54 protein-coding genes (1 of these 54 cut by a window edge) are annotated in these 54,286 nt (G+C 57.7%); 32 read left to right on the forward strand and 22 right to left on the reverse strand.

Going from position 1 to position 54,286, the window contains the following annotated elements; all coding sequences use genetic code 11:
- From HY868_23100 to HY868_23165, 14 genes are all read left to right on the forward strand, one after another.
- Positions 1 to 42: the 3' end of a ferredoxin family protein gene (locus tag HY868_23100; protein ID MBI5305038.1), read on the forward strand. The gene continues 201 nt to the left of window position 1, outside the view; the window shows 42 of its 243 coding nt (coding positions 202-243); its start codon lies beyond the left edge, outside the window; it ends in the stop codon at positions 40 to 42.
- A gap of 11 nt (positions 43 to 53) precedes the next feature.
- Positions 54 to 998 carry a VCBS repeat-containing protein gene (locus HY868_23105; protein MBI5305039.1) on the forward strand — a complete coding sequence of 315 codons (945 nt, stop codon included), beginning with the start codon at positions 54 to 56 and terminating at the stop codon, positions 996 to 998.
- Positions 999 to 1,084: 86 nt separating this feature from the next.
- Entirely contained in the window at positions 1,085 to 1,582 is a 498-nt protein-coding gene (locus HY868_23110) for a DinB family protein (GenBank protein ID MBI5305040.1), read from the forward strand.
- Entirely contained in the window at positions 1,579 to 2,121 is a 543-nt protein-coding gene (locus HY868_23115) for a cell wall-active antibiotics response protein (GenBank protein MBI5305041.1), read from the forward strand. Before HY868_23110 ends, HY868_23115 begins: the two co-directional genes overlap by 4 nt.
- A gap of 15 nt (positions 2,122 to 2,136) precedes the next feature.
- Entirely contained in the window at positions 2,137 to 2,910 is a 774-nt protein-coding gene (locus HY868_23120; GenBank protein MBI5305042.1) for an enoyl-CoA hydratase/isomerase family protein, read from the forward strand.
- Positions 2,907 to 3,278 carry a hypothetical protein gene (locus HY868_23125; protein MBI5305043.1) on the forward strand — a complete coding sequence of 124 codons (372 nt, stop codon included), beginning with the start codon at positions 2,907 to 2,909 and terminating at the stop codon, positions 3,276 to 3,278. Before HY868_23120 ends, HY868_23125 begins: the two co-directional genes overlap by 4 nt.
- Positions 3,275 to 4,339, forward strand: coding sequence for a Gfo/Idh/MocA family oxidoreductase (locus tag HY868_23130; GenBank protein ID MBI5305044.1), 1,065 nt, complete (start codon positions 3,275 to 3,277; stop codon positions 4,337 to 4,339). The genes HY868_23125 and HY868_23130 overlap by 4 nt, the downstream gene beginning before the upstream one ends.
- 58 nt (positions 4,340 to 4,397) lie before the next feature.
- Positions 4,398 to 4,829, forward strand: a complete 432-nt coding sequence (locus tag HY868_23135; GenBank protein ID MBI5305045.1) for a hypothetical protein — start codon at positions 4,398 to 4,400, stop codon at positions 4,827 to 4,829.
- A gap of 170 nt (positions 4,830 to 4,999) precedes the next feature.
- Positions 5,000 to 6,049: a class I SAM-dependent methyltransferase gene (locus tag HY868_23140; GenBank protein MBI5305046.1), complete on the forward strand. Its 1,050-nt coding sequence runs from the start codon at positions 5,000 to 5,002 to the stop codon at positions 6,047 to 6,049.
- Entirely contained in the window at positions 6,046 to 7,272 is a 1,227-nt protein-coding gene (locus tag HY868_23145; GenBank protein MBI5305047.1) for an alcohol dehydrogenase catalytic domain-containing protein, read from the forward strand. Before HY868_23140 ends, HY868_23145 begins: the two co-directional genes overlap by 4 nt.
- Before the next feature lie 41 nt (positions 7,273 to 7,313).
- A complete protein-coding gene (locus HY868_23150; protein ID MBI5305048.1) occupies positions 7,314 to 7,523 on the forward strand; it encodes a type II toxin-antitoxin system HicB family antitoxin in 210 nt (69 codons plus the stop codon).
- Between the two features lie 58 nt (positions 7,524 to 7,581).
- Positions 7,582 to 8,226, forward strand: a complete 645-nt coding sequence (locus HY868_23155; protein ID MBI5305049.1) for a hypothetical protein — start codon at positions 7,582 to 7,584, stop codon at positions 8,224 to 8,226.
- Positions 8,227 to 8,313: 87 nt separating this feature from the next.
- Positions 8,314 to 10,788, forward strand: a complete 2,475-nt coding sequence (locus tag HY868_23160; GenBank protein MBI5305050.1) for an alpha/beta fold hydrolase — start codon at positions 8,314 to 8,316, stop codon at positions 10,786 to 10,788.
- A 75-nt stretch (positions 10,789 to 10,863) separates the two neighbouring features.
- The gene (locus HY868_23165) at positions 10,864 to 11,727 is read left to right on the forward strand and encodes an EamA family transporter (GenBank protein MBI5305051.1); all 864 of its coding nucleotides are present in this window, start codon (positions 10,864 to 10,866) and stop codon (positions 11,725 to 11,727) included.
- A 53-nt stretch (positions 11,728 to 11,780) separates the two neighbouring features.
- Here the strand turns inward: HY868_23165 and HY868_23170 are convergent, their stop codons facing one another.
- Positions 11,781 to 14,627, reverse strand: coding sequence for a toll/interleukin-1 receptor domain-containing protein (locus tag HY868_23170; protein ID MBI5305052.1), 2,847 nt, complete (start codon positions 14,625 to 14,627; stop codon positions 11,781 to 11,783).
- Between the two features lie 179 nt (positions 14,628 to 14,806).
- On the opposite strand from HY868_23170, the gene HY868_23175 reads away from it, so the two are divergent.
- Together HY868_23175 and HY868_23180 are read left to right on the forward strand one after the other, a co-directional pair.
- On the forward strand, positions 14,807 to 15,139 hold the full coding sequence (locus HY868_23175; GenBank protein MBI5305053.1) for a hypothetical protein: 333 nt from the start codon (positions 14,807 to 14,809) through the stop codon (positions 15,137 to 15,139).
- 23 nt (positions 15,140 to 15,162) lie between these two features.
- Positions 15,163 to 15,555 carry a YjbQ family protein gene (locus tag HY868_23180; GenBank protein ID MBI5305054.1) on the forward strand — a complete coding sequence of 131 codons (393 nt, stop codon included), beginning with the start codon at positions 15,163 to 15,165 and terminating at the stop codon, positions 15,553 to 15,555.
- 39 nt (positions 15,556 to 15,594) lie between these two features.
- Here the strand turns inward: HY868_23180 and HY868_23185 are convergent, their stop codons facing one another.
- The 14 genes from HY868_23185 to pgeF form a co-directional block, all read right to left on the reverse strand.
- Positions 15,595 to 15,993: a hypothetical protein gene (locus HY868_23185; protein ID MBI5305055.1), complete on the reverse strand. Its 399-nt coding sequence runs from the start codon at positions 15,991 to 15,993 to the stop codon at positions 15,595 to 15,597.
- A complete protein-coding gene (locus tag HY868_23190; protein MBI5305056.1) occupies positions 15,962 to 17,185 on the reverse strand; it encodes a cation:proton antiporter in 1,224 nt (407 codons plus the stop codon). The genes HY868_23185 and HY868_23190 overlap by 32 nt, the downstream gene beginning before the upstream one ends.
- A gap of 3 nt (positions 17,186 to 17,188) precedes the next feature.
- Positions 17,189 to 20,521 (reverse strand): maltose alpha-D-glucosyltransferase, encoded by a 3,333-nt coding sequence (treS, locus tag HY868_23195; GenBank protein MBI5305057.1) that lies wholly within the window; start codon positions 20,519 to 20,521, stop codon positions 17,189 to 17,191.
- A gap of 52 nt (positions 20,522 to 20,573) precedes the next feature.
- Entirely contained in the window at positions 20,574 to 23,381 is a 2,808-nt protein-coding gene (locus HY868_23200; GenBank protein ID MBI5305058.1) for a glycosyltransferase family 39 protein, read from the reverse strand.
- A gap of 42 nt (positions 23,382 to 23,423) precedes the next feature.
- Positions 23,424 to 24,098, reverse strand: a complete 675-nt coding sequence (locus HY868_23205) for a hypothetical protein (protein MBI5305059.1) — start codon at positions 24,096 to 24,098, stop codon at positions 23,424 to 23,426.
- A 372-nt stretch (positions 24,099 to 24,470) separates the two neighbouring features.
- Entirely contained in the window at positions 24,471 to 25,523 is a 1,053-nt protein-coding gene (locus HY868_23210) for an SPFH domain-containing protein (protein ID MBI5305060.1), read from the reverse strand.
- A 119-nt stretch (positions 25,524 to 25,642) separates the two neighbouring features.
- The gene (locus tag HY868_23215) at positions 25,643 to 26,302 is read right to left on the reverse strand and encodes a PspA/IM30 family protein (GenBank protein MBI5305061.1); all 660 of its coding nucleotides are present in this window, start codon (positions 26,300 to 26,302) and stop codon (positions 25,643 to 25,645) included.
- A gap of 74 nt (positions 26,303 to 26,376) precedes the next feature.
- On the reverse strand, positions 26,377 to 27,381 hold the full coding sequence (locus tag HY868_23220) for a DUF4178 domain-containing protein (GenBank protein ID MBI5305062.1): 1,005 nt from the start codon (positions 27,379 to 27,381) through the stop codon (positions 26,377 to 26,379).
- A gap of 157 nt (positions 27,382 to 27,538) precedes the next feature.
- Entirely contained in the window at positions 27,539 to 28,057 is a 519-nt protein-coding gene (locus tag HY868_23225) for a hypothetical protein (GenBank protein ID MBI5305063.1), read from the reverse strand.
- A 59-nt stretch (positions 28,058 to 28,116) separates the two neighbouring features.
- Positions 28,117 to 30,009: a DUF2207 domain-containing protein gene (locus HY868_23230; GenBank protein ID MBI5305064.1), complete on the reverse strand. Its 1,893-nt coding sequence runs from the start codon at positions 30,007 to 30,009 to the stop codon at positions 28,117 to 28,119.
- Between the two features lie 71 nt (positions 30,010 to 30,080).
- Positions 30,081 to 30,881, reverse strand: a complete 801-nt coding sequence (locus HY868_23235; GenBank protein MBI5305065.1) for an HAD-IIA family hydrolase — start codon at positions 30,879 to 30,881, stop codon at positions 30,081 to 30,083.
- A complete protein-coding gene (locus HY868_23240) occupies positions 30,878 to 31,147 on the reverse strand; it encodes a YggT family protein (protein MBI5305066.1) in 270 nt (89 codons plus the stop codon). The genes HY868_23235 and HY868_23240 overlap by 4 nt, the downstream gene beginning before the upstream one ends.
- The gene (locus tag HY868_23245) at positions 31,147 to 31,881 is read right to left on the reverse strand and encodes a YggS family pyridoxal phosphate-dependent enzyme (GenBank protein ID MBI5305067.1); all 735 of its coding nucleotides are present in this window, start codon (positions 31,879 to 31,881) and stop codon (positions 31,147 to 31,149) included. Before HY868_23245 ends, HY868_23240 begins: the two co-directional genes overlap by 1 nt.
- A 19-nt stretch (positions 31,882 to 31,900) precedes the next feature.
- Positions 31,901 to 32,716 (reverse strand): peptidoglycan editing factor PgeF, encoded by an 816-nt coding sequence (gene pgeF, locus HY868_23250; protein ID MBI5305068.1) that lies wholly within the window; start codon positions 32,714 to 32,716, stop codon positions 31,901 to 31,903.
- 98 nt (positions 32,717 to 32,814) lie between these two features.
- Between pgeF and HY868_23255 the strand changes: the two genes are divergently transcribed.
- From HY868_23255 to HY868_23265, 3 genes are all read left to right on the forward strand, one after another.
- On the forward strand, positions 32,815 to 33,516 hold the full coding sequence (locus tag HY868_23255; GenBank protein MBI5305069.1) for a response regulator transcription factor: 702 nt from the start codon (positions 32,815 to 32,817) through the stop codon (positions 33,514 to 33,516).
- The gene (locus tag HY868_23260) at positions 33,513 to 34,979 is read left to right on the forward strand and encodes a HAMP domain-containing protein (GenBank protein MBI5305070.1); all 1,467 of its coding nucleotides are present in this window, start codon (positions 33,513 to 33,515) and stop codon (positions 34,977 to 34,979) included. Before HY868_23255 ends, HY868_23260 begins: the two co-directional genes overlap by 4 nt.
- Before the next feature lie 146 nt (positions 34,980 to 35,125).
- A complete protein-coding gene (locus tag HY868_23265) occupies positions 35,126 to 35,674 on the forward strand; it encodes a hypothetical protein (GenBank protein ID MBI5305071.1) in 549 nt (182 codons plus the stop codon).
- 67 nt (positions 35,675 to 35,741) lie between these two features.
- Here the strand turns inward: HY868_23265 and HY868_23270 are convergent, their stop codons facing one another.
- From HY868_23270 to rpsT, 6 genes are all read right to left on the reverse strand, one after another.
- Positions 35,742 to 35,984, reverse strand: a complete 243-nt coding sequence (locus tag HY868_23270) for a hypothetical protein (protein ID MBI5305072.1) — start codon at positions 35,982 to 35,984, stop codon at positions 35,742 to 35,744.
- Positions 35,985 to 36,362 carry a hypothetical protein gene (locus HY868_23275; protein ID MBI5305073.1) on the reverse strand — a complete coding sequence of 126 codons (378 nt, stop codon included), beginning with the start codon at positions 36,360 to 36,362 and terminating at the stop codon, positions 35,985 to 35,987.
- A gap of 186 nt (positions 36,363 to 36,548) precedes the next feature.
- Positions 36,549 to 37,607 carry a DNA translocase FtsK gene (locus HY868_23280; GenBank protein MBI5305074.1) on the reverse strand — a complete coding sequence of 353 codons (1,059 nt, stop codon included), beginning with the start codon at positions 37,605 to 37,607 and terminating at the stop codon, positions 36,549 to 36,551.
- Positions 37,608 to 37,721: 114 nt separating this feature from the next.
- Positions 37,722 to 38,417 carry a hypothetical protein gene (locus HY868_23285; protein ID MBI5305075.1) on the reverse strand — a complete coding sequence of 232 codons (696 nt, stop codon included), beginning with the start codon at positions 38,415 to 38,417 and terminating at the stop codon, positions 37,722 to 37,724.
- A 2-nt stretch (positions 38,418 to 38,419) separates the two neighbouring features.
- A complete protein-coding gene (gene lexA, locus HY868_23290) occupies positions 38,420 to 39,103 on the reverse strand; it encodes a repressor LexA (GenBank protein MBI5305076.1) in 684 nt (227 codons plus the stop codon).
- Positions 39,104 to 39,269: 166 nt separating this feature from the next.
- A complete protein-coding gene (gene rpsT, locus HY868_23295; GenBank protein ID MBI5305077.1) occupies positions 39,270 to 39,542 on the reverse strand; it encodes a 30S ribosomal protein S20 in 273 nt (90 codons plus the stop codon).
- 141 nt (positions 39,543 to 39,683) lie between these two features.
- Between rpsT and HY868_23300 the strand changes: the two genes are divergently transcribed.
- The 4 genes from HY868_23300 (at position 39,684) to HY868_23315 (ending at position 43,207) form a co-directional block, all read left to right on the forward strand.
- Entirely contained in the window at positions 39,684 to 39,938 is a 255-nt protein-coding gene (locus tag HY868_23300; GenBank protein MBI5305078.1) for a hypothetical protein, read from the forward strand.
- 47 nt (positions 39,939 to 39,985) lie between these two features.
- Positions 39,986 to 41,236, forward strand: a complete 1,251-nt coding sequence (locus tag HY868_23305) for a S8 family peptidase (protein ID MBI5305079.1) — start codon at positions 39,986 to 39,988, stop codon at positions 41,234 to 41,236.
- Positions 41,237 to 41,503: 267 nt separating this feature from the next.
- Positions 41,504 to 42,604, forward strand: coding sequence for a sn-glycerol-3-phosphate ABC transporter ATP-binding protein UgpC (ugpC, locus tag HY868_23310; protein MBI5305080.1), 1,101 nt, complete (start codon positions 41,504 to 41,506; stop codon positions 42,602 to 42,604).
- Between the two features lie 75 nt (positions 42,605 to 42,679).
- A complete protein-coding gene (locus HY868_23315; GenBank protein ID MBI5305081.1) occupies positions 42,680 to 43,207 on the forward strand; it encodes a GNAT family N-acetyltransferase in 528 nt (175 codons plus the stop codon).
- Positions 43,208 to 43,303: 96 nt separating this feature from the next.
- Here the strand turns inward: HY868_23315 and HY868_23320 are convergent, their stop codons facing one another.
- Positions 43,304 to 44,041, reverse strand: a complete 738-nt coding sequence (locus HY868_23320; protein MBI5305082.1) for a glycerophosphodiester phosphodiesterase — start codon at positions 44,039 to 44,041, stop codon at positions 43,304 to 43,306.
- A gap of 137 nt (positions 44,042 to 44,178) precedes the next feature.
- Here HY868_23320 and murJ point away from each other — a divergent pair, with 137 nt between their 5' ends.
- The 9 genes from murJ to HY868_23365 all read left to right on the forward strand — a co-directional run bounded on the left by murJ (position 44,179) and on the right by HY868_23365 (position 54,078).
- A complete protein-coding gene (murJ, locus tag HY868_23325) occupies positions 44,179 to 45,762 on the forward strand; it encodes a murein biosynthesis integral membrane protein MurJ (protein ID MBI5305083.1) in 1,584 nt (527 codons plus the stop codon).
- A gap of 24 nt (positions 45,763 to 45,786) precedes the next feature.
- Positions 45,787 to 46,860: a peptide chain release factor 1 gene (gene prfA, locus HY868_23330; protein ID MBI5305084.1), complete on the forward strand. Its 1,074-nt coding sequence runs from the start codon at positions 45,787 to 45,789 to the stop codon at positions 46,858 to 46,860.
- Between the two features lie 48 nt (positions 46,861 to 46,908).
- A complete protein-coding gene (gene prmC / locus HY868_23335) occupies positions 46,909 to 47,751 on the forward strand; it encodes a peptide chain release factor N(5)-glutamine methyltransferase (GenBank protein ID MBI5305085.1) in 843 nt (280 codons plus the stop codon).
- A 59-nt stretch (positions 47,752 to 47,810) separates the two neighbouring features.
- On the forward strand, positions 47,811 to 48,599 hold the full coding sequence (locus HY868_23340; protein MBI5305086.1) for an HAD family phosphatase: 789 nt from the start codon (positions 47,811 to 47,813) through the stop codon (positions 48,597 to 48,599).
- Between the two features lie 20 nt (positions 48,600 to 48,619).
- Positions 48,620 to 49,261, forward strand: a complete 642-nt coding sequence (locus HY868_23345; GenBank protein ID MBI5305087.1) for a threonylcarbamoyl-AMP synthase — start codon at positions 48,620 to 48,622, stop codon at positions 49,259 to 49,261.
- Between the two features lie 66 nt (positions 49,262 to 49,327).
- Entirely contained in the window at positions 49,328 to 50,449 is a 1,122-nt protein-coding gene (locus HY868_23350) for a glycosyltransferase family 4 protein (protein MBI5305088.1), read from the forward strand.
- Positions 50,446 to 51,387: a hypothetical protein gene (locus HY868_23355; GenBank protein ID MBI5305089.1), complete on the forward strand. Its 942-nt coding sequence runs from the start codon at positions 50,446 to 50,448 to the stop codon at positions 51,385 to 51,387. The genes HY868_23350 and HY868_23355 overlap by 4 nt, the downstream gene beginning before the upstream one ends.
- Positions 51,388 to 51,503: 116 nt before the next feature.
- A complete protein-coding gene (locus tag HY868_23360) occupies positions 51,504 to 52,424 on the forward strand; it encodes a hypothetical protein (protein MBI5305090.1) in 921 nt (306 codons plus the stop codon).
- Positions 52,425 to 52,536: 112 nt separating this feature from the next.
- The gene (locus HY868_23365) at positions 52,537 to 54,078 is read left to right on the forward strand and encodes a S8 family serine peptidase (protein MBI5305091.1); all 1,542 of its coding nucleotides are present in this window, start codon (positions 52,537 to 52,539) and stop codon (positions 54,076 to 54,078) included.
- Positions 54,079 to 54,286: the final 208 nt, after the last annotated feature.

Genomic DNA, 54,286 nt, shown 5'->3' on the forward strand with positions numbered 1-54,286 from the left:
AAATCGTTTATTCAAAAGAACGCCGATTATTTCAAAAAATAAGGTGAATCGCAATGGCGCGCGCGCGACTTGTATCAAGTTTCCTGTTTACACTGTGGCTTGTCGCATGCGCCGCGCCTACGCCAATTCCATTGCCCACACCAACGCCAACGCGCGTGTTGATCCCCGCGTCCACCCCATCGCGCGTACCCGCAACGGCGACATTGATCGCGCCCACGCCAACACATCAACCGCTCAGTACTCCGCTTCCCATTATTGTTCCGTCGTCCACTCCGCGCCCGCGTCAATTCGATGATACGGACACGCGCGCGTTACTCGGCGCGCTGTTCCCGAATATGAAACTCGTCCCAATCGTGGACGCGTTCACCGTGAACGACGATCCGGATTGGCAACTGTGGATTACCTCGCGCGTCGAGGGACAGTTCGTTCAGGGTACTGCGCCGGAACTCGCGGCGATTGTCGCGCACCAAGCGCCGCGTCTCACGCCCGATCTCGCGCAACAGTACGCGCCGATGGGTTCGTTCCTCGCACTGTTTCAAAAGCGCGAGGGCAAACTGGTCCCAACTCAGCGCGCGTTTCTTTTTCCGACCGATCTCTCGCCGCTGACGTTCGAGGTGACGATTGAGCGCGCAACCGATTTTGATCGCGATGGACAGAATGAAATGCTCATCCTCACAAGCGCGACGCGGATGGGCATCACCACCATCGCGGCATTTTTGTACCAATGGGATGATCCACAGTTCGTGGAACTGTGGTCGGCAGAGATCGGAAGCGACAATACCGGCGCGGTCAATCAAGCCGAGTACGCGATTGTCGAGCCGACGATTCGTCTCGCCGATCTCGACGGCGATGGGTTTGATGAAATCATCGTTGAGGCGACGCGTATCGAGTACGCCAAAGACGACCAGGGCTTGGCGAACCTCGACCGCGAGGTCGCGCGGCGGACGACACAACGCGTGTATCGGTGGGATGGGACGACGTTTGCGTTGATGCCTTGATTCGTTTGACAGTGTTTTAGCACTGCGTTTATAATGCCACCAACCAGGTAGGGAACGCTCCCCGAGCGTTTCCCGTGGAGGATCAAATGAATCGTGCGCGCAAAGCTTTGATGGATCGTCTGGAAACGAGCGGCAACGAGTTTGTCGCGTACCTCGCGCAACTTTCCGAAGAAGACATTCGTGCGGTGCCCGCGCCGACCGAGTGGAGCATTCATCAAGTCGTCGCACACATGCGCGATACCGAGCAACACGTTTTTCTCGCGCGGACGATCCGTATCACGCAAGAAGCGCATCCCACCGTCGCGTCGTTCGATCAGAACGCGTGGCAGCGCGAGCATTATTCGCCGGACGAACCGATCAAAAACATCGTACGTGAATTTCGCGCCGCGCGGCGCAAGTTGGTCGCGTTGCTCCGCAAGACGACCGAGAAGGATTGGGCGAACTGGGCGGGGCATCCCGAGTACAAAAAAATCTCCCTCGACTGGATCACGATGCACAACTATCATCACACGCTCGAACATGTCGCGCAGATTGGCTACGCGCGCGAGAAAGCAGTGCTTGCCAAGGTGCAGGAGGCAAAGTGAGAACGGGACGCGTTTTTGGCGCATTGGTCTTGATCGGACTTGGTGTACTCTTGTTGTTGGGCAACCTCAACATTTTTATTTTTCGTTGGGACATGTTGGGTCCGCTGTTTCTGATTTTGATCGGCGTGTGGCTCGTTTCGCGCGCGTTCGTGCCGGGTTGGGGACACAGCAGCGGCGACGTTTTCGCCGGTATCGGCGAATATCGTCCTGATTTGAGCGGTAAGGAAATACGCCGCGAAAAATTTTCGTACGGCATCGGTGACTCGCGGGTGGATCTCACGCGCGCTACATTCCTTGATGGCGAGAACGTGGTCGAGGCGTCGCAAGGCATCGGCGAGTTGCGTGTGACTGTGCCGCGCGATCTCGCGCTGCGCGTGCGCGCGAGCGCCGGGATGGGCGAGGCGCGTTTGTTCGACGAACAGGACGCCGGGATTGACCCGCATGTCGAATTTCAATCCCAGGATTACGCGACGGCGACGCGCAAGTTGAATTTGACCGCGCACGTGGGACTGGGCGCGGTGCGCGTGACGCGCGCGTGACGAGGAGACGCGACAATGCCATTCGAAAATGTGATCGCCGCGACTGAAGATGCGGTGGGCTTGATTCAACTTAATCGCCCCAAAGTGTTGAACGCGTTGAACGGCGCATTGATGACGGAGCTCGTGAGCGCGTTGGAGCAATTCGACGCGGACGATGCGGTGCGGTGTTGCGTGATTTTCGGTAGTGCGCGCGCGTTCAGCGCCGGCGCGGATATTAGCGCGATGAAGGACGCGTCGCCGGTCGAAATGCTCAAGCACGATTGGATCGCGACCTGGGATCGCGTTCGCAAAATTACCAAGCCGATGATCGCGGCGGTAAGCGGGTATTGTCTGGGCGGTGGCTGTGAACTCGCGATGTCGTGCGACATCATTCTCGCGTCCGAGTCCGCGCAATTCGCACAACCGGAAATCAACATTGGCGTGATTCCTGGCGCGGGCGGCACGCAACGATTGCCGCGCGCCATTGGTAAATCGCGCGCGATGGAGTTGATCCTCACCGGCAAGACGATGGACGCGCGCGAGGCCGAGCGACGCGGACTCGTGTCGCGCGTCGTGTCGGTCGAAACGTATTTGGATGAAGCCAAGTCGCTCGCGCGCGACATTGCGTCCAAGCCGCCGCTCGCCGTGCGCCTCGCGAAAGAGTCGGTCAACAAAGTGTACGAAATGTCGTTGGGCGAAGGATTGGAATATGAGCGTCGTTCATTCTACTTGTTGTTCGCGACCGAAGACCAACGTGAAGGGATGGACGCGTTTCTCAATAAACGGAAACCGGAGTGGAGAGGCAAGTGACAAATTCAATAGACCCCGAATTGATTACGATCATCGAAGGACCGACGCCGGATTTTCGTGTGGTGATGGACCCGTGGTCGTTGTCCGTGCTGGAAGGAAGTTCCGCGTACATCGTTGCGGCATGCCAGGTGCGTTCGTTCAAGGGCGAGGAGTTGATGGAGCGTTGCCAGCGCGCGTGGCGCGAACATCGTCCGACGCGGCTCGATTATCGTCAGATGGATGGCTTGCGCCGACAAGTTGAGATCGTGGGCGCGCGGCTCGAAAAAGTTGACGAGGTGGACGTGCTGAATTTGTGGGTGCGTCAGCCGGTCAAGCGGCTCATCAATATCTCGGGCGAAGATTCGCTGAAATTTGGGAACGAGGAATGAAGCCCGTTCGCGTCGGCATCGTCGGCTTGGGCTGGGGGCAACTTCAGATCGAATCGTTTCGCCGCGTGCGCGGCGTCGAAATCGCGGCGGTGTGCGATCAAAATATCGCGCGCGCGAATGAACTCGCAAGCCGATACAAAATCGCGCGCGCGTGTGACGACGCGAAAGAGTTGATGCAACTGCCGGACGTTGATCTCGTCAGCATCGCAACGCCGCCCGAAACGCAGAACGATCTCGTGCGCGCGGCGATTCACGCGCGCAAGCACGTCCTTTGCGAAAAGCCGTTGGGCGTGAATGTGCGCGATGCCGAATCAGTACTCGCCTTGGCGCGCGAACATGCGTTGGTTCACGCGCTCGATTTTGAAATGCGTTTCTTGCCCGCGCTCGCGTACGCCAAAGAACTGATTGATGAAGAGTACCTGGGTGTATTGCATCGGGTTGACGTGACGATGACGCTCGAGCAACCCTGGGGACACGAACATGGCAATTGGGCGGCGGACGATGCGCGCGGCGGCGGTATTTTGGCGGAACTGGGTCTGCACTTTTTCGATATTTTGCGCTGGTGGTTCGGCGATGTGGTCGCGGTTCTCGCGGAACGGCAAACCCACTTTGCGACGATCAAGCGCGCGAAAGAAAAAGGCGATGGCATCCAACTACAAACCGTCACCGGCGACGACGCGTTCTGGTGTGTGCTTCGTTTCGCGCGCAGCGGGCAGGCGCGCGTGAATTTCGTTTCGGGCGCGCGTCACGATCCGGGGTGGACGATGAGCGCGTACGGTTCGAGCGGTACGCTCGTCGTGCAGGGCGGCGGCTTGCTCGGCAGGCGCGACGGGGATCGCGAAATGGCGATTCTGCCGATTCCGAAACGACTCGAACTCGGCGACAATCCGCGCGACCCGTTGATGTGGAGCATGGTCAAGTTGTTCGAGCGTGTCGTCGCAAAAATCAATCATGCGCCAGATGCGAAACCGTTTCCGGATTTTCACGATGGAGTTCAAGCCGCGCGAATCGTTCACGCGATTCGGTGCGCGGCGCAAGAAAAAAAGTGGGTGGATGTGTGAGTGGCGGATGGTGGGTGGCAAGTTTGAAATCGAAAACCGAAAATCCAAGAGAGGGTTTATGGCTGATCGCAAAACTCAAAAACTGCTCGAAGGTTTGCAAAGCGATTTGGAACGCGAACTGCGCGCGGTTTTGCAATATATGTACCAATCGTCTGTTTTACTTGGCATCCGCGCGGTGACGGTTGCGCCGTATCTACGCCGCGAAGCCGAAGACGAACTCAAGCACGTCGCGTTTCTATGCGACCAAATCGTAAACCTGGGTGGTGTCCCGAAACTCGCGTCGCCGAAACTCAGCGAGGCGAAAGAGTTACGGCAAATGCTCGACAACGATCTCGCGCTCGAGCGCGAAGCGGTGCTCGAATACCGCGAACGCGCCAAACAAGCCGAACTCGCCGGCGAAATCGGTTTGAAATTGCGACTTGAAGAATTGTTGGCGGAAGAAACCGACCATCTGCGCCAACTCGAACGCATCTTGCGCGGCTGGGAATAAGTACGTCGAAATTCTCATTGCATTTTGTGTGGGAGCAGGGGAGCAGAGGCGCGGGGGTGAAAAAATCTCCCCTGCACCCGGGCTCCCCTGCTTCCTTGTTCTATGTTGGTTGTGCTTTGTCGTGTCCTAAGGTATAATCGCGAAGAGAAAATTTTTGATCGGAGTGTGCTATGGCTCGTCGCGCGACGCGCGTTGAAGATTCTGCCAATCGCGAAGTGTTGGATGATTTGTTATTTGGGCTAGCCAAGACTGCGGTACTCAAAGCCGCGATTGAACTCGAAGTCTGTACGCGAATCGCGGAAGGACATCGCACGGTGCCAGCACTCGCGCGCATCGGCGGTGCGGGCGAACGCGGCACCCGCATCTTGCTCGACGCGATGTGCTTTATCGGTTTGTTGTCGCGCGACCGCACCGAATACAAACTATCGCCAACCGCGGACGCGTTTCTCGTGAAAGGCAAGCCTACGTACTTTGGCGACGCCTTCCTGGGTGGATTAGCGTGGGATGCGCGCGGACAGTTAAGCAAGACAGTCCGCACCGGCAAGCCGATGGTCGCGGCGGCGAGCGACGCGTTCGAACCGATCTGGGCGGGCTATGCCGCGTCGCATCTGGCGGATTGGCAACGACAACTCGGCGACTATAACGCGATGTGGGACAAGGTCGCGATTGCCTCCGATCTCAAAACGTTGCGCGTGCTCGATGTCGCGTGCGGTTCCGGCATCACGTCGTTCGCGCTCGCGAAACGATTTTCCGTTGCGCGCGTGGTTGCGCTCGACCGCGCGATGATTCTGCCGTACGCCAAGCAACTCGCCGAGGCGATGGGCATCGCGTCCCAGGTTTCCTTCGTCGCCGGCGATGCGCTCAACTTTGACGCGCGCCCCGATTCGTTCGACCTCGTGTTGTTTAGCAGTATCACGCAGTACCTCAGCCCGGAGCAAATCATCGGCGCGTTCCGCAAGGCGTACGAATCGCTCGTGCCGAACGGACGCATCGTCATCACCGCGCCGATCCTGGACGACGACCACAAAGGTCCAGGCGAAGTGCCGCTCGCCGCGATGGAACCCTTGCTCTTTAGCGCGGACGGCGACGTGTATCCGTTCGTCGAATATCGCGGCATGTTGGAAGCGACCGGCTTTTCCGAAGTGACGAGTCACAAAGACGATTGGGGTCTCGTCACTGCGCGCCGCATCGAAAAAACTCAACCCAAGGGACAAGGATGAAAGCGATTCAATTCAATGCCGCGATTCCGCGTTATGCCCTGGGACTCGCGCTTGGGAAAATCTATCAGCCGATTTTGTGGAGCGGACTTTCCTGCACGCAATACGTGGATGCGCCGGAGCCGCGCTTGCCAAACGACGAATGGGTGAAAATCAAAACGCGGTATGGCGGGATTTGCGGCAGTGACAATCATTTGCTTCATTTGCACAACAGTCCCGCGGCGTCGGCGGTGACTTCGTTTCCATTTGTCATCGGTCACGAAAATGTGGGGACGATTTTGGAACTGGGTTCGCGCGTGCGTGATGTTGCGATGGGCGAGCGCGTCGTGATTGAGCCGACGTTGTGGTGCAAGCCGCGCGGGTTTGCCGATTTGTGTGAGTGCTGTGCGCGTGGCGATATTCAATTGTGCGAACGGATTACCGAAGGTACGATTTCGGCTGGGCTGATTTTGGGTTCTTGTCGCGATACCGGCGGAAGTTGGAGTCCGTACTATCTCGCGCACGCGTCCCAGGTTTATCGCGTGCCCGATGCGGTGAGCGACGAGAACGCGTTGCTCGTCGAGCCGTTCGCGACCAGTTTGCACGCGGTGCTTGCGAACCTGCCGAGCGATAATGAGACGGTGCTTGTCTTTGGCGCGGGCGTGATTGGCTTGGGCATCATCGCGGCTCTGCGCGCGCTGGAGAGCAAGGCGCGCATCATCGTGCTCGCGCGGCATGGCATCCAGCAAGAACTGGCGAAAAAGTTTGGCGCGGACATGGTGATTTCCGCATCGCGCAATGCAAATCACTTTGCGGAATTCGCACGTGCGGTCAATGGCAAGTTGCTCAAACCGATTCTCGGCAAGCCGGTGCTCATCGGTGGAGCAGAGGTCGTGTACGAGTGTGTCGGCAACGCGGATTCGATTGACGACGCGTTGCGATTTACGCGTGCGAGTGGCGTCGTCGTGCTCGCCGGACTCGCGGCGGTGCCGAATGGCGTGGACTGGACGCCGATCTGGATGAAAGAGTTGCATCTCAAAGGCACGTACACGTACGGGCATGACGATTTTCGCGGCGAGCGTTGGAAGACGTTCGACCTCGCGCTCGATCTGATGGCGCGCGGCAAGGTGGACCTCTCGCCGATGATTACGCACAAGTTTCCGCTGAACGAGTACGCGCGCGCGTTCGATGTCGTCAACAAGCGCAGTCGTGAGCGGTCGGTCAAAGTGGTGTTTGAATTCGATTAGTTTGAGTGGTGTCATTCTCAGATACAAGTTGGGAGGCGAGGATGATTCGTTATAAAGTGATTATTTATTGGAGCGCCGAAGATAACGCGTTTGTTGCGGAGGTTCCCGAATTGCCCGGTTGCATAGCGGCTGGCGCGACATATCAGGAAGCGTTGGGGAATGTTGAAACGATTATCCGCGAATGGATTGAAACCGCGCAAGAATTGGGACGCCCCAGCCCAGAACCCAAAGGGCGTTTGGTTTTTGCCTAAATTCCCACAACCCGATATGAACGCTTCACAATTACCTCAAGTTACCCAAGACGAAAAAATGCTCGACCTTGCCGCGCGGTACGCGCCGATTATTCTCGCCGACGAACGCGAGCCATTCGCAGTTGTCGCGGCAGGGTACACGATTTTCGATCACGAAGACGCGTCACCCTCATTCAAGCGCCGCGTTGAGTGGGGCAGTGCGGGCTATCCAGCGACGCGCGCCATCGAGTATGCGTTATGGTGGGACTGGGACATTGGGCATCTCTACGAACTCGAACACGCGTGGACATTCGTCGGTGCGAACGGCGAGGTTGTCGCGGTCGAGGCGTCGTGGCATGGCATGTTCGGTCCCGCAGAAGATGTAAAGCTCGAAGGCATGCACCCGGTTTTGCTCGCGCAACCCGGCAAGCACGCCATGGCGGCGAGCATTGCGCCGTTCGACGAAATCCGCGAGTGGGCGGAGAAAGAAGCCGGACCGGACGCGGGCAAGGATGGCTTGCTCGAAAACGAGTTGTTTCGCGGTAAGTTACACAAGGCATCAGAAGCCGACGCGCGCGTACGCGCGTATCTCAAGCCGCGCGCGTTCGTGCCGTCGTGGAATTTCACCAAACGATTCCCGGTCACGCGCGAAATGTTGATGCCCTGGGACGCGCTGTGCGAGTGGATCCCCTCGCGCATCGCGTGGTGGCTGGAGCAGATTTAAGATTTGCGATTGATGATTTCAGATTTGAAATCTGCAAGCGAAATCGAAAATCCAAAATCATAAACCCAAAATTCTTCAGAGGTGATGATGCCTCTCCTCGACCTTGATCTTTATCGCAAGCAAGTGGTAGTGTCCGAATATCCGCTCGTCACATTGAGCGTGATTGACGCGGGGCGTTTTCCGGCGGAACGCACGATGCTGTTCATTCACGGTTTCGGCGGATACGCGCTGCAGTGGGAAAAACAGCTCACCGAGTTCGCCGAAAAAAATCGCGTCATCGCGTTGGATGTGCGCGGTCACGGTTCGTCGGATTGCCCGGCGAGCGCGTACACGATGGACGAGCTGGTCGGCGATGTCGAACGCGTGGTCGAAGCGTTGCGCCTGCCGCCGAAATTCGACTTGCTCGCACATTCCTTTGGCGGCGCGATTGCCGCGTCGTACGCGATCAAACACCCCGATCGCGTTGCGCGCCTCGTTCTCACCGGAACCTCGGTTGAATTTTCGCTCAACGGCTTGTTGCGTTTCGCGTTCAAACTCCCCACCGCGATTGCCGAAGTGGTTCGCGCGCGCTTCCCGCGCAACGTCTCCGCACCCGCGCACGTGTTGAAAGCGATGTATTACAACGCGATGGTCAAGTGGGACGGCAACACGACTTTGCCGCGCGTGCGCGTGCCGACGCTTGTCATCCTGGGTCATCGCGACATCACCTTCAAGCGTTCCGCGTACGACGCGGTCGCCGACCGGATTCCCGGCGCACAGGTCGCGAAAATCCCGGTCTCGGCGCACATGGTGCAACTCGAACGTCCCGACGCGGTTAACCGTGCGATCACGCGTTTTCTCGGCGGCGGCGCGGTGACGTGGCGCGAAGGACGCGAGCGCCAGGTAATTGACCTGGTCAAGCAACGTCCCTGGCTCAAGCATTACGAAGAACAAGTGCCGTACTCCGTCGCGTATCCGTCGCAACCGCTCTTTCGTTTTCTCGAATCCGCCGCGCGGCGGTTTCCGAATCAGCGCGCCGTCGTCTTTTATGATCGCGCGCTATCGTATCGCGAGTTGAACGACGCGACGAATCGTTTGGCGAATGCGTTGAGTAATCTTGGCGTCAAGAAAGGTGACCGCGTCGCGCTGCTCTTGCCCAACTCGCCGCAGATGGTGATCGCGTACTATGCCGCGCTGAAAATTGGCGCGATCGTCGTCAGTCTCAATCCGTTGTCCAATGTGGACGAGCTCGCGCATCAGTTGAACGATGCGGGCGCGGAGACGATCATCGCGTTGAGCAATTTTTATCCCGCGATCAAAGTTGTGCGCGTGGGAACGCCGCTCAAACACGTGATCCTGACGAACATCAAAGAGTACTTTGCCGCGCCGCGGCGCGTTCTGTTTTCGATTGTGCGCGAATCGCGCGAGGGACATCGCATTGATCTGCGCGGCGAAACGAACACGTACGCGTTTCAAGAGTTGCTCACGCGCGCGTCGAGCGCGTCGCCGACGGTCGAAGTGACGCCCGACGATCTCGCGCTGATTCAGTACTCGAGCGGCACAACCGATTTGCCCAAGGGTGTGATGTTGACGCACGCGAACGTCGTTGCCAACACGGTGCAGTTGCGGCATTGGCTTTCGGATGTGGAAGACGGCGAAGAAGTGGTCCTGAGCGTCTTGCCTTTTTCGCATTCGTACGGAATGACGACCTGCTTGAACCTGGGAATTTCGATTGCCGCGACGCTCGTTCTCCTGCCGACCTTTTCGACGCGCGAGGTGTTGCAAGTCATCGCGCGTTATCGCCCGACGCTCTTTCCGGGTGTGCCGACGATGTACGTCGCGATCAACAATTTTCCAAACGTTCGCAAGTACGGTCTCAAAACGATTCGCGCGTGCGTGAGCGGCGCGGCGCCATTGCCCTTGGAAGTGCAAGAGGCATTCGAGAAACTGACGCGCGCGAAATTGGTCGAAGGATATGGCTTGACGGAAGCCAGTCCGGTGACGCACGCGAATCCGATCTACGGTCATCGCAAAACCGGCACGATTGGCGTGCCGTTGCCGGACACCGAAGCGAAAATCGTGGATTTGCAAACGCGGCTCGACGTACCGGTCGGCGCGATTGGCGAACTCGCGGTGCGCGGTCCGCAAGTGATGTGTGGTTATTGGAATCGTCCGAGCGAGACCGTGCAGGTGTTAAGCCCGGATGGGTGGCTGTCCACCGGCGATCTCGCGCGCCAAGATAACGACGGGTATTTTCAAATCATTGATCGTAAAAAGGATATGATTCTCGCGGGCGTTTACAATGTCTATCCGCGCGATGTCGAAGAAGTGTTGTACGAACATCCCAAGGTTCTAGAAGTCGCGGTTGCGGGCGTTGCGCCGGATGGAGGTGATACGGCAGTCAAGGCATACGTCGTGTTGAAGAAAGGCGAAGTCGCGACGGCGGAAGAGTTCATGGAGTTCTGCCGAATGCGCCTTGAAGCGTACGCCGTGCCGCGTCTCGTCGAGTTCCGCGATCAGTTACCCAAGACGTTTGTGGGCAAAGTGTTCAAGCGTAAACTCATCGAAGAAGACCGCAGGTGAGAATTCGGAATTCAGGATTCAGTATACAGTGTTCAGTTCTGAACACTGTATACTGAATCCTGAACACTGCCCCCGATGCCCGCACTTGCCATTCTCCTTGTCCTTGCCGCCGCGGTGCTCCACGCGTTTTGGAATTTTCTCGCCAAGGACGCGCGCGATTCATCCGCGTTTATGTGGTGGGGCGTTGCGGTTGGCGCGGTGTGGAACGCGCTGTTCGTCGTAACGCAGACCTCGCTCGCTCTGCCGCTCGAAACGTGGCTCTATCTTCTCCCCAGTCTCGTCGCCGAAATTGCGTACGTCGCGCTGATTTCGCGCGGGTACGATAACGGCGATCTCTCGCAAGTGTATCCCATCGCGCGCGGGACGCCGCCGCTGTTCATCGCGCTGTGGAGCGCGATCTTTCTCGGCGAACGTTTGCCAATCCTGGGTTATGCCGGCATCGCGCTGTTGATGATCGGCATTTACCTCGCGTCGCTCCGTTCGTTCGACGATGTGTGGAAACCGCTCCGCTCGGTCAAACATCGTCCCACGCAATTCGCGTTGCTCGCTGCGCTGTGTGTGTCAGTCTATTCAACGCTCGACAAAATGGGCGTGGGGCATACGACGCCACTCGTATACAATGTGTGGGTGTATGCTGGCATCGCGATTGGGTACGCGCCGTTTGTGTGGGCGCGCGGCAATCGCGCGAGCACGGCGCGTGAATGGCGCGCGAATTGGCGGCGCATCGTGATGGGGAGCGTCGCGACAGTTGGCAGTTATTTGCTCGCGCTGACCGGGATGACGCTGACCGCGGCGAGTTATGTGGGCGCGGTGCGCGCGACGAGTGTCGTGATGGGCGCGCTGTTGGGTTGGCTGTGGCTCAAGGAACAGTTCGGCGCGGTGCGCGTGTTTGCGTCCGCGTTGATGGTGGCAGGGCTGGCGATGGTTGCGCTGGCGTGAATAAAGAGACCTTCCAGGTTTCTAAAAACCTGGAAGGTCTAGTTTCGTCGCGACTACTTCGGCTTGTTCACTCGTTCCAATAGTCGTGTGCGTTTCTTTCGAATTGCTTCTTGGGAGTACCTGTTGATACTTTGTGCGAATTTTCCTGTTAAGGTGTGTTCGACAATCCGTAAGACAGTTCTCAAAGGTCGCGGCAATTTCTGAAACACTATGATTCCGCGCAGATTTATACGTGCCGCAATTGTTGATGTGTGATCTTCACCGAATGTATTGCAACAAATTCTGTACGCGCGTTCGAAGCACTGGCGCGCGACGGGAAGGTCACCGAGGTATTGCGACACCAAGCCGAGATTGTTGACAGCGATGGCAACTTGGGGGTGGTTTGTACCGAACGAAGTCTCCCAGATCGCGAGTGCGCGTTCGCAATGCTGCCGCGCGGCGGGGAGGTCGCCGAGGTCTTTCAGCACCATACCGAGATTGTGTACGACGGTGGCGACGTTGGGATGGTTGGGACCGAAGGTGGCTTCATCAATCGCGAGTGCGCGTTCGAAATGCTGCCGCGCGGCGGGGAGGTCGCCGAGGTCTTTCAGCACCATACCGAGATTGTCGACACGTTTAGCGATGTTGGGATGGTTCGGACCGAAGATAGCTTCATCAATCGCGAGTGCGCGTTCTACGTACTGGCGCGCGGCGGGAAGGTCGCCGAGGTCTTTCAGCACCATACCGAGATTGTTGACAGTGGCGGCGACGTTGGGATGGTTGGGACCGAAGGTGGCTTCATCAATCATGAGGGCGCGTTCCAAGCACTGGCGCGCAGCGGGAAGGTCGCCGAGGTCATAATTCACACCGCCTAGATTGTTGACGACGGTAGCGATGTCGGGATGGTTGGGACCAAAGATGGCTTCATCAATCGCGAGTGCGCGCTCAAAGCGCTGGCGCGCAGCGGGAAGGTCACCGAGGTCTTTCAACACCATGCCGAGATTGTTGACGTCGCGCGCGACATTGGGATGGTTGGGACCGAAGACGGCTACGTCAATCGCGAGTGCGCGTTCAAAGCACTGACGCGCGGCGGGGAGATCGCCGAGGTCTATCAGCGCCGAGCCGAGATTGTTGACAGCGGTGGCGACGTTGGGATGGTTGGGACCGAGGGTGGCTTTGTCAATCGCGAGTGCGCGTTCAAATAATTGTTTGGCTTCCGCTAATTGGGCGCGGGTTCTCAAATAGAGTGCCGCTTGGTTGAACAAACGCCCGGTCGCCTCGGGGGTAGTGTTCAGCCTTGCGGCAAAATCGCTAGCCGCAAGCGCGTGTGTGAGCAAGCGGGCGCAATCTTGCCATGAATCTAGGTCTGTTGAAATGTCGCCGCCCGGAAACGCATCGTCCACGATTCGCACGGCGGTATCGGCAAACATTTTGCGTTCGTCGTCCGTCATCCGTTCGCGTACAATTGCTTGCACCAAACGGTGTACGGCAATTGTCATGTCCGTTTTCTCAACCAACGAATATTTTCGCAGTGCAATCAACGCGTTCGCCAACGCGTATTCGTCGTTCGGTAGGGGCGACGCATGCGTCGCCCCTACAAGAATATCCAATGGAATCTCGTCCGGCGCAAAGAACGCGCACAGGTTCATCAGCGTAAGGGCGGCGGGGGATTCCGCTGCAACCGCGTTGAACGAAATCGTCCACGTTGTCGCTACCGTGTCGGGGTAATCGTGCGGCTTGAATTTCGGATCGCGCAACAGTTCCGCGCGGTGCGTCTCGAAAATTCGCAAATAATCCGCAAACGTCGTCCCGCTCGCCTCGATGTACGCGGCGGCTTGGGTTAATGCCAGCGGCAAACAACCCAGCGCGTCCGCCAGTTTGCCCGCGTCACCCCCACCCCGACCCTCCCCCGTCTGCTTTGCAGACAGGGGAGAGAGACCAGAGCGCTTGATCAAAAACGCAATGGCGTCGTCACGTGGCAATGGTTTGACCGTGAGCGGCGCGGCAAGCGCGCGCCACGCCGAATGCCGCGACGTGATGAGCACGTGTCCGCCACCCGGCGGCAGAAAATCGCGCACGTCCTCCGGCGCGTTCGCGTTATCGAAAATCAACAACCAACGCTGCGTTTGCCGCAAATGTGCGCGCACCGCGTCCATCACGATTCGCTGGTCGCGCTCATCCTTTTCCGGCAAGTTCAAGGGCTGGGCGAGCGCGGCAAAATCCGCGGCGAGCGTCATCGTGGTTTCCGCGCGCAGCCACCACACCAGGTCGTACTCGGGCGCGTGGCGGTACGCGTACTCGATTGCCATTTGCGTTTTGCCGACGCCGCCCAAGCCGTGAATTGCTTGCGTCAGCGCGGCGGTCAGTGTGGCGGCGAGCGCGTTGTGCAGTTGCGCCAGTTCGGTCTCGCGCCCGGTGAAATTTGGATTGCGCGGTTTCACATTCCAAACGGCGGGAAGAACACCGGGGAATTTTGAGGGAACTGAGGGAATCGAAGGAAACTTGGGAGCACTGGCTGGTTTGGCACGTGTGTGTTTGATGCGCGCGAGCAAGGTTGCGCGCGCCGAGTTCTCGTCGAGGTTGACGAGATCAATGTAGACGATGGCGCGGAACAGACCATCGGGTTGAAAATCGCGGACGCGCACCGGGAGCAATTTGCCTTGTTCGCCGGTCGGGTCTTGCGCGAATGCCGCCGCCCATTCCGATTGCGTAAAGCGCGCGGCGAGATAGTTGGGCGAGAGGACGGCAATCGTGCGGGCGCACTCGGTCGCGGCGCGTTGCATTTCCAAAACGAAATTCGATCCCGCGACAAAATCCCACGCTTGAATCGTTGTTGTGTAGCCGACGTGTTCCAACTCCCACGCGATCCACTCTGCCCACGCGCGGTCAGCACTCGTGTAACTGATAAAGAAATCGGTCATCGCGTCTCCGGTCGCGCCAAGGTGACGAGCCAGTACGTTCGAGCAAGTGTATTATAGCGCGATTGCGCACGGAATTCAAAAGGTGTGTTTGGCGTGCGCGGACAACTGGGGTATAATTCGCCCGTCAAAAATGTTATCGCGGTCGGCGTCAGTCGCCGGCAGTCGCTCAAGAGGAACCGATGCCAAAAATTGAAATCTCTGACAAAGTGTATGAACAGATCGCCGCGTTCAAACCGGTGGTGGAATCTATTCTCGAAGTGCAACTCGACTTTGACCAATACATTGAAATGTTGCTAAAGCTCGCGCCGGATTTTGTGTTGAGCGATGTGCTCGGGCACGCGGATCCACCCGCGCTCATTCAAACGATTGAAGAACTGGCGCGCCGCAATCCCAAACCGGTGTACGCGTACCTCGCGGAGGAATTGCACCAGGATCGCCAAATTGTCGAATCGCAAAAGCGCGCCGAGGTTCGACGACGTTTGGGATTCAAAGAACCGGGAGAAGCGGCGTGAAGGCACTGACCGATTATCTGTGGATGCACACGCCGACATCACACGCGTTCGTCAACATCACACCGCAAGTTGAAGAACTCGTGCGCAAGAGTGGTGTGCAAGAGGGCATCGTTTTGGTCAACGCGATGCACATTACCGCGAGCGTGTTCATCAACGACGACGAACGCGGCTTGCAGCGCGATTTCGACCGCTGGCTCGAAACGCTTGCGCCGCACGAACCGATCGCACAGTACGATCACAACAATACCGGCGAGGACAACGCGGACGCGCACTTGAAACGACAGATCATGGGACGCGAAGTCGTCGTTGCGATCACAAGTGGCAAACTCGATTTCGGACCCTGGGAGCAAATTTTCTACGGCGAGTTTGACGGACGGCGGCGTAAGCGTGTGTTGGTGAAAATTATCGGCGAGTGAAAAAACCTTGCGAAGGTTCGCAACCTTCGCAAGGTTTTTTCAATCCTCTGCCGCTTTGCCCTCTTTCGTGCGCGGCTTGCGTCCACGTTTGGCTTTGGGCACTCCCCAGGTCTGCGACACGGGTACGATGAAGAGAATGCCCGTGTGCGATTGCATGAAATCTCCCACGATTTTTTGAGTTGCCTCGACTGCGCGATTCAGCACGGTATTGTCTTCGATCACCGCGAACAAGGTGCGATTGTGGTCCTCGTCGCTCGTAAAAATCGAACGAAGCGATGGCATCAACGGCATATCGTCGCGTTGGACGCGTTCGCGCAGGCGCGCGGTCCCGACACTATCGAACACCGTGATGCCCGGCACCCCGGCTTCTTCCCATGCCTCGACAACCATCGGAAACTTTTCTAGATCATCCAATACCAGAACGAGCAGGTTTGCCATTGCTTGCCTCCGTTTTTGCAAAGACCCCGCGTAGAAATACAGGTGTGACAAGTGTCGTCGCCAACACCATCACCACCATCGTCGAATACACTTGCTGACTAATCAAGTTCTCGTTCAAGCCGATTGCCGCGACGATCAAGCCGACTTCACCGCGCGAGATCATCCCGACTCCCACGCGCAAGGATTCGCGCGTGTTAAATCCAGCGATCCGCGCGCCGAATCCACTCCCGATCACTTTGCCAAGTATCGCGACGATGATGATCACCGCTGCGAAAAACAATCCCTCGATACCGAGCGTGCGCGCATTCGCCTTCAACCCGATGCTGATCAAAAAGATCGGCACGAAGAACGCGTACGTGAGTGTGTGCATGCCGCGTTCGATGGTGTGGCGCACCGATGTCCGCGCAAAGAACACTCCCGCGAGAAACGCGCCGGTGATCGCCGCAATTTCGCCCACGACTTCAGCCGACCACGCGAAGAGCAACGTTACAATCACAACCAACGCCATCACACCTTCACTGATCGGCAGTTCCTCAACCCAATGAGCGAGACGCGGGATCAACAGGATGCCCAAGAGAATCGCGATGCCCAAAAATGCGCCCATGCGTAGAACAACGAGAGCAATGTTACCAGCGCCTGCGTTTGTATCGCCAGTTAGCGCGAGAAAAATCGAAAGCACGAGAATCACCAACACGTCGTCAATCACCGCGGCGCCGAGCAGCGCCAAGCCCTCCTTGGTCTTGAGCATTCCCAGTTCCAGGAGCGTTTGCGCGGAGATGCTCACACTCGTCGCCGTCAGGACGAGACCGATAAACACACTCGTCATGGGCGCGTACCCAAATGGATACGCCACGATCGCGCCAAACACGAGTGGTGTCAGCACACCCATCACACCGGCGATCACCGCGACGCGTCCCGACTGGATCATGCCGTCGAGGTCCACTTCGAGTCCGGCGATGAACATCAAGAAAATGACGCCCAGTTCTCCCAGTTCGAGAATCATCTCTCCGATGTGACCGTTGACAAAGACGGGCGCGTGCAGTAGATCGAGAACGGTGGGTCCCAAGACGAGTCCCATCAGCAGTTCTCCCAACACTGCCGGTTGTCCCAGCCGCGCGCTGAAATACCCCGCCATTTTCGCGGCGGCGATGATGATACTGAGCAACAGTAAAAGTTGAAGTGTTGGGCTCATGATTTATTCTTTCATTTCGCTTTCCAGAACCTGCAGTAATCCCTGAATCGGAATGCCAACCCAATCGGGACGATTGTTCAATTCGTAGGATAATTCGAACAACGCTCTGCTCGCGAGAAATACATCGAGCAGTAATGCCAAGTCGCTTTTGGTTTTGGGCAAGAATCCACCTTGTGCGGCATGCTCCAGATAGGAATTTAGGAACGCGGCGCTCACTGAGCGATACCATACTTGCGCCCACGATTCCAGCGCGCTCACATCGGTTGAACGGAACCGTTCGCCGCGCAGCGCGAACACACTCGCATAATGGAACGAACGCAACATCCCTGCCACATCGCGCAGAGGCGAGCGCTTAATCCGTCGCTCGCTGATTGGGCGCGATGGCTCGCCTTCGAAATCAATCACGACAAAATCCTTGCCGGTGTACATCAGTTGTTCCAGGTTGTAATCGCCGTGACAGCGAATGCGCGCTGCTTTGATCTTGCGCTCGAACACGGTACGGAAACGCTTCTGCAGTTCGGATTCGAGCGCGAGCAATCGTTGCGCGCGCGTTTTCTCCGGTTCCGGCAGATTCTTAAGACGCTGCCGGACTAGTCCGAAAACCAGGTGTGCGTCGCTCCGCATCGTTTGATAGATCGAACGTTGATAGTGCGCCGTGAATGGCTCCGGCGCAAACGCTTCATTATCCGAATCCGAAGCAAGCGCGACGTGCAATTCCGCGGTCCGTTTGCCCAACAGCCGCGCCGATTCGAGATAGTGTCCGATCAGTTCGCTCGCGATGGCGGAGAGTGGTTCTTCGCTCATCAGCCGAGCCGATTGGCGCGCTTCGGCGAGCACGTGGGCGGGCTTGGGTTGGATCAACGCGCGCTCGAAATAATCGTTCAGCGCGTCGAGCGTGTATTGCCACGCGTCGCCCTGGTTGGGGATAAACTCTTGCAACACTGCCAGTGACATGTGCGTGGCATCGCGATATTGATACTCGAGCGCGCCGACGACACTCGGAATGTTGGCGAATGACTTTTCAGTTAGGAATCGGCTAATTTCCAAATCGGGATTGATGCCTTCATCGAGACGCCGATACATTTTGAAAATAAACTGGTTGCCAAACGCGATGGACGTGCTGCTGTGGTCCGACCTGAGGAGGTTCGGTTCGCCAAGTGTCTGCGCACGCTGGCGCAACCGAAACGCGCGCGTGGTGGTCGCAGTGATTTCACCCGCCCAGCCCTTCAAGCGCCGCCGCTGGGCGATGGAGTTGAAGAGCGCCATCGCAAAATCCGGATCTCCGATCGCATCATACAGCACGCCCGCGTTGCCATCCACCTGAACTCGTGCGACGATGGCTTGGGGATGTTCCTGCTGCAAACGCGCCGCGGTTTCATTTTGGGCGATTGTCAACGGGAGAACATATCGTTCCGCGTCGCCTTCGGTGTAGCCGATTTGTACGACGACGATGTGTGTGTGCGCCGCGGTGTGCGGGACCGGAATTGCTTCGACGATTTCGGTCGTCTTGATCGCGCGCGACTTGAACCATCGCTGCGCGCGCAAATAGTTTGCCAATCCAGATTCCAAGTCGGCTTTGGCGCGTTCGCGAAAAACATTTTCCCAGGTTCCCGATACGACCAGCGGCGCGGCGCGCAGCACTACGTCGGCGCGTTGGGTGGAGACCTCTACTTGTTGTGGCGCAAGCGCAAACCAGTAGAACGAGTGCGGTCCCAGTGTGATAAAGTACGGCGCTTCTCCTAGCGGAGGAAATTGAGTTTGTCCAAAAAGTTCGATCGGGATCATACCCCTGAACGCCGCTAGGTCAAGTTCGACACCCTGGACAAATCGCGAAAGATTCGCGACGACTAGGATGCGTTCATCTTCATAACGGCGGATGAACGCCAAGACTTTGTGATTGTCGGGATGCAGAAATTCGATCGTACCGCGCCCGAACGCCTGGTAGCGTTTCCGCATCGCGATGAGCCGCTTCATCCACCACAAAAGCGAGTGCGGATTGTTCTGCTGGGCTTCGACGTTGATTGCCTCGTAATGGTATTCGGGATCAATGATGATGGGTAGGAAGAGTTGCTGTGGATTCGCGCGTGAAAAACCAGCGTTGCGATCCGCGCTCCACTGCATCGGCGTCCGCACGCCATTGCGGTCGCCGAGATAAATGTTGTCGCCCATGCCGATTTCATCGCCATAGTAAATGACCGGCGAACCTGGCATCGAAAAGAGCAAGCCATTCATCAGCTCGATGCGGCGGCGATGATTGCCCAACAGCGGCGCGAGGCGGCGACGAATGCCGAGATTGATGCGCGCCTGCCGGTCGTGCGCGTAGACGCGATACATATAATCGCGTTCTTCGTCCGTCACCATTTCCAGGGTCAGCTCGTCGTGATTGCGGAGAAAGACCGCCCATTGGCACGTTTCTGGAATCGCCGGGGTTTGGTCGAGAATCTCGACAATGGGGAAACGATCTTCCATGCGAATGCTCATGAACAGACGCGGCATTAGCGGAAAGTGAAACGCCATGTGCGATTCGTCACCGACGCCAAAATACGCAATGGCATCCTCGGGCCATTGATTCGCTTCGGCTAACAACATCCGATTCTTGAACTGGGCTTGAATGTGCTGTCGCAATTCTTTGAGAAACGCGTGCGTCTCTGGCAGGTTTTCGCAATTCGTACCTTCGCGCTCGAACAGGTACGGCACGGCATCGAGGCGCAAGCCGTCCACGCCCATGCGAAACCATGCGTCTACAATCTCGAGCATCGCGCGCCGGACGGCAGAATTTTCATAGTTGAGATCGGGTTGGTGCGCGTAAAAGCGATGCCAATAGTATGCCTTGCCAAGCGAATCCCAGGTCCAGTTGGAGGTTTCAAAATCCTTAAAGATGATCCGCGCGTCGCGGTACTTTTCCGGTGTGTCGCTCCAGACGTAGAAATCGCGCCAGGGATCGTCGTTTGCCACACGGCGCGATTTTTGAAACCAGGCGTGTTGGTCCGATGTGTGATTCAACACGAGTTCGGTGATGACGCGCAAACCGCGCGCGTGCGCTTGGCGTAAAAATACGTTAAGATCGTTCAGCGTTCCGTACGCGGGATGCACGTTGTTATAGTCGGCGATATCGTAGCCATCATCGCGCAAGGGCGAAGGATAAAATGGCAAGAGCCAAATCGCGGTCACGCCCAGGTCTTTTAAATAGTCGAGTTTTGCCGTCAACCCCGGAAAGTCGCCGACGCCATCGCCGGTGCTATCGTGAAACGCGCGGACGTGAACTTCGTAGATGATCGCGTCTTTATACCACAGCGGATTATCGTCAAACGGGTCGCCGCGATTAGTTCGTCGCATTCTGATTTGCCTCACAAGTTAAAATCGGAATCATGTGCCGTCGCCCAGCTTACTACCGAATGATTATTCGCGTAGACAGTTCGCTATGATCGCCAACCGGTTTTTGAGTCGCATCAAATACCGGCAAGCGTGTGTTGTTCGTCGTGTCGTACATCCCGATGATAATCGTGTACTCGCCGGGCGGCGCGTCGCTTTGCAATGTGATATCGTACACATCCACGAGGTACTCGCCCTTGACCCAGCTTGTTGTCGGATACGCGCCCGCGCCGGGGATCTGATCACGTTGCGCGCGTAGAGCGCCGCTTGAGTCGAGCAATTGAGCGAACGCGGTGTACGACGTGGATGGCGAGCTGAGCGCCTGCCAGTATAACACGACGCGCACCGCGCGTTCATTCTGCGAAATATCGTACCCGACCAGTTGCGCGACCTCGCCGATGCGCGCCGAGAATTTTTGCGATGGTGATGGCGCGCCAAAATAGTGTGGACGATTCTTAACCGCGATTTTTCCAACTTCAACCCAGCGTCGCGCGTCGCCTTCTGCGATAGTGACCGTCACGCGATACGCGCCATCGGGCGTGTCGCCGCGCAGCGTGAACGATTGCGGGTCGCGCACGAGTTCACCGATTTGCCAGCGCGTCGCCGGATAAATGCCGCGCGCCGGCGCGGCTTGCGTGCTCGCATACACATTCCCACGTTCGTCCTCAATTTGAATCGCGACATTGAAATCTTGCGCGATGGCGCGCGGCGCTTGCCAAAATAGCGCGAGTGATGTTGGATCGCCCGGACGAATCGGTTTTTCCGGCAACGTCGAGCCGACTAGCCGCGCGCCGTTTGCAAAATCGGCATTAACGCGCTGTGGAATCGCGGCGAGGTTGGATTGTGCGGGTGCAGTCACTTGAATCGCGCCGAGCGCCAAGTGATCGGGTCGAAGCACGCTCCCGTCGCGTGCGCGATACAAACGGAGTTGCAACGCGTACGTTCCCGGTGGTGTGCCTGTATCAACGGAAAATCCGATGCGGTGTGTGCCTTGGGTCACATCGCGATCATCTTGCATCCACGTATTGCCGTTCGGATCCACCAAGCGCAAACTCGCGCGTAAATCGGTTGACGTGATGTTGCCCCAAACCAAATCTACGCGCACCATGTCTTGTCCCGCGGCGACGGGATCGGTCGAGACACCGCGATCAATCAAATGCACATTGTCTTCAAATGCAATCGAATTACCAACCATCATGGGTGGTTCAGCGCGCGCGAAAAGTTCAAGCCGCGTCGTGCCGAACCATTCATCTACGACCAAGTATGTCCGTGGACGCAGGTTCGCGTCGAGCGCATCCTCGACGAGGCGACCCAGTGTTTGCAATGCCGGTACCCATACGCGCGGATTCTTCGTCAACAGCGCGTCGAGATCGCTTTGCATCTGCGCGGGATTCTCGATCCACGCGTCGTTCGGCGTCTCGACGATGTTGAGCGGTGCGCCGCGCGGAGCATAGTACGTTTCGAGATAACCGATTTGCCACGGATAAATCGCGAGGAACGTATCGCCCGGCTGTGCGTGGGTTTGCAGTTGCGCGATGAGCGGACGGTAATCATCCTGCGCGTAACGCGGCACAGTGTAAAAATCGTAGAGCGACGCGAGCGAGGCAATTACGGTCAGCGCCAGCGCAAGCGCGCCAACCCAGGCGCGGCGTTCCCACAACGCGCGCACGCCCAAGGCGATGAGTAAACAAAACGCGGGAACGACGATGAGCAGTAATCGTTCGGAACGAATCGGATGAAATGGAAAAATTAGGTTGACAAAAAAAACACACAGAACCGGGACGACCAGATACGCGAGCGCAATCCACGTGTACAAATCCCACGCCCACGCGATTTCGGCGGAGTAGACCCTCGGGGTTTCCAGAACCTCATCGGTCTGATCGTGGATTTCTTCGGTTGAAACCGTCGAGGTTTCTAATATCTCGGAGGTCTCGGCGTCTGTTTCGATCACGTGCGCGTGGCGAATCGCATCCACGATGCCCAAGATGCCGAACGCGATAAAAATTGCGCTCGCCGCGTCGAGCCATTTCAGTTGCGACAAATGTCCGACCGAAAACGCGGTCAGGTGATTCATTGCAAAGGCGAGTGGCGTGAGTGGGGCGTATGCCTCGTGGGTGACTTTGCCGCTGACGTAGGTGTATAGTTTTTCGCCGGCGAACCAGACCCAGGGAGCATAGAGCAGGGCAATGGCAATCCATGCACCGAACCAATGAGGAATCGAGCGGCGAGTGACGCGTGGCGAGCGGCGAACGAACAAGACAAGAATGACGAGAACCTGAAGCGCGAGAATGAACGCGGCGTAGTATTGTGTGTACAGTGCGGCGGCGGTCGCGAGCGCATATCCCATCGCGAACAGACCAGTCCTGGGTCTGCCTGTCGGCATATGGAGCAGTCGCACAAACAGATACATGGAAGCGAGACCGAACAGTGTAACCATGCCATACATTCGCACTTCTTGCGAATAGTAAACGTGCAGAGGCGACAACGCGAGAATCAACGCGGCACCGTTCGCGACGAGATCGTCGTCGAACAGTTCGCGCGCGAGCGCGTAGAGGAGCGGAATCGCGGCGACGCCAATCGCGACGGACATCAAGCGTACGGCGATATCGCTTTTGCCAGCCAACGCGATCCATCCTTGCAAGAACGCATAGTAGAGCGGAGGATGGATGTCAATCGCGGTGCGTTCGAGCATCGTAACGAAATCGCGTGTGGCGAAAAAAAGACTATAGCCCTCATCCCACCACAGCGGTTGGAAATCCAAACGCGCGATGCGAACGAGGAAGGCAAGGAGGAGGATGAAACCCAGGGTGAGTGATTGGCGCATATCATCAAAAAGAAAGCCGAGCGGTGTGCTCGGCTCTTGACGTTATTTGGTCCAGTCAAGGTACCAACGTCCACCGTTCCCGTCCACGTCAATGCGAATGTCCGTCGAGATGGGAGTCAGATCAGTCGCGCTGCGTGTCAGTCGCAAGATCAAGGGACCGCTTGAGCGCCCGGCAGAAATGTCGAGTTGATAGTTGAACAAATTTTTTTCTTCCCGGCAATTGACGCCCCATTCCAAATTCATTTGATCGCGGGGCCACGAATCTTTTTGCGCGACAACTTTGCCGTCCTTGTCGAGCACGACGACGTGAATGCCACCCACATAATCCGTTCCGTCATGGATGCGCCCCTTGACCTCGTACACGCTAGGACCCGCATCGCAGCGTCCTTGCGCGCTCATATCTTGACGTTGCTTCCACGCAAAGGTCGGCGCGGGCGGCGGCGCGGTGACCGGTTTCGCCGTTGGTGGCTTTACAACGGGCGCGGTCGTCCCGCGACGCGTTGGCGTCGCCGACGCGGCAGATGTCGCCGTCGGCTCGGGTGTTGGTGTATCTTCGGGTGTCGGAGTAAAAGAAGGACGCGGTGTAAAGGTCGGGCGCGGTGTTCGCGTGGGCGTCGGCGTGGATTGATCGAGCAACGCAACGAACGAACTTGTATCACATGCCAGTACGGTCAACGCGGCGAGTACCAGAACTAATAGAACGCGAACGCGATTCAACACAGACTCCTTTCTCGACAAGCGCGTGCATTATACTTGCGTCTTTTTATCTTGGCAAGTAAAGCGGGTGTAGCATTGTCACTGATAGGGCGATTGAAACACCTAGCACTGTACCAAACGCAGTGCGGTGCAAGTGTCGCTTTTGTGAGGCGTTCCGCCGAGCGTCCATCCCTCATTGCATTCGGGACAATTGCCTACGTGGTCGCATTTTCGCCCGCGCACTCTAGCCCTGTAGCGAAGCGGAGTGGGGGCGGGCGACCAGCCGTAGTCTCGCGCGGGGCAATTTCAATTGCCACGTCATCGGTTGTCATGCTACACTCTCCAAATGAAAGACCCGAAGGGTTTGTTAAACCCTTCGGGTCTTGACCGCGTTTAACTCAACTTGATTCCATCGTTGCTACAGAATTTTGCGCCCGCCGGATTTTCCGTGCCACAGGTTGGACACTTGATTGTCGCGGGACCGAATTTCGTTCCGCAGTTGTTGCAGAATTTCGAGCCGACCGGATTCGCGGTGCCGCAACTGGGACACGCGATCGTCGAAGCGACCGGATGCGCGTTTTGCGTTTGTTGCATCGCCTGCGACATCATCCCGGCGAGACCCGCGCCCAGCCCTGCGCCCGCGCCCAGACCGACGCCCAGTTGCATACCTGCCGCCCCGGCGCCATTCGGGTTATTCGCCGCATCGCCCATCGCGCGCGCGGCTTTGAATTTCAAGTACTTGTCCATATCGCCGAGCGCGCCCATCGCCGCGCGTTCGTCAATCGCTTTCGCGGTGTCTTCGGTTGGCGTGATCGCGTTGACGTACATCGCTTTGAGCGTCAAGCCGATTCGGCTAAAGTCGTCGGTGAGTGCGGCTTTGGTCATCGCGCCAATTTCGCTGTAGAGACTGGGTAGATCGAGCACCGATTTCTTTTGCTCGCCGAGCGTATCGGTGAGTTTCGCGATGATCATGCCGCGCAAAAAATCGTCGAGCGATGCGGTTGTGTAAATGCCTTGCTGACCGACGATGCCGTTGACGAACAGCGACACATCCTTCACCTGAAACGCGAACATGCCGAACGAGCGCAAGCGCACCATTCCCAGGTCGGAATCGCGGAATGCGATCGGTTCGGGCGTGCCCCATTTTTGATTGAGGAATTCTTTCATGTTCACGAACACGACTTCGGCAGGGAAGGGCGATTTGCCGCTCGTCGCGAGACCGATGAGACTCGCGAGAATCGGAATGTTCATCGTCGTGATCGTGTGCCGCCCCGGTCCGAACACGTCGAGCGACTTGCCGTCGCGAAAGAACACGGCATTCTGGCTTTCACGCACAATGACTTGCGAGCCAAGTCGAAAATCACCAGGACCGCCCTCGGGTTCGCGGTGAACGATTTCATTCCCTGCATTGTCGAGAAACTCGACAACATCAATGATGCGTGCCATTGGAATTCTCCTTAGTGGCGATTTCCCATTTCTCTCATTTCCCTCATATCCCTTATTTCCCTTTGGGATGGAACTGAAGGAAATGAAGGAACTGACGGAAAGCTGGAAACGGAGGAAACTTATTTGCCCATTTTTTGTTTCAGCGCGGCGAGGCGTTTTTCGATTTCGTCGTTCGCGCCGAGTTGATCGAATTCATCGTCCATCGAAGACTTGGCTAACTCCTCGGATGCCGCGGCGCGCGCTTCTTGCTCTTGGATGCGGCGTTCCATGCGCGCGAGGTCGGACGAATAGTCCACGGCGGAAAGTTTGGCGGATGCGCTCTTGATTTGCTGTTCGGCGCGGACGCGTTTCGCGCGCGCGATCAGCGTATCCTTTTTGCTACGCGCGTCCTGATACTTGGCGTCGAGCGCGTCGAGGTCCGCTTTTAATTTTTGCACGGCGGTCTTTTGCGCCTCCAGTTGTTTGCCGTACACTTGCTCTTGTTCTTCATAATCGGCTTGGCGGCGCAACGCCTCGCGGGCAAGGTCTTCGCGACCTTTCGACAAAGCGAGTTCGGCTTTTTGTTCCCACTCGTCGGCGTTCTTTTTCGCCGCGTTGAGATCGTTCTGAAGCATTTTCTCTTGCGCGATTTGCTCGGCGACTTGCGCCTTGCCTTTATCGAGTGCATCTTCCATGTCGCGCATAATTTGGTTCAACAATTTTTCCGGATCTTCGGCGCTATTGAGCAAGTCGTTGATGTTCGCGCGCAAAATCTGTGTGGTGCGTTCCAGAATTCCCATCGTACCCCCTTTGGAATTTTTGATTTTATCGAAATGATTCGGCAGAATCCAGGTTTCTTCGAGAGACCTGGATTCTATCTACGATACACTTGGATTTCGGTTGCATCAATCGCGCGTCCCAGCATCACGCGCGTCTCGGCGCCATAGTCTTCAGCCCACAAGACACTGCCGAGTTCGCCGGTGTAGCGCGCATAGTTGACGCTCCCGCGTTTGCTTCCGCTCGCGCCCACGACGTTCGCGTTCGCGGTACCGCTCTCGACGCGCGTGAAGGATTGCTTATCGTACTCGAGCGAATCGGGCGGCGGTGTTGGCACGCGCAACGCGATTTCGTCGCACCACCCAATCGCATCGTTCGGTCCAACGCGCAACCAGTTTTTGCGCGCGCCGTCCGCGAGCAGAAACGCGAAGAAGGTTGCGCCGCGCGCCGTAAACGTAATCTTGCCGGCAACGAGATAATCGGTACCTTCAAACGTCACCGCGTCGTTGAGTTTGAGATTCGCGAGCGCCGTGATTTCGCGCGAAGGTGTTTTCTTCGCGTCCAGCGCATCGAGCGGCGAAACACGTGCAAGCGCCGGCATGGCGATGGACGGTTTTTTGCCTTGCGCGACAAATTCATCGCGCTGATCGAACTCGGCGTTGAGCGCGTCGAGCGTGTCGGAGCACGCGTCAATCGCGTCTTGGAGGTCGGTTTTCTGCTTGAGCGCATTCGCGAGTTGATCGAGTTTCGTCGCGAGTGCGTTCACGCCGTCCGACAAGTCGGCGTCGAACTTGGTGAGCTGATCGAGGTCGCCGTCGCCGATCTGCGCGCTGTCGAACCACCCGGCATAGCCGCGCGGCGCGGTCTGAAATTGCGCGATCAAGCGCAACAGTTTCTGGTCGAGTTGTTCGATTTGAACAACATAGTCCATCCCCGCGCGTTGTTGTGCGCGCGCGAGGCGCGTGCGTTGCGCGTCGTACTTGGCGGCGAGTTGTCGGCGCAGGTGCCGATCCACATCGCGCCGGCGTTCCTTCGCCGCGTAGCCGACGTACTCGGGAATCTGCAATGCGATTTCGAGAATCCGTTGTTGAAGTACATCCATGTCAATCGTCCGATGGGTTAGTTTTTCAATGCGTGTTGAACGACCTTGCCGGTTCCGATGATACACCGTATCGAAAAAGTATGCAACCGGTCGGTGAACTCCCTCTCTAACCCTCCCCCGCTATCGCAGGGGAGGGCTGGGGTGGGGGTGTCACCTTTCAACTTTGCGGCAAGAACAATTCGACGCCGCAGTACGGACACTTGACGAGTCCCTTGCCAACCGCCTCGCGTTCGCCGCCGCAGTTCGGACACTTGGTCGTTTGTACTTTCGCGAGGTCTTGAGAATAAAACACGCCCTCTTGCCAATTGGCGTATCCGCTGAACAATCCTTGATTCACGAGTTCGTAAATCATGTTCTTGACTTGATCGCGCGTCATTTTCATTTCGATGGCGGCGTTCGCGATCGGAACCTTGCCGGCGGTTTGAATCATCCCCAGCAAGCGTTCCTTCTTTTTCACGTCTTCCATCTCTTTGGCTTCTTGCCCGCCCTTGAAAAACATGAACACGCCCGCGCCGCTCAGGATGATCAGGGGCATAATGCCGAACAATGCAAAACCCAGCACCGCGCCGGCGTTGCCCAGCCCTTCACCGCGCGTGCCGACGAACATGAATAGCGACACAACTCCGCAGATCAACACGCCTGCCACGATCAAGACGATGCCAACAATGCGCCCCATAGTTTCTCCATTTGTGATTTCAGATTTGCGATTTACGATTTGCCATTCGCCATTCGCTATTATCCAAATCCCGACGAGCCGCCGCCACCGCCGCCGCCGCCACCGCCACCGCCGCCGCTCCAACCGCCACCGCCACTGCCGGAACTTTTGGGTGCGCTGGTGAGAACGGATGACGTCGTGTTGAGCATCGTGAACAAACCGGCGCTCATCGCGTTCAAACCACGGAACGCGCCGCCCGCCGCGGAATCGAGCGAGGGTGTTGAGCCGCCGCTACTCTTCCCGCCGCCGGAACTGCCGCCGCCCGAAGCCACCTCGCGCGCGTACGGGCGATGATGCAGAGGCGGGTACGTGTCGTACCACACCGGCACGGGCGTTTCAATCGCCGCGAATTTGTTGACCCAGGATTGCTCCAAGCCAAACGCAATCGCGTACGGCAAGTATTTGTCGAACAACTCTTTCGATTCTTCGAGCTTGGTGAACTTTTCGATGTTTTCGAGATAGCGTTTGAACGCGACCCACTTGGCGGATTCCGCCGCGCCTTTCGGAGTGCGGCGCGGCATGAACGGACTGAGCACGATCAAGCCAAGTGCGCCGGCGGCGAGCGCCGCGCCGGGACACCACGCCAGGTCCGCATAATCGGAAAGCAGAGCGCCCAAACCAAAAGTGATGATGCCGAACAGGATCAACAATCCAACGCCGAGACCCGCGTACTTGGCGCGCACCGAATTTGGATTGCCGGCAAAGAATCCCAGTTTGGTGCTTTCTTCGTAAATCTGGGATTGCAAATCCGGAATCGCGGTATAAAATTTTTCTTTCAGGTCGGAAAGATCGCGCTGCCCACCGCCGCTAAACATGCGCTTGATCAACGTTGCTTCGTACTTGCGGACGTTGTTCCAATTGCCTTCCAACGCGAAAGTAAAATCGCGATTCGTGCCGATGCCGAGAAACCCAGGTTCTTGTTTCTCGGTCATTTTGATGACGCCGCGCCGCGCCAAGTCCACAATCGTCGCGACGATTTCTTTCATCTCGGCGCGTTCGTCCACGAGCGTCCCGGCGAGCGCGGGCGGTAAATCGCTTGGCAACGCGTTGCCCGCCGCCGCCGTAATCGCGGGCGCGTCACGACCTTTGGTGTACCACAGCACGTACAGCAGCACCGGACCGATGAACAAAAATATCACGCCGACGAAAAGGAAGAACAGGTTGAAAATGGATTTCATCTGCTCGCGCTGTTCGCGTGCCGCCGCTTCGCGGTCGGCTTGCGCTTGCCAGGGTTGCGCGGTTGCGGTCACGGTGCCGTGTGGAAACTGGACGCGCACTTCAAGTTCTTCACCATTACCCAGGTTTGAACTCGTAAAGACGACAGTCTGTCCATCGCGCACGGCGGCGTCGCCGCTCCCCGTCGTTATCGCGACTTTGAGTTGATCGGTGGGATACGACGCGGGCAGGTGCACGGTGGTCGTCGTCCTCTCGATCATGTACGCACGGTCACTTTCGATGACCTTCCACCAAAATTGATCGCCGCCATCGTAAATGCGTAGCGCGCCGTGAAGTACATAGCGAACCGTAAATGTGCGCGTTTGATTTGTGGTTGGTGGAAAAAACCACCGCACGAATTGTTGATTGTTCTCGCGATACACGCGGAACGTGTTCGCCGATTCGCTCCCGTTCGCTTGGTACTCGCGCCCGCCTTCGGCGACGCTAAATCCATCAATCGAATTGACGTTCTTGAGTTCGACGCCGCGAAATGCGAATGTAAAACCCGGCGTGCCGGAAAAACTGACTTGCCAGGTTTCGACAAATTGCGCGTCGCCGTTTTTAAGGATCGTAACATCCATATCGCGGCGCTGAACTGTCACACTGCGATTTTGCGCGTGGACGGGCGACGCGAACGATAATCCGACGAGCGCAAAAACTACGAGCATTAAGAATCGAAATGTGTGTGTGTGCTTCATTGTGCTTCTCCCAGCGGAATCACCCACCATTATAAGCGCGCGGTGAGTGAATGCAAGTAGGATATTTACATCTATTGCGCGTCTTGCCACATTCCGCGTAACGCGTCCAGGTTTTCGACGACGAGGTCAGGCGTGACACTCGCGCCGACAAGCGCGTCGCGCGTGACGACGCCGGTCAAAACCAGGATGCCTTTCAGCCCGGCGAGTTGCGCGCCTTGAATGTCTGTGTCGAGCCGGTCGCCGAGCATCGCCGCCGCGTCGCGCGGCGCGCCGATTTTCTCTAGCGCGATATCGAACATGGCGCGCTCGGGTTTGCCGATGATCGTCGGCGCAACGTCGGTCGCGGTTTGAATCGCGGCGATGAGCGAACCCGCACCCGGCACCAGTCCGTCTTCGGTTGGAAACGTCTTGTCCGCGTTCGTGCCGACGAATTTCGCGCCACGGCGAATTTCGAGTGAGGCGCGTTTTAGTTTTTCGTACGTCAATTGCCAATCAATCCCCACGACGACGACATCCGCCTCGCGTTCGACGAGTTGAAAGCCGGCGCGCGTCAATTCGTCCGCGATGCCTTGTCCGCCGACGAGGTACACGCGCGCGCCGCGCGGCGCGAGGCGCGGCAAATAACGCGCCGTCGCTTCCGCCGAGGTGAGAACCTGGTTGTCGTCAATCCTCACGTTCATCCGCGCGAGGCGTTCCACGATTTCGGACGCGGGTCGCGCCGAGTTGTTCGTCGCGATGATGAACGCGATGTCGCGCGCGCGAAGAAAATCGAAAAACGCTGGCACGCCCGGCAAATTTTGTTTGCCGTGCCACAAAACTCCATCCGCGTCAATCACGAGCGCGCGGACTGTCGCGAGTGACCAAGCGTTCATCGGTAGTAGATCCCCACGATTAGATTCTGGATGAGCGCCTGCACGACCTGCAACAGAATCAGCGCGACGATAGGCGTAATGTCCATCATACCGATAGATGGAATCACGCGGCGCAACGGCGCGAGGATCGGTTCGGTGATCGAATCGAGCAATTGCACGATCGGGTGGTAGCGGTCAATCGGAAGCCACGAGACGAGCGCGCGACCGATGATCGCAAAGGTGAGCAAGGTGAAAAGCAAATCAATCGCTCTCAGTAAAATTTCCATCAGTTTCTTTCTCCAAAGATGGCGCGCCCGATGCGGAGAATCGTCGCGCCTTCTAAAATTGCGGATTCAAAATCATCCGTCATTCCCATCGAAAGATGTTGCCACGGCTGGGTCGGAAATCGCGCGCGCAGTTCGTCGCGCAGTTCGCGCAACGCGCGAAAGTATGGTCGCGCCGCGTCCGGGCTGGCGACGATAGGTGCGACGGTCATCAAGCCCTGCGTGTCGAGGTGGTCGAGCGCGATGATCTCGCGCACCGCATCGTTAAACGATTCGCGCGGCGATGGCGCAAAACCGTACTTGGTTGATTCGCCGGAGATATTCACTTCGAGCAGAATCGGAATTCGTTTGCCGATCTCTGCCGCGCGCGCGTTCAATTTTTGCGCGAGCGAAACGCTGTCAATCGAGTGAACGAAATCGAACAAGGCGACGGCGTCTTTGACTTTGCGGCTTTGCAAATGTCCGATCAAATGCCAGGTGATGTTAGATAGTTGCGCGATAGCGGTTGGATGGTTGGATAATTGGCGGGTCACCGATGGAATTTTTTCGGATGCTTCTTCGACGCGATTTTCGCCAAAGTGGGCAATGCCAAGCGCGTGCGCGGCGAGAATGGCGTCGGCGGGAAACGTCTTGCTGACCGCGACGAGCGTAATCTCGCGCGGATCGCGGTTCGCGTGTGACGCCGCGTTCGCGATGCGTGTGTGAATTGCTTGCAAGTTTTTTTCGAGGTCAGCCATAGGAAAAATCGCGGTTGAATTACGAACACCTGCCCTGGCGGGCGGTGCCAGGGTTACGAATTGCGATGACCGCGCTAAAGCGTCCGGTTTTTCCGCGCTCCGCGCGCCACGAAAAAAAATCGTCGGTGCGATGCGCGGTGCAAAGGTTGGCGATTTCGATTTGTTCGACGCCGAGCGCGCGCAACTGTTGGGCGTTCGCTTGCCACAGATCGAGATGCACGCCATTGCCGTTTTGTTGAACGAACAGCTCGTCCGCGTCGTCGAACGCGTCGCGCACGCGTACGATCACTTCGTCGCCGACGCGATAGCAACACGGACCAATGGACGGTGCGATGCCGGCGATGAGATCGCGCGGGCGCGTGCCGAACGCATCGCCCATCGCTTGCACGGCGCGCGTCGCGATTTTGAGAACGGTGCCGCGCCAACCTGCGTGCGCGACGCCAATCGCGCGATGCGTAGGATCGTACAACAAAATCGGTACGCAATCGGCAAAGCGCAACATCAGCGGCAGGTTCGGTGTATCCGTCAGCAACGCGTCCACATTCTTGATGCGCGTCCCGCGATGGCGCGCATCCACGCGCGCGATTTGATCGGCTTGGGCTTGGCTTGCATCCACGGTCGCCGCCGCGTCGAGCGCGAGCGCGGCGTGCCAGCGCGCGAGATTCGTCGTGACGTTTGCCGCCCCGTCGCCTACCATGCGGCTGAGGTTGAGCGTGTCGAAAGGAGCGGGGCTAACGCCGCCGTGCCGCGTCGAAATCGCGTGAACGAGCGCGCCGGAATCGCGGAAGGAATCAAAGGTATAGTACACCACGTGGCTGTGCGTATGACGTTGCATCGGAGCGGATTATACCACAACGACCGCGCGACGCAATTAACCCGTTGTCACGGTTTCTAGATTGCGTTATAATCCTGGAAGGCATAGCAGGAGGGAATATGTCGCGCAAAATATTGATTGTGGACGATGAACCGTTGATTGTGGATTCTGTCAAGTATGGTTTAGAAAAAGAAGGATTTACGATGGTCGCCGCGTACGATGGCGAGCAGGCGCTCGAAAAATTTCGCGATGAGAAACCAGACCTGGTATTGCTCGATGTGTTGTTGCCTAAGCGGGATGGCTGGGAGGTGTGCCGCACGATTCGCGCGGAGAGCCGCGTGCCGATCGTGATGCTGACTGCGCGCACGGAAGAAACTGATCGCGTCCTGGGTCTCGAAATGGGCGCGGACGATTATCTCGCCAAGCCATTTGGAATGCGCGAGTTGATCGCGCGCGTGCGCGCCGCGCTTCGCCGCGCGACCGAGTACGCCGAGCCGATCACACAAGCGATTTGTATCGGCGATGTCACGCTCGATACGACAAGTCATCGCGTCATCGTGCGAGGCAAGCCGGTCGAGATGACGTTGAAAGAGTATGACTTGCTCACCGCGTTGATGGGTCGGGCTGGGCAGGTCATCAAGCGGAACGACCTGATTGATCAAGTGTGGCAGACTGATTGGGTTGGCGATACGCGCACGCTCGATGTACATATTCGCTGGTTGCGCGAAAAGATCGAGAAGCGTCCCAGTCTGCCGCGCTACATTCAAACGGTGCGCGGGGTCGGTTATCGGTTTGCGACGGCGGAGGAGATTGGAAAATGAAATGGCGTTTCCCGTTCAAGTCGCTTCGAACCGGATTGCTGTTGACGTACCTGGCGCTCATCGCGACGAGTGTGGGCTTGCTCGGTTGGCGTATCGGTGCGTCATTGGATGCGAGCCGCTTTGCCGAGACACGCCGCGATCAGGAAGGGCGTGCCATTCTTACCGCGAGTGCGATGGGTGATTGGCTGTTTAACTATCAGAATAATAAAATTGATCGCACGATGTTAATGGCTGAGATTGAAGGGCTCTCAGCGCAAATCCACCAACGCGTTGCTTTGTTGGATGTGGATGGCACGACGCTGGTGGATTCGGAACACCAACCCAATGGCGCGGATATTGATCCTTCGCCGCAGGAGATTGGTATCGCGCTTAGTGGTCATCCGACGGGCGCGATTCACTTCGATCCGGACGATAACGATGATGCGTTGTTCACCATCGCGCCGGTGATCTATCAGAAACAAATCCTGGGCATCGTGCGGCTCGAATTGCACATGCGCCTCGTGCGCGAAGCGAGCCAACAGTTGTGGCTGAGAATTATCGGCGTGTCCCTTTTAGCCGGCTTGGTGACGGTAGTCGTGAGTCTGTGGTTTGCGAATGTATTGACCAAACCGATCTCGCGTCTGCGGCAAGCCTCGGTCGCGTTAGCCCAGGGCGATTTGAAACAGCGGGTTCCCGTTTCGGGTCCCGAAGAATTGCGAAATCTCGCGACGAGTTTCAACCTGATGGCGGACCGCCTCGCGCGTGTGATGCAAGACCAGCGCGCGTTCGTCGCGAATGCGGCGCACGAATTTCGGACGCCGCTTACGAACATTCGTTTACGCGCCGAAGCATTGCGCGAAGGCGCGAAAGACGATCCGGCGGTTGCCGATCGGTTTCTCATGGATATTGAAGACGAAATCGCACGGCTGACACGTCTCGTGGACGAACTGCTTGACTTGTCGCGCCTCGAGAGTGGTTTGGTCGAATCGCGCCGCGCGCCAGTGGCGCTCCAAGATATCGCGCGCGCTGTGATTGGCGAGTACGCTGCGCGCGCCGAAAAAGCCGGCGTCGCGCTCAAGTTCGACGCGCCCCACGCGTTACCCCAGGTCAATGCGGACACCGATCAAGTGTGGCGTGTGTTCATCAACCTGGTTGACAACGCGATCAAGTTCACGCCCCATGGTGGCAATGTGCGAGTGGAACTTACCGCCGCGCCGAATGCGTCGTTCCGACAATGGCTCGGTCCAGAGCATTGGGTCGTCGCGTCGGTGTGTGATACCGGGATCGGGATTCCGGTGGAAGACTTGCCGCGCATTTTTGATCGGTTCTATCGAAGCGACAAGGCGCGCGCGCGCGCGACCGGTGGCGCGGGGTTGGGTCTCGCGATTGTCAAAAGCATCGTTGACGCGCACGCCGGGAAAATCTGGGCGGAGAGCGAGCCGGGCAAGGGTACGCAAATCCATGTTGCCTTGCCGGCAGCGTGATTCTTTCGACTGTCACGGCTGTCCGACTGGATTGCGCTTAATCTAGATTTAAGACATGTTTAAATCAGACTTAACCACACGCTCGCGAATCTGTGGTATCGTGATGCCAGAATAATCTACCAATAGATGAAACAGGAGAATTTACGATGAACGGATTGATGGAAGCATTAATGGCATTACTTGCAGCGATGAACGCGGCAACCGGCGCGCCTGCCAACGCCGCGAACTCGCCGGATCGTCCGGCAATCGTTGCCCCGGTACCCGCTTCAGTTGCCAAGTCGGTCGAGGTCAAGGGAATAATTCAGATCGGTCAAAACGGCGCGGTGACGGTAGATGGAGTCAAACTGGTCTTGCCCAAGACCGCGGAAATGAATGGCGCGATCAAGTCGGGCACGCCGGTGGTTGTAGAGGGCATCCGGCAAGCCGATGGCTCGCTTTTGGTTACCGAAATCAAATCGGGCGTCAAGAGCGAAGACAAGGACAAGAGCGACAGCGACGACAAGACCAAGATCGGCAGTGACGACAAGGGTAAAGACGACAAGAGTAAAGATGGCGATAAAGACAAGAAGGACGACAAGGACAAGGACGACGACAAGAGTAAGGATCACGACAAAGACAAAGGCGACGATAAGGATAAAGGCGACGACAAGAGCAAAGATGGCGACAAGGGCAATGATGATGACGATGATGATTAGGACGAGGATAACGGAAGAGCAAGCAACAACAACTCAGCGCCCCGGAAATTTCCGGGGCGCTGATGCTTTACGCGTGGACATGCGCCAATTGCCAGGTGTTGTCTCGCACATTTTGATAGAGATCGAAGATGCCTTCACGGCAGCGCACGCGAAAGCACAACTGCGGCGCTGTGCGCGCGGTGGTCCAACAGCGCTCGACCGCTTGCACGTCATAATGCTTGCCATGCCAGCGGAACACTTTGGGAAAATACCCAAAGCGTTTCTCCCGAATTTCTACCGCTTCGCGATTGGATTTGTGGCGTGTTAACATTTATTCCTCCCCGATAATTTTAAACTCACGCGCGTTACTCGCGGCATCCGCGCCCGGCGCGGGCAAATAGTACGGCGATGGATAGAATCCGTACGATTGATTCGTCATTTGCGGCGGCGCAACGACAATGACTTGGGGTTGTGCGGATGGATACGATGGCGCGTGTGTGCGTGGGATGAGCGCATCGCGCTCGATGTCATTGCGTCCCCAGTTGCGGCTTACGGCGATGAACAACGCGAGACTAACTGGAATGGACGCGCTGATGCCGCACAGCGCGCCGACGACCACCGCCATTGCCTCATTCGACAAGCGATTGCCGACGAGAATCGCCAGCGTGATTGCGAATGCCAGCGAGCCAAGCAGAATCCCATTTCGCATCAGTGCCTCATTCTATTTTCGATTTTGGATTGGCGATTTTCGATTGCCAACGGGATAACTCTGTCATCCTTGCGCAGGTTGCGAAATCCCTTGCGTAACCGACGTTCTTAGCATAGGAAAGCGCATTTCAATTTACGACAGTGCGCGAACCTTCGCAAGGATGAGCAGTTACTCGCCAACTCAAAATCACTTGACGCGTTTTAACTGAGCCATCACGCGGTCGCGCAGACCTGGGTTGTTCGCCGCGCGCATTGGTTGCGCGAGGTCGCTGGCGCGAACCTGCGCGGCTTGAAAACGAATCACTTGCCCGCCCGCGATCAAGAGAAAGTCGCCGCGCCCGGCGAGTTTCTCCGCGCCGGTTCCACCAATGCCGGCGGCGACCCGCGCATCTTCCGCGCTTGCCACGCGTCCGACGATCCGTACCGGGAAATTCGCTTTCATCAGTGTGCCGACCGCGCTTGCGGTTGGTTTTTGCGTGCACGCGATTACCGAGATGCCGGCGCTGCGTCCGCGTTGTACGAGCCGCGTGAGATACGCTTCGAGTTCGCGTCCGCACGTTTGCAGCGCGTCCGCTAGTTCATCTATCACAACGACGATGCGCGGACGGATGATTTGCTCGCGGTCGCGGCGTTCCATTTCCGCGACGAGATAACTTAGACGCACAAGCATTTCGTCGGCGCTCGCGACTATCGGAAAGAGCAGGTGTGGCATGGACGCGAACGGTGCGAGACCGTGCATCTTGGGATCGAACAGCGCGAGTTGCAGATCGCGCGGCTTTTGGTGGATCGCGAGCGAAGCGATGAGCGTGCGCGCCAGCTCGGTCTTACCGCTGCCGGTCGTTCCCGCGATGAGCACGTGCGCGACATCCGGCGATGGCAAACGCAACAGCAGCGGCACTCCTTCTGAATCCAAACCGAGTGTCGCGGTACCGGCGCACATCAGCGCGCGCACAGTCGCCGCGTCGGTTTGCAATCGCGTGTCGAGTTCTGCGAAGGAAACGAAACGCGAATCGGCGCGCGGCACTTCGAGCGAGAGCGTTCCTTGTTGCCGCGTCAATCGCGCGGACTGGACGCCAAGCGCGAGCGCGATCTCTTCGGTGAGCGTTTCGAGGCGCGCGAGTTTCGTCGTCGGCGCGGGCGCGATGTGAAATTGCACCGTGCGCGGCGTCAAGCGTCCGCCCCACACGCGCGCCGGCGCTTTGTGCGCGGCAAGCACCATTTCGATTTTATCGGCTTGGAAATTCAAAAGACGCTTTTCCATATTAGTTGGATAGTGCGGTAGTGCGGTAGTGCGATAGTGCGATAGTCGCCACTCCAAAGAACTTCAACTAACGCACTATTGAACTAACGAACGATTGAACTAATCAGTCCATCCGACGCGGCGTTCTTCGGCGCGAGTGGTTGGCATCGGTCGTCCGCCGCCCACTGCGATGCGCGTGAGCATCACCGGTTCCTCGTCTTCGCGTTCGCGCGGCGCAGCGGGTGTACGGTTTTGCTTGAGCCACTCTTGCAATTGGATGATCTTTTGATGCACAACATTTGCGCGCGCATCCGGCGCGGGTTGCGATACGGCGGCTTGCGCGATGACGACCGGCTGTTGGGTCGCGTTGGCTTGCGGCGCGGGCGCGGATTGTGCGGTGATGACGGCGGGTTGCGGTACGGTCGCTCCTCGGCGTTGCGGTTTGGCGGCAGTGGGGATCGTATCAGTCGCGACAATCGCGTTTGCGATCACCAGCGGCTGGCGCAACGCGCACCCGGCGCAATCTCGCGGCGAGTGAATCGGCGTGACCTTAGCCGCGCACGCGGCGTGTTCCATCGCGATGGACGGCGCGTCCGCTTCCCAGATTTGAGTCTTGCCATTGCCCCAGCGCACCGTGATCGGTGGGCGCGCGTCGTGGCTCAACGTCGTGCGTAAGTGCGCGCAGTTGATCGCCGCGACAGGACACGCGCGACAAATGTTCGGCGACACGGCGCGGTCTCCCGCCTTGATGCGGTCGCACATAATTTGTCCATCGTCGCTCGCGCGGCGATAGGGGCAGGGCTTGAGCTCGTTCATGGTTAGTTGGGTCGGATCGGTCGCGTGACGAACGACGCGCCGGGGCGCGTATTGCTACGAATCACACACACGACCTTGCCTTGAATCTCGATTTCGCTGGGACGATATTTTTTCTCTTGCAGAGTCGGATTTTCCGGACGCAACACGATCCATCCATCGCGTCGGAAGAATCGTTTCAACGTGGTGGCTTGTTTCTTTTTGAGCCACGCGGCAACCAGGTCGCCGTCATCCGCCAATTGGGTTTGTTCCATCACAATCGTGTCGCCGTCGTTGACGAGCGCGTCGATCATCGAGTTGCCCGAAACCTGGAGCAAGTACATATTCTTGCCATTGCCGACCAGGTTGCGCGCGACCTGGACCCATTCCAGCGGCGTAATGTTTTGATCGAGTGTGGGGATCGCCTCGCCGGCGTGGATGACGCCGAGCAGAGGCAAGCGAATCATGTGCGACGATGCGGGTGGTTCGAGTGGGTCTTGCAACAATTCGATGCCGCGTGCGACCCCGCGCGGTAACCGGATATAGCCCGCCGCGTCGAGCTTCTCCAAATCGCGCTTGACATGATCTTTAGAGGAGATGCCAACGGCGTCGCCGATTTGTTCATAGGTGGGCGAGCAACCGTTGTGCTCGCGCTTGTAGCGTGCGATGTAATGCCAAATCTCAATCTCATGGGTGCCCAGTTCTGCCATACGCCTCCTTCACAAATCAATGGTGGATAAGAACTGGTGTTCTATTTGTCGAGATTATAACAGAACGCACGTTCTAAGTCAAGAGGCGCGCGTAAATTTAAGGTTAAACGGAAATTAAAAAAGGCGAGACACGAGTCTCGCCTCGAAAGGGCAAAGGGCAGAGGAATTACTTGGGGGCGCGCAACGCGTTGAGTTTTTTCAGCAAGCGCGATTTGCGGCGGGCGGCGTTATTCTTTTTGATAATGCCTTTTTGCGCGGCTTGATCGAGCGCGCGGATCGCCTGCTTGACTGCTTTTTCGGAGTCGGCGGCGTTGTTGGTCGCGATCGCTTTGGTCGCGTCTTTGACTTCGGTGCGCGCTTGCGCGCGGATGACGCGATTGCGCGTGCGGCGACGTTCGCTCTGGCGCATTGCCTTTTCGGCGGCGGATGTGTTAGCCAATTCGGAAAACCTCCCTGAGTGTGTGACGGCGCGCATATTACATCAGTTTGATGAAATAGTCAATTTGAATCGCGCCCCGGCGATTGATTTGAATGCGATTCTGTGCTAAGATTCGAGCGTTCCTGGAAAGGCAGGTGAACGATGGCAGGAATCTCGACTCAGTTGCGAACCAAGTTGCAGAGCGACCCAGAGGCGATTGTGCATTTGATCGTGCGGGTCAAAGATGATCCCCAGGCGCATGTTGCCGATGTGCAAGCGCGCGGCTTGACGGTCCAGCGCACCTTCTCGCTGATCCCGGCGATGGCGGTGGAGGGGAAAGCCGGCGCGTCGTTGGCGCTAGCAGATCAAACCTGGGTCTTGTCGGTCGAGGAAGACAAACCGGTCCACACGATGTGATTGCGAATGTTGCCTAGCACGCAACGTTCGCCAAACGGAGGAGCCTGATGCCGAACCCATCCAAGATTCACGCGAACCTCGCGGCGATGCTGCAAGCGAATGTACGCGCCGCCGCGCCGGTTCAAGCGTTGCGTGTGATTGTGCGGTACCGCGCGGGCGCGGTCGGAGTTGCGCAAACGATGCGCGGCGTCGCGGCGACGATTCACACCTATCGTCTCATTCCCGCCGCGGCGCACAGCGTCACACCCGAAGCGGTTGATGCGTTGAGCGACCGCGATGACGTGGAGATGATTTGGTACGACGAGCCGGTCCACACGATGCTCGATGTGTCGGTGCCGCTCATCGGCGCGCCACAAGTGTGGCAAGCCGGTTTTACTGGCAAGGGGATCAAGGTCGCGGTGGTAGACACCGGGATTGATCCAACGCATCTCGATTTTGCCGGGCGCATTGTTGCGATCAAGGACTTTACCGGCGAAGGCGACACGGACAAGCATGGTCACGGCACTCATGTGGCTGGAACGATTGGCGGGTCGGGTGCGGCGAGCACGGGCAAGTACAAAGGCGTCGCGCCGGAATGCAGTTTATACGCCGCCAAGGTTCTGCGCGGTAATGGGTCTGGCACGACAAGCGATGTAATGGCGGGCGTCGAATGGGCGGTGCAACAAGGCGCGCAAGTCGTCAACCTCTCGCTCGGTAGCGACGGCGCGTGCGATGGCACGGATGCCCTTTCAGTCCTCTGCGATACCGCGATGGATCGTGGCGCGGTGATGTGTATCGCGGCGGGCAACGCCGGACCGGGCAAGTCTACCGTCGGTTCGCCCGGTTGCGCGAAAAAAGTGCTCACGATTGGCGCGACGTCCAAGACCGACCAAGTCGCCAGTTTTTCGTCGCGCGGTCCGACGAGCGATGGGCGCGTCAAACCCGATGTGTGTTTCCCGGGCGTAAGCATCGTTGCCTGTCGCGCGAAAGGCACGACGATGGGCACGCCGGTCAACGACTCGTACACGAGCGCATCCGGTACTTCGATGGCGACGCCGCACGCGGCTGGAAGTTGCGCCTTGATTTTGCAGGCGAATCCCGGTTTGACGCCGCAGCAAGTCAAAGATATTTTCATGAACACGGCAAAAGACCTGGGTGCGGAGGCGAATACGCAAGGCAAGGGTCGCGCCCAAGTTTTTGAAGCGTATCAATCGGCAACCGGTTCTCCACCGCCGCCACCCCCACCCCCACCACCGCCACCGCCGCCGCCTCCAGGTGGTTGTCTCGATTCGATCAAGAATTGGTTGAGCGGTCGGTAACGATTAGACCCGAAGGGCATCCCCCTTCGGGTCTGGTTTTTCTTAGGTTGTGCGTCAAGTTTTTGGGTGGTGAAAAAACCTTGCGAAGGTTGAACGGCAAGCATATTGATTTGTCGTCAAAACCTTCGCAAGGTTGAGTGTTCCAAAATTTTGACAGCCCCCCCCTTTTTCTTACAAAGGTTTGACAAATCAACCAGAATACAATACAATCACCCCAAGTTCGCTCGTTCGACCATCCATACCTATTTTACCTCCACGGGGGCAACAATGGCGAGTGTCACCTACGATCACGTCACCAAACAATTCAACGACGTGAAGGCAGTCAACGACCTGACGTTAGAGATCAAGGACAAGGAATTCTTGGTCTTGGTGGGTCCCTCTGGGTGCGGCAAGACGACCGCACTGCGTTTGCTGGCAGGTCTCGAAGAGATCTCGTACGGCAACATTTTGATCGGCGACCGTGTGGTCAACGATGTCGCGCCGAAAGACCGCGACATCGCGATGGTGTTCCAGTCGTACGCGCTGTATCCGCACATGAGCGTCTACGACAACATGGCATTCGGTCTGCGCTTGCGCAAAACGCCCAAGACCGAAATTGACCGGCGCGTGAAAGAAGCGGCAGAGATTCTGGGTATCGGCGCATTGCTCGACCGCAAGCCCAAGCAACTCTCCGGCGGTCAGCGCCAACGCGTCGCGCTGGGACGCGCGATCGTGCGCGAACCCAAAGTCTTTTTGATGGATGAACCGCTTTCGAACCTCGACGCGAAACTGCGTGTGCAGACGCGCACCGAGATTTCGAAACTGCACCAACGCTTGCAGACGACGTTCATCTACGTGACGCACGATCAGACCGAAGCGATGACGATGGGCACGCGCATTGCGGTGATGAAGGACGGCATCCTTCAGCAACTCGACACGCCGCAAAACCTGTACGACAATCCGGTCAACACGTTTGTCGCCGGTTTCATCGGCAGTCCCGCGATGAACTTTTTCGATGCCAAAGTGGCAGGGTCGAAAGAAGACATTGTGATTGACGCCGGCAGTTTCAAACTTCCCGCGCCCGCCGATGTCAAACAAAAGCTCGGCGATTACCTGGGGCGTGCAGTGACACTCGGCATGCGTCCCGAAGACATTCACGATCGCGAGTACGTGCCCGGCGCGTTGAACGCCGCGCCGATTCCCTCGAAAGTGGACGTGATGGAGCCGATGGGGAGCGAGATTTATCTCTTCTTGCTCAGTGGCAATCATTCGTTCGTCGCTCGTGTAGACCCGCGCAGTCAAGGTCGCCCGGGCAAGACGATGGATGTAATGGTCAACCTCGACCGCATTCACCTCTTCGACAAAGAAACCCAAGCGGCAATTCGCTAAACGTAACACGCGACGAAAACCAAACAGGTACACAGGCAATCACCTGTGTGCCTGTTTTATTGTAGGAGTAGAGCGATGGAAATTCGTCCGGCGAATGTGATTGATCTAAACGCGTGTTTGGCGATTGACGATTCGTTCGAGACCGAGTACGTCTGGCAAATGGAAGAACGCACGAACGCCGGCGTCATTACGGTGACGTTTCGGCAAACGCGTTTGCCGCGTCCGATGCGCGTGGCGAACAATATCTCGCGCAGTGTGTTGCTCGAAAACTTTCAACGCGGCGAAGCATTCTTTGTCGCAGACGAAGCCGGCGTGTGCGGCTTTGTAGACGCGGGTGTCTCGGTGTGGAATCAGATGTTCAAGATCAACAACATCGCGATTGCGCCGGTGCAGCGGCGGAGAGGCGTCGGCGCGAAGCTGATGCGCGCCGCGCTCGAGTGGGCGCGCGAGCGCCAATTGCGAATCGCGATGCTCGATACGTCAACCAAGGATTATCCCGCAATCTGTTTCTATCAAAAGCTGGGATTCACATTGTGCGGTTTCAACGATCAACTATTTCCGAATCGTGATATTGCGCTGCAGTTCGCGCTCAACTTGCGATAAACGCAAAACCCGAAGAGCCTCAAGACCCTTCGGGTTTATAAAAAAACATTCGCGCGCATAGAAAAACCAGGTTTCTTCGAGAAACCTGGTTTTGGTTCATGCCTGGTCAACGACTTGCCGCAGTACGTCCGGCTTGTTCGTGATGATCGCGTTGACGCCCAGCGCGATCAAGCGTTGCATCTCCGCCGGTTCATCCACCGTCCACGTGTTGATTTGCAAACCCTTGTGCTGTGCCCACGTCGCGAATTGGCGCGTCACCTGCGACCAATGCGGATGCATCGCGGTCGGTCGCGCGAGCGGACGCAACCACGCGCGGCGCAAATAGATCGGCAGCTGTGGCGCGTAGAGCAAGCCGCGCGGCAAGCGCGGGTTGAGATCGTACATGCGCGCGAGCGCCATCGGATTGAACGACGAGATGATCACGTTTTCGGTCGTGCGCGTGTCTTCGATTACCGCGAGTACCGCAGCTTCGACGCCGTCGGTTTGTAGTGTGGCGCTCTTGAGTTCGATGTTGACCAGACCGCGATTGCCGACCGCGCGCAGTACTTCTGCGAGCGTCGGCACGCGAGGCGTCGCGCCGCGATATTTTTCAAACGTGTAACTCGCGTCGAGTTGTTTGATCTCAGCCAGCGTCAGCTCTTTCGCCGCGCCTTTGCCGTTTGTTGTGCGGTCAACCGTGTCGTCGTGAATCACAATCGGCACGCCGTCCTTTGTCAACGTCACATCCAGTTCGATACCGTCCGCGCCCATTTCAAACGCGAGGTTGAACGCGGCAAGCGTGTTTTCCGGCGCGTACGCGCTCGCGCCGCGATGTCCAAGTACGAGTGGTTTCATAGTTGCGATTGCCTCATTGAAAATGTGGAAGCGGGCAGCCTGCCCGCCGGTGCGGACGAGCCGTCCGCGCTAGATTATTTTACGCCGTTCCGAATGAAACGCAAGATTGAATTGACCCCGCGATGTTTCGTGCTATAATGCCCCGCGTGATTTCAACTGGGGCGACGCGCCCGCGTTCGATGGCGCGCGCGGCGCTTGTCGTGATGGCGCTCTTTGTCGCGAGCCGCGTGCTGGGTCTACTGCGCGATGTGGTAATCAGCCATCAATTCGGTACCGCGCGCGCGCTCGACGCGTACTTCGCCGCGTTCACGATTCCCGATTTCATTTTCAACGTGCTCGCCGGCGGAGCGCTTGGCTCGGCATTCATCCCGACGTTCGCCGCCGCGCTCGCGCAAAATGATGTGGCGCGCGCGTGGCGACTCGCGCGCGCGATCATCGCGCTGGCGTTCGTGGTGCTCACCGCACTCGCCGCGTTGCTCGCGCTCGTCGCGCCGCAAGTCGTTGCGCTCACCGTCGGTCGCGGCTTTGCGCCGAGCGATCAGCAATTGACCGCTGACCTGATGCGTTGGATGCTCATCACGCCGATTGTATTTGGTGTGAGCGGTATCGTGATGGGCATTCTGAACGCGTACCAGCATTTTGCGTTGCCCGCGCTCGCGCCGGTGTTGTACAATTTGGCGATCATCGCGGGCGCGCTGTTGCTCGCGCCGATGCTGGGAGTGTACGGTCTTGTGATTGGTGTCGTCATCGGCGCAATCGCGCATCTGATTGTGCAACTGCCCTGGCTCACGCGATTTCAGATTTCAGATTTCAGATTTCAGAATTTCAATCTGCAATCTGCAATCAAAAATCTGAAATCCGAAGACGTTCGCCAAGTCGGTCGCTTGATGCTCCCGCGAATGCTGGGTCTCACCGCGGTGCAGATCAACTTTGTCGTCAACACGATTCTCGCGTCCGGGTTGTCGGCGGGACGGATTGCAGCGCTGGGTTACGCGTGGCGCGTGATGCTCTTGCCGGTTGGTGTCATCGGTCAATCGCTCGCGACGGTCGTATTCCCGACCTTTTCGGCGCAGACGGCGCGGCACGCGCGCGAAGAATTTCGCGACACGTTTTCGACGGCGTTGCGCGCGACGCTATACTTGACGATTCCCGCGTCGGTGGGCTTGGCTCTGCTCGGTGCGCCGATGATCGCGGTGTTGTTTCAGCGCGGACAATTCACCGCCGATTCGACTGCCGAGACCGCGTTTGCGTTGCAGTTTTACGCGCTCGCGTTGTTCGCGCATTCGGGCTTGGAAATTATCACGCGCGCGTTTTACGCGCTCCACGATACGAAGACGCCCGTCCTCGTCGGCATCGGCGCGATGGCGTTGAACGTCGCGCTGAGTCTCGCGTTCATCGCGCCGCTCGCGCACGGTGGACTTGCGCTCGCGAATTCGCTCGCGACGATTCTCGAAACGTTGATACTGTTCGCGATCTTGTGGCGGCGTCTCGGCGATATTGACGCACGCCGCATCGCGGGGTCGGTCGCGCGAATGGTCGCGGCATCGGTCGCGATGGCATTCGGCGTGCTTTTGGTCGCGAACATGTTCGCCGAACGCGGCGCGATATTCATCGCGCTGGTCGGCGCGACATTCGGCGCGATTATTTATATCGTCGCAACCATGTTCTTGCGTTCGGAAGAAATCGCGTTGGTATTGCAACGACTCAATCGCAAATCATAAATCACTAATCGAAAATGGTGAGGGATGTTAGACAAACTGCAGGCAATGGAAAAACGCTACGAAGAATTGCACACGCTGATGGAAGACCCGGCGGTCACAACGGATCCGACGCGCTTGCGCGAAATCACACGCGAGATTAGCGGACTCGAAGAAATCGTCAGCAAGTTTCGCGACTATAAAACGACGCACGACGCGCTGGAAAAGACGCGCGCGATTGCGCGCGACGAAACGGACGAAGAGATGCGCGCGATGGCGCGCGAAGAAGTGACGACGCTCGAAGCGAACGACGCGCGTCTGTTTGGCGAGTTGCGCTTTTTACTCTTGCCCAAAGACCCGCGCGACGACAAGGATGTGTTCGTCGAAGTTCGCGCCGGCACGGGAGGCGATGAAGCGGCATTGTTCGCCGCGGATTTGTATCGCATGTACACGCGCTATGCGGAAGACAAGGGTTGGAAAGCGGAACTGGTTGACGAGAATCGCACCGGCTTGAAAGGGTACAAAGAGGTCGTGTTTGAAATCAAGGGCAAGGGCGCATTCTCGCGGATGAAGTACGAGAGCGGCGTGCATCGCGTCCAACGTGTGCCGCAGACCGAGGCGCAAGGACGCATCCACACTTCGACGGCGACGGTCGCGGTGCTGGCTGAAGTGGACGATGTGGAAATTGACATCAAGCCGGACGAAATCAAGATTGATATTTTCCACGCGTCGGGACATGGCGGACAGAACGTGCAAAAGGTTGCGACCGCCGTTCGCATCACGCATTTGCCGACCGGCATCGTCGTCGCGTGTCAGGATCAGCGTTCGCAGCTGCAGAACAAGATTCGCGCGATGGGCGTGCTGCGCGCGCGGCTGTACGAAATGGAAATCGAAAAGCAACAACGCGAGACGACCGAAGCCCGGCGCGCCCAGGTCGGTTCCGGCGAACGCTCCGAAAAGATTCGCACCTACAATTTTCCGCAAGACCGTCTCACCGATCATCGTATCGGCTTGACGGTGCACAACTTGCCGCGCATCCTCGACGGCGACATCGAAGAAATTATTGACGCGTTGATTCTCCACGATCAATCGGAAAAGTTGCAGAGCGCGGGAGTGAGTTAGGCGGAGTCGCGTTTGATTGCCAAACCGGAAACCGCGCAGGAGATTTTGGTGAACGCCACGCGCGCACTCGGCGCGACGATGCGCGGAGCGTATCACGACGCGCGTTTGCAAGCCGAGTTGCTTCTCGCGCATTCGCTGGGCGTTTCGCGCACGATGATGTTGGCGCGGCTCGACGATGCGATCGCGCCGGATGTTGCCGCGCAGTACGCCGCGAACGTTGCACGCCGCGCGCAACACGAGCCGCTCGCGTACATCCTGGGTCACCAGGAATTTTTTGGTCTAGATTTTCTCGTTGATCGCCGTGTGCTAATTCCGCGCCACGAAACCGAGACGCTCGTTGAACTGGCGCTTGCACGCGCGCGCCGCGTCGCGTCGCCGACGATTGTGGATGTCGGCGCGGGGTCGGGCGCGCTCGCGTTGACGCTGGCGCATCACTTGCCGGACGCGCGCGTCATCGCGCTCGATACATCGCGCGATGCGTTAGAGGTCGCGCGGATGAATGCGACGCGGTTGAATCTCGCCGCGCGCGTCGAGTTGGTCGAAAGCGATTTATTCGAGCGATTCGATTCTTCGTTTGACATTTGTGTCGCGAATTTGCCCTACATCCCGCGCGCGCGTTTCGACGAATTGCCACGCGAGGTGCGTGCATTCGAACCGCGTGTTGCGCTCGATGGCGGCGATGATGGACTCGCGGTGTTCCGCCGTTTGCTCGTGCAGTTGAAATCACGCGCGGCGCGTCACGCAGTCGCGTTCCTCGAAATCTCGGAAGAGCAGGGCAAGTCCGCGCTCGAAGCGGTGTGGCGCGCATTGCCGCGTTGTGTCGCCACGTTGCATCGCGATCTCGAAGGATTGGATCGCGTCGTTGAAATACGGCTGGCGAATGGCGAATAGCGAATGGCGGATTGTAAATAGTAAATGGTAAATGGTAAATCGAAAATCAGAAATGCTTCATGCCTATACGTTTGATCGCTTCTGACCTCGACGGCACGTTGCGCGCCGAACAATTTACGCCGCGTTTGCGCGCGGCGGTGCGTTGCGCGTTGGCGCGCGGCGTGCGCGTCGTTATCGCGACCGGGCGGATGTTTCTGACCGCCGAATGGTTCGCGCGCGACCTGGGTCTGACGGACGTGCTCGTTACCGATCACGGCGCGACGATCTGGGATTTGCAAACGCGAACGATTCTCACTCAGCAACGGATTCCGCGCGACCTGGCGCGTGCCGCGTTGGCATTGACACCGCCCGACGGCACGGCGATTGTGTGCATCAACGAGCGATTTTATGCGCCGCGAATGACCGAAAGCGCGATTCGTTTTGCCGACCGCAATCGTCATTTTCTTTTTCACGCGCCCGACCTCGCCGAGACGCTCGACGCCGAGCCACAGAAAATCGTATTCGTGCACGACGCGGAGACGACGCGTGAATTGCGCACACGGTTGGCGCGTGAACTCGGCGAGCAGTTGCAAATCGTGCAATCACACGATCACTTTGCCGAAGTGACGCATCGCGCTACTTCGAAAGGCAACGCGCTCGCGTGGCTCGCCGAACGCTGGGGGATCGCGCGCAACGAGGTGTTGGCGATGGGCGACCAAGATAACGACCGTTCGATGATCGAGTGGGCGGGTATCGGCGTCGCGATGGGCAACGCGATTCCCAGTTTGCAAGCGATTGCCGATTATGTCGCGCCGCGCGCGCACGATGACGGCGCGGCAATCGCGATTGAAAAATTCGTACTTGAATAAGCAACCACAGATTAACACTTATGAAAACATCCATTCTGCCGGTTACGGATACCGAAGCGTTCGCGCACGCAGTGCGTCTCTTGCGCGCGGGCAAAGTCATCGCGTTTCCAACGGACACGGTCTACGGCGTGGGCGCAAGCGGATTCAACGAACGCGCCATCGAGCAGTTGTACATCGCCAAGAATCGCGAACGCGACAAGGCGATTCCGTGCTTGCTTGCCCACGCGCGCGAGCTCGAACTCGTCGCGCGCCTGGTGCCGGACGCGGCGCGCGTACTCGCCGCGAAATTTTGGCCCGGCGCGTTGACGCTCGTCGTCCCCGCGTCGTCTCGCGTTCCCAAGATTTTGATCGCGGGCGGCGAGAGTATCGCGGTGCGCGTGCCGAATCATCGCGTGACGCGCACGTTGATCGAATCGCTCAACGCGCCGCTCGCCGCGACAAGCGCGAACTTGTCCGGCGGATCCGATCCGGCGACGGCGGCGGAGGTCCTCGCGCAACTCAACGGTCGCGTGCCGGTGATTCTCGACGGCGGACCGACGCGCGGCAACGTGCCCTCGACCGTCGTGGACGTGACGACCGATCCACCACGCATTCTGCGCGTCGGTGTAATAAGCGTTGAAGAAATCGAACGGGTGTTAGGGAAAAGTGCGATAGTTTCATAGTGCGATAGTGCGATGGTTGGCTGCTAGCACAACTATCGCACTATCGCACTATCGCACTAACGAACTATGTTGATTGGAATTGATGCCTCGCGCGCGACTAGCGCAACGCCGACGGGCACCGAAATTTATTCGCGCGAGTTGATTCGCGCGCTCGTCGCGATGGACCGCACGAACGCGTATCGGCTCTACACGCGCGAAAGTGTGACGCGCGATTTTTTCGGCGCGACGCGCAATTTCGAAATTCGCGCGATGCCGTTTCCGCGCTTGTGGACGCACGCGCGCTTGTCGTTCGAAATGCTCACGCGCGCACCGGACGTGTTATGGATTCCCGCGCACGTCCTCCCGCCGGTTCACCCGCGCCGTTCCATCGTCACGATCCACGACCTGGGTCACTTGCATTTCCCCAACGCGCATCCACGCTTGCAACGCGCGTACCACACCTGGGCGACGCGCTACAACGCACGCGCGGCAGCGCACGTCTTTGCCGATTCGGAAGCGACGCGCGATGACATTGTGCGATTTTGCAATGTGCCCGTTGAAAAAATCACGGTCATCTATCCCGCGTTCGACGCGCAACGCTTTCAGCCAGTTCGCGACGCGACCCAACTCGAAGACACGCGCACGCGTTTACGCATAGCCGGAGACTATCTCCTTGCCATCGGAACAATTCATCCGCGCAAAAACTATGCGCGTCTCATCGAAGCGTTTAGCAAGTTGCAAATGGCGGATGGCAAATCGCGAATAGCGGATAGCGAATTGGTGATCGTGGGCAAGCGCGGTTGGTTACATAAGCCGATTTTCGAGTTGGTTGAGCGGCTGGGTTTGCAGTCGCGCGTGCGATTTCTCGATTATGTTCCGGCGTCCGACATGCCCGCGCTTGTCAGCGGGGCGCGCGTACTCGCGTTTCCCAGTTTGCACGAGGGCTTTGGTTTGCCGGTGCTCGAAGCGCACGCGTGCGGCACGCCAGTCGTGTGCTCGATGACCTCGTCGCTGCCCGAAGCCGCGGGCGATGCCGCGCTGTTCGTTGACCCGTTCGATGTGGATGCGATTGCCGGCGCGCTACAACGCTTGGACGATGACAATGCCTTGCGCGGGAAATTGATCGCGAAAGGGTTTGAGAATCTGCAACGCTTTTCCTGGGAAGCGAGCGCGAGCCGTGTGCTGGGAGTCATTCGAGGGACAGCGTGAAATTCGATTACGAACATTCCGAGTTGGAGCGCGACTCGGGCAAATTGCATCGGTATGTGCAACTGCTTGAGAATGCGTTGGGCGATCACGCGCGGGTTGTTGGCATTCTCGAGATCGGATCGTTTGCCAAAGGCGAAGCAGTGCCCACATCAGACATTGACACGCGTGTGTTTGTCACGTCGCCCACGAGGTATTTCTGGCAAGCCGTGATGGGCATGTTTAGCGCAATGCAACTTGCCGAGCGCGAGCAATTTTATACACGATTCGTTGAACAACACGATGGCTTGCCGCGTCGCGATTACACCTGGTCTGATTTCAATCAGCCCGTTGCCGAAAAGATCGCCGCTGAGTTGGGCGCGAATATCGAGTTCGGGATCGCCGATGCGCGCTATGCTGAGTTTGAATTCGAGCGACTTGACGAGTCGCCCATGGAGAATCACTCGTTTTTGTTTCAGAGCAACATTATCCACGATCCGCACAACTGGTTGTCGTGTTGGCGCGCGCGCTTGCGCGGACAACATTTTCCGATCCTGGAAAAATTCTACCGTGCGCGATACCTGGACGAGTTGCCGGCGGAGGTGTATTGGTTTCTGAAGCCGGACTCACTCGACTATTTCAAGCTAAAGAAAAGCCGGCAAATTCAATGGGTCAAGTGGGCGGTGCGTTGTTTGCGCGACGCGGCAGCGACGCGAGTGTTCATCGCGACCGGTGATTTCATTTACAAAAAGCCGCACGTGCTCGCATTTTATCGGGAGAATTTGCCGGACGATTTTGGATTTGTCGCAGAAATCTACGCGTGGAAGACTGACGTGGCGATCCGTGATCGAATGGTGGACGATTTTGCGCGCGATGCGTCCAAGTATTTCGCGTTGTTTCGTGAGCGAATGCCTAGATTGGAAGCGATAGTTCAACGCGTGGGCGAGTTGGAACTGGGCTAGCCCAAAGTGGCGATTGCATTTTTGGAGTGGCGAACGATAATGGAGCGTATGTGACGCGTTTCAATTAATCATTGCGCGTGGTGATGAGTGCTAGCGCAGACTCAAGGAGCAGAAGAATGGCTAATTCGCGTTTGCTCGTCAGTCTGGGTTTGGCGCTCGTGATTCTTACCAGTGGCGCGGCGTACATCTCCGCCGGCAAAAACGACGGATTGAATTCCAATCGTCCGGCGTTTGCGCCGCGCGCCGACTCGTTTTACTTTTTGCCGGTCGTCGCGGTTTCGCCGAATGTTTCCGCGACCGCGATCATCATTGACCACACGACCACCGACCTCAATCGTATTCCGCAGAATTATCTTGATGCGGCAAAAGCCAACTTGCGTTTGTCGTACGGACACACGTCGCACGGTAGTCAATTGGTTTCGGGGATGGGTTATTGGCGGACGATCAGTCCGACGCTCGCCTACAATACGAATGGCGCGGTGCAAGCCGGCATTTTGTCGCTGGCGGATTACACACCGTCCGGCGACTTGGGCAATCCTGATCGCACGACCTGGGCATCACTCACGCGGACGTACTTGAATGGCTCCGGCAGTAATCGCAACACGGTGCTGTGGTCGTGGTGTGGTCAAGTCAGTTCGGCAACCCAAACCGACATCAGCACATATCTCAATTTGATGAGCCAGCTCGAGCGCGACTATCCCGGCGTCCGGTTCGTGTACATGACCGGGCACCTGGCGAGCGATGCGTACTCGCGCGCGAACACGCACGCGCGCAACAATCAGATTCGCGATTATGTGCGCGCGAACGGCAAGATTCTCTTCGACTTTGCGGACATTGAAAGTTACGATCCTGCCGGGAATTATTATCCCGACGAGAGCGACGCGTGTGCCTGGTGCACGACGTGGTGCGCCGCACATCCAACCGAATGTCAAAATCTGCCCAGTTGCGCGCACTCGCACGGATTCAATTGCAAACGTAAGGGCGTCGCGTTTTGGTGGCTCATGGCGCGCCTGTCTGGTTGGAATGGGATACCTTGAGCAGACCCCACCCTAGCTCTCCCTTTAGCAAGGGGAGGATTGGGAGGGGTAGATTGCTTTGTCGCTTCGCTCCTCGCAATGACACTAAAACTGTGCGGCTCGGCTAAAACTGATGAAACAATTTCTAATCTACTTGGTCTGCGTTTTTCTCGTGTTGCTCGCTCCGCGCGCGCTAGCGGACTCTGCGCCACGCGCGCAGATTGATTCGCGCGTGCTCGCCGATACGGCAAACGGGGATACCGCGCATTTTCTCGTCGTGCTCAAATCGCAGGCGAACGCGCGCACACTTGCCGCGCGCGCGCCCGATCAGCGCGCGCGTGGTCGCGCGGTCTTCGATGGACTGCGCGCCGTCGCGGAGATGACGCAGCCGGCGGTGCGCACGCAACTCGACGCGCTCGGCGCGCCGCATCGCGATTACTGGATTACGAACGTCATCGCGGTTGAAGGTAATCGCGCGGTTGTGGACGCGCTCGCCGCGCGCGCGGATGTGCTCGCGATTGAACCTGACCGCGCGTTTCGAGTAGAACTCGAAACGCCGCTCGTTGGCGAAACGCGCGCACCGAGTACGGTCGAGTGGAACATTAGCAAAATCAATGCGCCGCTCGTGTGGGCGCGTGGCGTGACGGGGCAGGGCACGATTTACGCGAACGCGGACACCGGCGTGCAGTGGGATCACCCCGCGCTCAAAACGCATTACTCTGGCTGGGATGGCTCGAGCGCGAATCACAACTATGCGTGGTGGGACGCGATTCACGCGGACATTAACGGCAATGGCACGAATCCGTGCGGCTTTAATTCGACCGCGCCGTGCGATGATTACGGTCACGGCACGCACACGATGGGCACGGGCATTGGCGATGATGGCGCGGGCAATCAGATCGGCGTTGCGCCGGGCGCGAAATGGATCGCGTGTCGCAACATGGAGCAAGGTTACGGACGACCCAGCACGTACATCGAGTGCATGCAATTTTTTCTCGCGCCGACGGATTTGAACGGCAACAATCCGGATCCGAACAAGCGACCCGACGCGGTCGGGAATTCGTACAGTTGCGTGCTCGGTGCGCCGCCCAGCGGTGAAGATTGTCTCGTGGATAGTTTGCTCACCGCGATGGACAACTTGCGCGCGGCAGGCGTGTTCATGTCGGCATCCGCCGGCAACTCTGGCGCGTCGTGTTCGACGATTCGCGAGCCGCCGGCGATTTACGATTCGGCGATCACGGTCGGCGCGACAACTTCCACGGATACGATCGCGTCGTTCAGCAGTCTGGGCGCGGTGACGATTGACGGGAGCAATCGGCGCAAGCCAGACTTGGTCGCGCCGGGTGTCGGTGTACGGTCAAGTTTCCCGGGCAACTCGTTTGGTTTTTCGAGTGGCACTTCGATGGCGTCGCCGCACGTTGCCGGCGCGGTCGCGTTGTTGTGGTCGGCGTTTCCGTCGCTGCGGCGCGATGTGGACAACACCGAAATGATTCTTGAACAATCGGCGATCCACCTGGCGACGACGCTGGGATGCGGCGGCGATTCGTCCACCGCGATTCCGAACAACACGTTCGGTTATGGTCGGCTGGACGCTGACGCGGCGTACCTGTACGCGCAGTGTGTTTACCTGGCGCGATGCAATCTTTATTTGCCGGATATTCGTAAAAATCCGTGAGTTGATTTACCACACCAGACAAAGCCATTCGGACGCGGATGAACGCGGATGATTTTTCTCAAAACATCGTAACTACTCAGCCATCGTTCCTTTATCCGCGAATTACGCGAATCTTCGCTAATTTTTTCTTCTTATTCGCGCAATTCGCGTTATTCGCGGATAAATTTGTTTTTTCATCGGCGTAAATGTGGGTTGGCTGAGTAGTTAC

Source organism: Chloroflexota bacterium (assembly GCA_016219275.1).
GTDB lineage: Bacteria > Chloroflexota > Anaerolineae > UBA4142 > UBA4142 > JACRBM01.

What these genes read in the sequence shown, in the direction of transcription:
- pgeF (MBI5305068.1), bottom strand. Translation starts at nt 32,716, where the DNA reads ATGCAACGTCATACGCACAGCCACGTGGTGTACTATACCTTTGATTCC.
- HY868_23345 (MBI5305087.1), top strand. Translation starts at nt 48,620, where the DNA reads ATGAAAACATCCATTCTGCCGGTTACGGATACCGAAGCGTTCGCGCAC.
- HY868_23285 (MBI5305075.1), bottom strand. Translation starts at nt 38,417, where the DNA reads ATGAACGAGCTCAAGCCCTGCCCCTATCGCCGCGCGAGCGACGATGGA.
- HY868_23190 (MBI5305056.1), bottom strand. Translation starts at nt 17,185, where the DNA reads ATGAGCCCAACACTTCAACTTTTACTGTTGCTCAGTATCATCATCGCC.
- HY868_23200 (MBI5305058.1), bottom strand. Translation starts at nt 23,381, where the DNA reads ATGCGCCAATCACTCACCCTGGGTTTCATCCTCCTCCTTGCCTTCCTC.
- HY868_23130 (MBI5305044.1), top strand. Translation starts at nt 3,275, where the DNA reads ATGAAGCCCGTTCGCGTCGGCATCGTCGGCTTGGGCTGGGGGCAACTT.
- HY868_23360 (MBI5305090.1), top strand. Translation starts at nt 51,504, where the DNA reads ATGGCTAATTCGCGTTTGCTCGTCAGTCTGGGTTTGGCGCTCGTGATT.
- treS (MBI5305057.1), bottom strand. Translation starts at nt 20,521, where the DNA reads ATGCGACGAACTAATCGCGGCGACCCGTTTGACGATAATCCGCTGTGG.
- HY868_23255 (MBI5305069.1), top strand. Translation starts at nt 32,815, where the DNA reads ATGTCGCGCAAAATATTGATTGTGGACGATGAACCGTTGATTGTGGAT.
- HY868_23350 (MBI5305088.1), top strand. Translation starts at nt 49,328, where the DNA reads ATGTTGATTGGAATTGATGCCTCGCGCGCGACTAGCGCAACGCCGACG.
- HY868_23320 (MBI5305082.1), bottom strand. Translation starts at nt 44,041, where the DNA reads ATGAAACCACTCGTACTTGGACATCGCGGCGCGAGCGCGTACGCGCCG.
- HY868_23160 (MBI5305050.1), top strand. Translation starts at nt 8,314, where the DNA reads ATGCCTCTCCTCGACCTTGATCTTTATCGCAAGCAAGTGGTAGTGTCC.
- HY868_23265 (MBI5305071.1), top strand. Translation starts at nt 35,126, where the DNA reads ATGAACGGATTGATGGAAGCATTAATGGCATTACTTGCAGCGATGAAC.
- lexA (MBI5305076.1), bottom strand. Translation starts at nt 39,103, where the DNA reads ATGGCAGAACTGGGCACCCATGAGATTGAGATTTGGCATTACATCGCA.
- HY868_23135 (MBI5305045.1), top strand. Translation starts at nt 4,398, where the DNA reads ATGGCTGATCGCAAAACTCAAAAACTGCTCGAAGGTTTGCAAAGCGAT.
- HY868_23230 (MBI5305064.1), bottom strand. Translation starts at nt 30,009, where the DNA reads ATGAAGCACACACACACATTTCGATTCTTAATGCTCGTAGTTTTTGCG.
- HY868_23105 (MBI5305039.1), top strand. Translation starts at nt 54, where the DNA reads ATGGCGCGCGCGCGACTTGTATCAAGTTTCCTGTTTACACTGTGGCTT.
- HY868_23315 (MBI5305081.1), top strand. Translation starts at nt 42,680, where the DNA reads ATGGAAATTCGTCCGGCGAATGTGATTGATCTAAACGCGTGTTTGGCG.
- HY868_23260 (MBI5305070.1), top strand. Translation starts at nt 33,513, where the DNA reads ATGAAATGGCGTTTCCCGTTCAAGTCGCTTCGAACCGGATTGCTGTTG.
- HY868_23235 (MBI5305065.1), bottom strand. Translation starts at nt 30,881, where the DNA reads ATGAACGCTTGGTCACTCGCGACAGTCCGCGCGCTCGTGATTGACGCG.
- HY868_23175 (MBI5305053.1), top strand. Translation starts at nt 14,807, where the DNA reads ATGCCAAAAATTGAAATCTCTGACAAAGTGTATGAACAGATCGCCGCG.
- HY868_23340 (MBI5305086.1), top strand. Translation starts at nt 47,811, where the DNA reads ATGCCTATACGTTTGATCGCTTCTGACCTCGACGGCACGTTGCGCGCC.
- HY868_23145 (MBI5305047.1), top strand. Translation starts at nt 6,046, where the DNA reads ATGAAAGCGATTCAATTCAATGCCGCGATTCCGCGTTATGCCCTGGGA.
- HY868_23140 (MBI5305046.1), top strand. Translation starts at nt 5,000, where the DNA reads ATGGCTCGTCGCGCGACGCGCGTTGAAGATTCTGCCAATCGCGAAGTG.
- HY868_23210 (MBI5305060.1), bottom strand. Translation starts at nt 25,523, where the DNA reads ATGGCACGCATCATTGATGTTGTCGAGTTTCTCGACAATGCAGGGAAT.
- HY868_23305 (MBI5305079.1), top strand. Translation starts at nt 39,986, where the DNA reads ATGCCGAACCCATCCAAGATTCACGCGAACCTCGCGGCGATGCTGCAA.
- prfA (MBI5305084.1), top strand. Translation starts at nt 45,787, where the DNA reads ATGTTAGACAAACTGCAGGCAATGGAAAAACGCTACGAAGAATTGCAC.
- HY868_23245 (MBI5305067.1), bottom strand. Translation starts at nt 31,881, where the DNA reads ATGGCTGACCTCGAAAAAAACTTGCAAGCAATTCACACACGCATCGCG.
- HY868_23240 (MBI5305066.1), bottom strand. Translation starts at nt 31,147, where the DNA reads ATGGAAATTTTACTGAGAGCGATTGATTTGCTTTTCACCTTGCTCACC.
- HY868_23150 (MBI5305048.1), top strand. Translation starts at nt 7,314, where the DNA reads ATGATTCGTTATAAAGTGATTATTTATTGGAGCGCCGAAGATAACGCG.
- HY868_23270 (MBI5305072.1), bottom strand. Translation starts at nt 35,984, where the DNA reads ATGTTAACACGCCACAAATCCAATCGCGAAGCGGTAGAAATTCGGGAG.
- HY868_23275 (MBI5305073.1), bottom strand. Translation starts at nt 36,362, where the DNA reads ATGCGAAATGGGATTCTGCTTGGCTCGCTGGCATTCGCAATCACGCTG.
- HY868_23365 (MBI5305091.1), top strand. Translation starts at nt 52,537, where the DNA reads ATGAAACAATTTCTAATCTACTTGGTCTGCGTTTTTCTCGTGTTGCTC.
- HY868_23225 (MBI5305063.1), bottom strand. Translation starts at nt 28,057, where the DNA reads ATGGGGCGCATTGTTGGCATCGTCTTGATCGTGGCAGGCGTGTTGATC.
- HY868_23155 (MBI5305049.1), top strand. Translation starts at nt 7,582, where the DNA reads ATGCTCGACCTTGCCGCGCGGTACGCGCCGATTATTCTCGCCGACGAA.
- HY868_23185 (MBI5305055.1), bottom strand. Translation starts at nt 15,993, where the DNA reads ATGGCAAACCTGCTCGTTCTGGTATTGGATGATCTAGAAAAGTTTCCG.
- HY868_23220 (MBI5305062.1), bottom strand. Translation starts at nt 27,381, where the DNA reads ATGGATGTACTTCAACAACGGATTCTCGAAATCGCATTGCAGATTCCC.
- HY868_23165 (MBI5305051.1), top strand. Translation starts at nt 10,864, where the DNA reads ATGCCCGCACTTGCCATTCTCCTTGTCCTTGCCGCCGCGGTGCTCCAC.
- murJ (MBI5305083.1), top strand. Translation starts at nt 44,179, where the DNA reads ATGCCCCGCGTGATTTCAACTGGGGCGACGCGCCCGCGTTCGATGGCG.
- HY868_23170 (MBI5305052.1), bottom strand. Translation starts at nt 14,627, where the DNA reads ATGACCGATTTCTTTATCAGTTACACGAGTGCTGACCGCGCGTGGGCA.
- HY868_23215 (MBI5305061.1), bottom strand. Translation starts at nt 26,302, where the DNA reads ATGGGAATTCTGGAACGCACCACACAGATTTTGCGCGCGAACATCAAC.
- HY868_23300 (MBI5305078.1), top strand. Translation starts at nt 39,684, where the DNA reads ATGGCAGGAATCTCGACTCAGTTGCGAACCAAGTTGCAGAGCGACCCA.
- HY868_23110 (MBI5305040.1), top strand. Translation starts at nt 1,085, where the DNA reads ATGAATCGTGCGCGCAAAGCTTTGATGGATCGTCTGGAAACGAGCGGC.
- ugpC (MBI5305080.1), top strand. Translation starts at nt 41,504, where the DNA reads ATGGCGAGTGTCACCTACGATCACGTCACCAAACAATTCAACGACGTG.
- HY868_23120 (MBI5305042.1), top strand. Translation starts at nt 2,137, where the DNA reads ATGCCATTCGAAAATGTGATCGCCGCGACTGAAGATGCGGTGGGCTTG.
- HY868_23180 (MBI5305054.1), top strand. Translation starts at nt 15,163, where the DNA reads ATGCACACGCCGACATCACACGCGTTCGTCAACATCACACCGCAAGTT.